Source organism: Streptomyces sp. NPDC006174, from assembly GCF_040614075.1.
In the GTDB taxonomy this organism is placed as follows: domain Bacteria; phylum Actinomycetota; class Actinomycetes; order Streptomycetales; family Streptomycetaceae; genus Streptomyces.
In genome coordinates this window covers 56,732-114,402 of sequence record NZ_JBEXTJ010000007.1, presented here as the reverse complement: position 1 = coordinate 114,402, position 57,671 = coordinate 56,732, and the positions used below count along the sequence as shown (strand labels likewise).

Below are 57,671 nucleotides of genomic sequence, written 5' to 3'. Positions count from 1 at the left end.
CGATACCTGGTGTCCGTCTGGGTCCGTGCACCGCCGGGGATCGCCCCGCGGAGCCGGTCGCCGTCCGCTGTCGCGGCCGGTGGAACTGGTGGAACCGTGTCTGTGCCGGTGATCCGTCGGAAACCGTTCGTGCCATGGTCGGCCACAGACTAGACGGTGGGATCACTCCTGTGAGGCCCCTCGACGGAACTGTCCGTCCTGTGGAGATGAACGGCGGGCGACCGGCGACGAGCGGTGGTGGTGGCGCGACGGACGGACCGGTACGCCGGCCACCGGCCACCACCGGTAGCCGCCGGAGTGCCCGAACGGGCACCGCGTAGAGACTCCCCAGCCGGCCGGCCCGGTACACCGCCACAGCCCTCGTTGAGACGCTCCGGAAGCGCCTTGGTCGCCGGCCGTCGCGGCGCTGTGGGAGCGGCCGTCACCGGCCGGTGCGGAAGCGGCTGTCACTGCCGGGTCGTAGGCTGGAACCCCCGGCTCGTCCCACGTGTCGGGCTCTTCGCGTTGCCCCTGGCAGCAGCCGGCTGCCGGGAACACCTTGAAACACCTGATGACCCGGACGGATGCCCTTATGAGCCTGCACGGTCTGCTGGATGTCGTGGTCACGGACCCGGCGATCGCCGAGGCGGTGAAGGCCGCCGCCGACGGCCACCGTATGCACGTCGACCTGGTCGGTCCGCCCGGCGCCCGGCCGTTCGCCGTGGCCGCGCTGGCCCGGCAGACCGGCCGGACCGTGCTGGCCGTCACGGCGACGGGCCGGGAGGCCGAGGACCTGGCCGCCGCGCTGCGGACGCTGCTGCCGCCGGACACGGTGGCGGATTTCCCGTCCTGGGAGACGCTGCCGCACGAGCGCCTCTCGCCGCGCTCGGACACGGTGGGCCGCCGCCTCGCCGTGCTGCGGCGCCTGGCGCACCCGCGCGAGGACGACCCGGAGACGGGACCGGTCTCGGTGGTCGTGGCGCCGATCCGCTCGGTGCTCCAGCCGCAGGTCAAGGGGCTCGGCGAGCTGGAGCCGGTCTCGCTCACCAGTGGGCAGAACGCGGACCTGGGGGAGGTGGTGGACGCGCTGGCGGCCGCCGCCTACGCGCGGGTGGAGCTGGTGGAGAAGCGCGGTGAGTTCGCCGTACGCGGAGGGATCCTGGACGTCTTCCCGCCGACCGAGGAGCACCCCCTTCGGGTGGAGTTCTGGGGCGACGACGTGGAGGAGATCCGGTACTTCAAGATCGCCGACCAGCGGTCCCTGGAGGTCGCGGACCACGGGCTGTGGGCGCCGCCGTGCCGTGAGCTGCTGCTGACCGATCAGGTACGGGAGCGGGCGGCGGCCCTCGCCGAGGCGCATCCGGAGCTGGGCGAGCTGCTCGGCAAGATCGCGGAGGGCATCGCGGTCGAGGGCATGGAGTCGCTGGCCCCGGTCCTGGTGGACGACATGGAGCTGCTGCTCGACGTGCTGCCGAAGGGCTCGATGGCGCTGGTCTGCGACCCGGAGCGGGTCCGTACGCGGGCCTCCGACCTGGTCGCCACGAGCCAGGAGTTCCTCCAGGCGTCCTGGGCCGCGACGGCGGGCGACGGCGAGGCGCCGATCGACGTGGGCGCGGCCTCGCTGTGGAGCATCGCGGACGTCCGGGACCGGGCCCGTGAGCTGGGGATGATGTGGTGGTCGACCTCGCCGTTCGCGGCCGACGACGCGGACCTGGACGAGGACACGCTCAAGCTCTCGATGCACGCGCCGGAGGCGTACCGCGGCGACACCGCCCGCGCGCTCGCCGACACGAAGGGCTGGCTGGCCGACGGCTGGCGCACGGTGTACGTCACCGAGGGCCAGGGCCTTGCCACGCGTACGGTCGAGGTGCTGGGCGGCGAGGGTATCGCGGCCCGCTTCGTACCGGACCTGGCCGAGATCGCTCCGTCCGTCGTCCACGTCTCCTGCGGAGCGATCGACCAGGGCTTCGTGGACTCGGCGCTGAAGCTGGCGGTGCTCACCGAGACCGACCTGACCGGCCAGCGCACCGCCACCAAGGACCTGGGCCGGATGCCGGCCCGCCGCAGGAAGACGATCGACCCGCTGACGCTGGAGGCCGGCGACTACATCGTCCACGAGCAGCACGGTGTGGGCCGGTACGTGGAGATGGTGCAGCGCACGGTCCAGGGCGCGACGCGCGAGTACCTGCTCGTCGAGTACGCACCGGCCAAGCGCGGCCAGCCCGGCGACCGGCTCTACATCCCGACCGACCAGCTGGAGCAGGTCACCAAGTACGTGGGCGGTGAGGCACCGACCCTGCACCGGCTCGGCGGCGCCGACTGGACGAAGACGAAGCAGCGGGCGAAGAAGGCGGTCAAGGAGATCGCCGCCGACCTGATCAAGCTGTACTCGGCCCGGATGGCGGCCCCCGGCCACTCCTTCGCGCCGGACACGCCGTGGCAGCGGGAGCTGGAGGACGCCTTCCCGTACGCGGAGACGCCGGACCAGCTCTCCACGATCGCCGAGGTCAAGGAGGACATGGAGAAGACGGTCCCGATGGACCGGCTGGTCTGCGGTGACGTGGGCTACGGCAAGACGGAGATCGCGGTCCGGGCGGCGTTCAAGGCGGTGCAGGACGGCAAGCAGGTGGCGGTGCTCGTCCCGACGACTCTCCTCGTCCAGCAGCACTTCGGCACGTTCACCGAGCGCTACTCGCAATTCCCGGTCAACGTCAGGGCGTTGAGCCGCTTCCAATCGGACACGGAGTCCAAGGCAACGCTCGCAGGTCTCAAGGACGGCTCGGTCGACCTGGTCATCGGCACGCACCGCCTCTTCTCCTCCGAGACGAAGTTCAAGGACCTCGGCCTGGTCATCGTGGACGAGGAGCAGCGGTTCGGCGTCGAGCACAAGGAGCAGCTGAAGAAGCTCCGCGCCAACGTCGACGTCCTCACCATGTCCGCGACGCCCATCCCCCGTACGCTCGAAATGGCGGTCACCGGCATCCGCGAGATGTCCACGATCACCACTCCGCCGGAGGAGCGCCATCCGGTGCTGACCTTCGTCGGCCCGTACGAGGAGAAGCAGATCGGCGCGGCGGTCCGCCGTGAACTCCTGCGTGAGGGCCAGGTGTTCTACATCCACAACCGGGTTGAGTCCATCGACCGGGCGGCCGCGCGCCTGCGCGAGATCATTCCCGAGGCGCGGATCGCGACGGCGCACGGCCAGATGTCCGAACAGGCCCTGGAACAGGTGGTGGTGGACTTCTGGGAGAGGAAGTTCGACGTCCTGGTCTCCACGACGATCGTCGAGTCCGGCATCGACATCTCCAACGCCAACACGCTCATCGTGGAGCGCGGCGACAACTTCGGCCTCTCCCAACTCCACCAGCTGCGCGGCCGGGTCGGCCGAGGCCGCGACCGGGGCTACGCCTACTTCCTCTACCCGCCCGAGAAGCCGCTGACGGAGACGGCCCACGAGCGCCTGGCGACGATCGCCCAGCACACGGAGATGGGCGCGGGCATGTACGTGGCGATGAAGGACCTGGAGATCCGCGGCGCGGGCAACCTGCTCGGCGGCGAGCAGTCCGGCCACATCGCGGGCGTCGGCTTCGACCTGTACATCCGCATGGTCGGCGAGGCGGTCGCCGACTACCGGGCCCAGATGGACGGCAGCGTGGAGGAGGAGCCGCCGCTGGAGGTCAAGATCGAGCTCCCGGTCGACGCGCACGTCCCGCACGACTACGCCCCCGGCGAGCGGCTGCGCCTCCAGGCGTACCGCGCGATCGCTCAGGCCACCTCGGAGGACGATATCCGCGCGGTCCGCGAGGAGCTCACCGACCGCTACGGCCCGCTGCCGGAACCGGTCGAGAACCTCCTCCTGGTGGCCGGCCTCCGCATGCTGGCCCGTGCCTGCGGAGTCGGCGAGATCGTCCTTCAGGGCTCCAACATCCGCTTCGCGCCGGTGGAGTTGCGCGAGTCCCAGGAACTCCGCCTGAAGCGCCTCCACCCGAAGACGGTCATCAAGCCGGCCGCCCACCAGATCCTGGTCCCGCGCCCGACGACGGGCAAGATCGGCGGCAAGCCGGTGGTGGGCCGCGAACTGCTGTCGTGGACGGGCGAGTTCCTGACGACGATTCTGGGGTCGTAGGGGCGGGACGTCTCGCGGTCAGCCGGCCCCCGGAGCCGGCTGGCCTCACCGGCCCAGGGCCAGCGCCGCCGCGATCTCCTCGTGCAGCCCCAGCGGCAGCCGCGTCCCCCACCGGTCCGCCGCCTCGGCCGCCAGGTCGCGGGTCCAGCGCCCGCTGTTCGCGGCCGCCGCGCGGACCGCCTGATCGGTCAGGGGCGCGGTCGTCGTGGCGTACCGCTCGATGTCCGTGCGCGGCAGGTCCGTCTCCAGAGCGCGGCTCGGGGTGAGCCAGTGGGCGGTCGAGCCGCGCAGCAGGCGGCAGAGCTTGAGCTGGAGCGGGGCGATGACGGTGTGCAGCAGGTGGTGGGCGCGGGCCGTCTCGCCACGGGCCTGGACATGGGCCAGCATCAGGGTCCAGTTGGCCAGTTCGTCGGTGAGCTGCCGGGCGGTGGCCACCGGCTCCGGCGGGCTGAAGGCGGCCAACTCGCGGGCGGCGGTGGTGAGGTGGCCGGTGCGGTCCAGGAGCACGGCCGCCTCGGGACGCGGCAGGTGGACCTGGCCGCGCCAGGTGGCGATCTCCGCGATGCCGGGGCCGGCCGGCTCCACGTGGAACTCGCCGCGCATCAGGTCCTCGAAGACCACGGCGAGGATGCCGTACATGTTGGTGTACGCCAGCTTCAGCGGAGCCAGCCGCTCCACGAACTCCCGCCCTTCGAAGGCGTCGACGTCCTCCTCCCGTACGTACAGGCAGGCGTCCAGGTCCGAGTGGGCGTCGGCTTCACCGAGCGTCCAGGAGCCGTAGAGGAGGACGCCGTCGATCCGGAGGTCGGCCTCGGCCGTCGAGCGCAGCAGCTCGATGCGGCGGTTCAGGGCGTCGGCGGGGAGGGGTGTGCGAGGGGTGGGGTGGGCGTGCGGCATGGCCGGGTCTCCTGAGTGAGGGTGTGGGCGTACAAATGAGGCCCGGCGGTCGCCGCCGGGCTGCCTCCGGTCCCGCTGCGGGACCTCGTTCGTCGCTCAGGAAACGCCCATGCGAGGCAGCCTAGGGGACGGTCCCGTCAGCCGTCGCGGCGGTTCTCCGGCCCTCCGGGCTGAAGGCTGTGACGCCGCCCCGAAACCGGAACCGACTGAAGGCCAGGACGCGGCCCCGCAGCCCGAACGGGCTGAAGCCGAGTACCAGGCGCCTGCGGCCGGACGGGCTGAAGACCAGTCATGAAAGCCCCGCCGACGGGGAAGACGCCCATAAGATTCTCGGCGTTCGGCTTTCTCCCCGTCAGGATGGCTTCACGTGATATCTCCCCGTACGTACCGAGCAGCAGCCCTGCCCGCCCTCAGCGCCCTCGTCGTGCTCGCTCTGGCCGGCTGCGACCCCGACGACCTCGCGGCGGAGAGCGGCGGCAGCGCGAGTGGCGGTGCGAACGGTGGTGGTGCGCAGTCCGCCAAGGGCTTCGGTGTCAGCCCGCTGGACAACCCCGACGGTACGAAGCCGGGCCTGGCGCCCCTTACCAGCGACGCCGACCGGGCCGCCGCGCGCAAGGTCATCGAGAAGGTCGCCACCAAGGGGCGCGGCCCGAAGACCGGCTACGAGCGGAGCGAGTTCGGGTCCGCGTGGAAGGACGGGATCGACGGCATCCCGCTCGCCCGGAACGGCTGCGACACCCGTAACGACCTCCTCGCCCGCGACGGCAAGGACATCGAGCACCGGTCGGGCTCCAACTGCGTCGTCGTCTCGCTGAAGCTCAAGGACCCCTACACCGGCAAGTCCATCGACTGGCGCAAGCAGCAGGCGACCAAGGTGCAGATCGACCATGTGATGCCGCTGTCCTACAACTGGCAGATGGGCGCGGCCCGCTGGAACGAGACCAAGCGGCAGCAGATCGCCAACGACCCGCTCAACCTCCTGCCGGTGGACGGCCCGGCCAACAGTGCCAAGCGCGACTCCGGCCCGGCCGCCTGGCTGCCGCCGTACAAGCCGATTCGCTGCTCGTACGCGGTGCGGTTCGCGCAGGTCTCGCTGAAGTACGACCTGCCCGTCACCGCGCCGGACAAGCAGGCCATGCTCGCCCAGTGCGGCGGCTGAGCCACCGTCCGGTGAGCGCCACGGCCCGCCCGTGGCCCTCGCCGTCCCGCGACTCCTGGACCTTGCCGCCGCGGATCACGTTGTACGGCCGGCCCGTCGCCATCATCAGCTGCGCGGCTCCGTCGCCACCGCCGGGCACTCCTCCTTCTCCTTGACGAGGTCCAGCACCTTGAAGGCGTCGGAACCGGCGAGGCGCAGGCGACCTCCTTGGCGGTCGACGTGATGCAGTGGCCCTTCGCCAACTGGCCGCCGCCGGCGCCCGCGTCGCCGAGGTGGTCACCGCTCAGGTTGGGGCCGCGGACGGTGTTGGTGGGGATGCCGCTGCTCTTCCTGTCGTCGCCGGAGCCGAAGACCCGGGAACGCACGGGGAGGACGTCACGGGTGGGGACGCGGCATGGACCTTTCACGGTTCCCGGAGCGGAGGGCCCGGCGGACGGTCGGCCGAGGTGCGGCCTCACCCCTGCTCGTACGCGGAAAATCCCTGGTCACAGCTGGTGAGACGTGCCTAGGGTCGGCTCATGAAGCTGCACATCACCACGCTCGCCGAGCGCCCCGAACTCGCCGATGCGCTCGACCGGATGCCGGACACCTGGCCGGAGTTCGTCCTGGAGGACATCGTCGGCTGGGCGAACTTCTCGCGGATTGCCGTCGAGTTCCCGGAGTTCGTCCTGGTCGCCACCGACCCGGACGGCGGCGTGGTCGCCCGCGCCTACAGCGTCCCCTTCGAGCTGAACGCCCCCGGGCGCGCCAACCTCCCCGTCGGCGGCTGGGACCGGACGCTGCTCTGGGCGTTCTCGGACCTGCGGCGGGGCCGGACCCCCGACACCGTCAGCGCCATCGAGATCACCGTGGCCACCGGCAACCAGGGCCAGGGGATCTCGGGCCGGATGCTGGCCGCGATGCGGGAGAACGCGGGACGGCTCGGCTTCGGTGAGGTCGTCGCTCCGGTGCGGCCGAGCGGCAAGCACCTGCGGGCCGCGCTGCCGATGGCGGAGTACGCCCGGCTCACCCGGCCCGAGGACGGACTGCCCGAGGACCCGTGGCTGCGGGTCCACGTCCGCGCGGGCGGGGTCATCGACTCGGTGGCCCCGGTCTCGATGACGGTGAGCGGGACGCTGGAGCAGTGGCGCGCGTGGACCGGGCTGCCGTTCGACACGGAGGGTCCGGTGGAGGTGCCTGGCGCGCTGGTGCCGGTGCACTGTTCACCCGCGCACGGGTACGCCGTCTACGCCGAGCCGAATGTGTGGGTGCGGCACCGGGTGTGAGAGGGCGGCGGTGACAGCGGTACGTAACCGCGGCGCGGGCCGGCGGCCCTGACCGCGAGGGCCGCGGTACCGAACTCCGTTGTGCCGCCGGTCCGTCGGCGCCAGCGTGTCGGCCCGTGCCGCACACCTCCGCCCGCCTCGTCATCGACATGCAGAACGCCTTGGTGGCCATCGCTCACCAAGGCGCCGCGACCGTCGCGAGAATCGCCGGGCACCGCCAACCACCGGCAGGCCGGCAGCTACGCCTCCACCGCCGCCCGGCTGGACGTCCGCCGCCTCCAGCTGCCCCGGCTGCCGCTGGCCGAACAGCGGCGGCACGGCGAACAGTTCCGCGCGCTCACCGCGTTCGAGAACGCTCTGCGGACGCCGGGACGGCTCGGCGGACAGTTGGTGAGGGGGATGTACGACGGGCTGACGGACGGTACGGTCACGCCCCGGTGACCTCCTCGGCAACGGTTGAGCACAAGGGGGGACGGACTGTCGGCGGCGGTGTATACGCTCACCGCATACGCTCACCGCACCCGCCCGACTCTCGTACGCCTCCCAGGAGCAGCACATGCACGGCTACGGCTATCCGCCGCAGCAGCCGCCGACGTCCCGGCCGTCCTCGGGGACGCTCACCACGCTGCGCGCGATCTTTGTTGTGCTGACCGTGCTGAGCTGCGGGTTCCTCGGGTGGGTGGCGATGCTGAGGCTCGCGATCGTCACCCGCAAGGCCCGTGACTGGTGGCTGTTCGCGGTCACGGTGGTCCTCACCATCGGCCTGTTCGCGTTCTTCGCGGCCCTGCCCGAGGAGGAAAAGATGACGGACGCCCAGGCGCTGATCGGGATGGGGTGGCTCATAGCGATCCTGGCCGGCGTCATCACGTACTACCTGATCATGGATACGCGGCACTTCGCGGCGCCCGGACCCTACGACACCCAGCGGCCCATGTCCGGCTCGGCGACGGCCCCGTACCGACCGGTCGTCCACCAGCACCCGCCCGCCCAGGTCCAGAACCAGGCGCCCGTCCAGCAGCACCCGACGCCGCCGCCCACCCCGAACCCGTACGCCGTCGACACACAGCCGCCCAAGCCCGCGCCCCAGCGCCTCGACCAGGTCCGGGCCGAGCTGGACGAGCTGAGCGACTACCTCCGCAAGGAGGGCGAAGGCCGGTGAGCAACCGGGTCATCGCCGGGCGGTACGAGCTGGCCACCATCCTCGGCCAGGGCGGCATGGGCCAGGTGTGGACGGCGTACGACCAGCGCCTGGACCGCCGCGTCGCCGTCAAGCTGCTGCGACCGGACCGGGTCGCCGGGCCCACCGGCAGCGACGCCGCCGACGAGCTGCGCCGCCGGTTCGTCCGCGAGTGCCGGGTCACCGCGCAGGTCGACCACCCGGGCCTGGTCACCGTCCACGACGCCGGCAGCGACGGCGACGACCTCTATCTCGTCATGCAGTACGTGGAAGGCGCCGACCTCGGCGACCACCTCGCCGAGCAGGACCCGTACCCCTGGCCCTGGGCCGTCGCGGTGGCCGCGCAGCTCTGTGCCGTCCTGAGCGCGGTGCACGCCGTGCCGATCGTCCACCGCGACCTGAAGCCGCGGAACGTGATGGTCCGGCCCGACGGCACCGTCACCGTGCTCGACCTCGGCGTCGCCTCCGTCCTCGACACGGACACCACCCGCCTCACGCACACCGGTTCACCGATCGGCTCGCCGGCCTACATGGCTCCCGAGCAGGCGATGGGCGGTGCGGTCGGCCCGTACACCGATCTGTACGCGCTCGGTGTGGTCCTGCACGAACTGCTCAGCGGTGACGTGCCGTTCGCCGGGTCCACCGCGCTCGGCGTCCTGCACCGCCACCTCTACGAAGCCCCGGTACCGGTCCGCCAGGCCCGCCCGGAGGTGCCCGCCGCGCTGGAGGCGCTCGTGCTGCGGCTGCTCGCCAAGGACCCGCAGGAGCGGCCCGGTTCCGCGCAGGAGGTGTACGAGGAGCTGGCCCCGCTGCTGCCCGGACACGGCACGCCCGCCGGCCCTCTCGACCCGACCCGCCCCTTCCTGCGCCCGCACGCCCCTTGGCCGGACCGCGCCACCGCCATCCCTGCCGCCCCGCCCGTCCCCGCAGCCCTCCCCGTACCACCGCAGTCCCCGGCCCGCACCACCCCCTGGCCCGCCGTCGCCTCACTCCTCTCCCCGCCTCCGCCGCTCACCGCGCCGGCCGACTTCACCCCGCCGCCCGCCCGGCCGGACGTCGCGCGGGCCGTGGACGAGGTCAAGAAGCTGCTCGGCGAGGGCCGGATCACCCAGGCCGTGGACATCCTCGGCGCCATCCTCCCGGCGGCCGCCGCCGAGCACGGCGGGCACTCGCCGGTCGTCCGCATCCTGCGCAAGCAGTACGCGGCGACGCTGATGGACGACGGGCAGTACCGCCGCGCCCTCCCGGAGCTGCGGCGCCTGGCGGAGGACCGCACCGCCGAGACCGGACCGGCCGACATCCAGGTCCTCCAGTTCCGTTACGACGCAGCCCAGTGCCTGGAGCAGCTCGGCGAGGCCACGGCCGCGCTCGGCGAGTACCGCGCGGTCCTCCCGTACTACGAGAACGCCTACGGACCCGTCACCACCGACCCCGGCCGGGCCCTCGACATCCGCCACCGCATCGGACAGCTCCTGCTCGCGGTCGGCGACCACACGGCGGGCCGCGCGCAGCTCCAGGCGCTGCTGTACGACGCGGAGCGCACGTACGGTCCGCACCATCCGCTCCCCGTCGACCTGCGCCGCCGCCTCATCCACCAGCAGGACGTCCGGGGCGGCTGATTCCAGGGGTACGGCCGCCCCACATCCCCAACTCCTCCCGAATCGTTGGTCGAATCAGTGGCACTGATCACCACCACTGCCTAACATCGGTCACCGCAAGGCTTGTGCACCGATGCACAAACTCTCCACGGGAGGCTCCTTTGCACCGCCGTCGTCGCACCGCGCTCGCCGTCTCCGCCGCCACGCTCCTCGCGGCTCCACTCCTGGCCGCCTGCGGCAACGAGGCCCACCCCGGTGCCGCCGCCGTCGTGGGCGGCGAGCGGATCGAGGTCTCGGCGGTCCAGGCCCAGGCGGCCGACGTCCGCGCCGCCCAGGAGAGCTCGCCGGAGGCGGCGCAGCTGGTCAACAAGTCCGGCCAGCTGGGCCGCGCCAAGCTGCACGGGCTGATCTTCGGCCGGATCCTGGACCAGGCCGCCGAGGACGCCGGGGTCACCGTCACCCGCAAGGAGATCCAGGAGGCCCGGACCGCGAGCCGCGCCCAGGCGGGCGGCGAGGAGCAGCTGCGGGCGATGATGCTCCAGCAGCGCTGGGTCGCCCCGGACCAGATCGACGGCGACATGCGCCAGGAGGTGCTGCTGCCGAAGCTCGCCAAGGCGCTCGGCGCGGACCTCGGCACGCCCGAAGGACAGCAGGTCGTCGGCGAGGCGCTGACCAAGGCGTCGAAGCAGCTGGACATCGACGTCAACCCGCGGTTCGGCGCCTGGGACGACCAGAAGATGCAGCTCGGCAACTACCGGGCCCCGTGGATCAGCCAGGTCACCGAGTTCGCTCCGCAGGAGCCGGAGGCGGGCGCCTGACCGGGGCTCCTGACCGCGGTGGCGGGCCGGGCGGTAGGTTCGGGCGGTGTGAACGCTGAAGCTCCCGACCACGCCGACGAACCCGGCCGGATCGTCCTGCTCACCGCCAGCCACCGGGTCGCGCCCGGCCTGCTCTCCTGGCCGGCCTGGCAGACGCTGCACGCCGCCGACCAGGTCGTGTGCGGAGACCCGGACCACCCGCAGCTGCCCTACCTCCGCGAGGCCGGCGTCCACGCCGAGCACGCGGCACCCTCCGCCGACGAGCTGGTCGCCGCCTGCGCGGGCGGCCGCACGGTCGTGGTCCTGGTCGGCGGCGAGGGCGACGGCCGCCTGACCGACGGCCTGGCCCGGCTCGGCGGCTCCGGCCGGGTCGCCATGCCGGACCTGGAGCTGCTCCCCGGCTCGTACGACCTGCCCGGCGCCCGCCTCCTGGACCTGGTCCAGATCATGGACCGGATCCGCCGCGAGTGCCCCTGGACCTCGCAACGTACGCACCAGGGCCTCGCGAAGTACGCCATCGAGGAGGCGTACGAACTGGTCGAGGCGATCGAGGACGGCGACCGGACCGAGCTGCGCGAGGAGCTCGGTGACGTCCTGCTCCAGGTCGTCTTCCACGCGCGCATCGCGCAGGAGGATCCCGAGGAGCCGTTCGACGTGGACGACGTGGCGGGCGGCCTCGTCGAGAAGCTGGTCCACCGCCACCCGCACGTCTTCGGCGACGAGAGCGCCGAGACCCCGGAGGACGTCCACGCGCACTGGCTCCGCACGAAGGCGATCGAGAAGCAGCGCACGTCGGTCACCGAGGGCGTCCCTCTCGGCCAGCCCGGCCTGGCCCTCGCCGCGAAGCTCGGCAGCCGCGCCCGCACGGCCGGCCTCACCGTCCCGCTGCCCGCCGGCGACACCATCGGCTACGAGCTCCTGGCTCTGGCCGTACGCGCCGAGGCCGACGGCACCGACCCGGAGACAGCTCTGCGCGCGGCGGCCCGGGTCTACCGGGACGCGATCGTGGCGGCGGAGGGGCGTGCGGGTTAGTACGGTGACCTGAGGGACCGTACGAGGGGTGGGGGACGGGTGTGGACGCCGAGTTGAGGACGCTGGCTCTGACGGTGGCGCGGATCATCGGGAGCCCCGACCAGAGCGCTTACCGGCTCATGTCCGAGGCACTGCGGGGCGCCCGGAACACCTTTCTGGAGGTGCGGTTCGACGACCTGTGGGGGATACGCCTCCGTGGTGAGGACACGGGCACGCCGAGCGCCGTACACGAGCTCCTGATCGAAGTGAAGCGCACGGCGCCTTCCGTCTACGAGGAGCTGCAAGCCATCGCCGAAGCCTTCACCGAGGACGAGCAGGCACGCGAGGCCGACGGTGTCCGGGCACCCGCCCACGCTCCGTCCGGCCCCTCCACCAGAGCCACGGCCAACTCCGTCCAGGACGGCACCTTCCACGCCCCGGTCGTCCAGGCCGATACCTTCTCCGGCGGAGTACACACCTATTACGCGCAGCCGCCGCACTCCACCCTGCCGCCGGTCGCCGACTGGCCGCAGCTGGACACGGCCGACCCGATCGCCTTGGGCGTGCGCCAAACCCGTCGGCTGCCCGGTGAGTCACCGCTGCCGCCGTACGTGGAGCGGGACTGCGACCGCGAGTTGGGCGACCGGGTCCGTGAGGCGGCCCGGGAGGGCGGTCTGGTGGTGGTGACCGGGGCGCCGCTCTCGGGCAAGACCCGGACGGCGTGGGCCGCCTTGGCGTCGAAGCTCCCCGGAACGACCCGGGTGTTCGCGCCGTCGCCCGGGACGGACCTGCGCGGTCTTCCGGCGGTGGTACGGGGACGGGGCGCGGCGGGCTGTGTCCTGTGGCTGGACGACCTGGGCGGCCACCTGGGCGAGTACGGGCTGACCCCGGCGGTTCTCGCGGAGCTCGTACGGATGCGCGTGCCGGTGCTGGCCACGATGGAGGACGAGGCGTACGACGCGCGCCGGTTCGGGGCGGCGGACCGCGCCCGGGTGCTCGACGGGGCCCGACCGGTCGAGCTGAACAGGGTCTGGAGCGACAGCGAGTGTGGGTTGCTGGAGAAGGCCGAGGAGCCGCTTCTGAGGGGCGCCCGGCTCTGGCGCGGACCGCACACGGTGCCCGAGTACCTGGCCGTCGGCCCCGACCTCGTCGAGGAGTGGCGGCGGGCGGCCCGGCCGACCCGCCATCCGCGCGGCCACCTGCTGGTGCGCGCCGCGGTCGACCTCCACCGCTGTGGAGTCCCGCACGGGGCGATCTCCGAGGGCGTACTCCGCGGCGCGGAGGAGCTGTATCCGGACGCGTACGCGGCAGCCGAGGCCGAGTCATTCGGCGACGGGCTCGCCTGGGCCGCCGAACAGCGGTACGGCGTGAGCGGGCTGCTGGTTCCCGGGGACAAGGAGGGCACCTGGGGCGTCTTCGGCGCGCTGCTCGCCGATACGGTCGACCGGCCCGACGGCTGGCCGGTCCCGCTCGACCTGTGGATGTTCGCGCTCGAAACGGTGAGGACGGACGGCGCGCGCTGGACGGTCCGCTCCAACGCCCACACGCATCTGGTGGAGCGGGCCGAGGAGGACCCGATGGCCGCGGCGGTGCTCGGCGACATCAACGTCGCTCTCGGCGACCTGGAGACCGCCGAGTTCTGGTGCCGCAAGGCGGCGGACGCCGGCCACACCGAGGCGGCGGCGGCCGCGGGAGAGCTGATGGTCGCGCGCGATGCGGCGGCGGAGGCGATCTCGTACCTGGAACAGGCCGCCGAGGCGGGCATCGTACAGTCGCAGTTCTCCCTGGGCCTGCTGCTGATCGACCGCGCCAAGAGCTGGATGAACCGGGCGGCCGAGGCCGGCCACCCCCTGGCGGCCCGGGTGCTGCCCCGGCTCCACGCCGTGACGTACACCCCGCCCGATACCGTCAAGGAGTGACCGACACCCCCGCCTGTCCCCACACGCCTGACGCCCCCGAACTCTTCACCTGGGAGTTCGCCACCGACCCGTACCCCGCCTACGCCTGGCTCCGCGAGCACAGCCCCGTGCACCGGACCACGCTGCCCAGCGGCGTCGAGGCCTGGCTCGTGACGCGGTACGGGGATGCCAAGCAGGCGCTCGCGGACGCGCGGCTCTCCAAGGATCCGGCCAACCATGCCGGGTCCGCGGCGGCCAAGGGGAAGACGGGGATTCCGGGGGAGCGCAAGGCGGAGCTGATGACGCATCTGCTCAACATCGACCCGCCGGACCACACCCGGTTGCGCCGGCTCGTCTCCAAGGCGTTCACTCCGCGCCGGGTCGCGGAGTTCGCGCCCCGGGTGCAGGAGCTGACCGATCGGCTGATCGACGACTTCGTCGAGAAGGGAGAGGCGGACCTCATCCACGACTTCGCCTTCCCGCTCCCCATCTACGCCATCTGCGACCTGCTCGGCGTTCCGCGCGAGGACCAGGACGACTTCCGGGACTGGGCCGGCATGATGATCCGCCACGGTGGCGGGCCGCGCGGCGGAGTGGCCCGGTCGGTGAAGAAGATGCGCGGCTATCTCGCCGAACTCATCCATCGGAAGAGGGAGAACCCGGGTGACGACCTGATCTCCGGACTCATCCGGGCCAGCGACCACGGCGAGCACCTCACCGAGAACGAGGCCGCGGCGATGGCGTTCATCCTGCTGTTCGCCGGGTTCGAGACGACGGTGAACCTGATCGGGAACGGTACGTACGCTCTCCTCCGCCATCCCGAACAGCGCGCCCGGCTCGAAGAATCGCTGGCGGCGGGCGAGAGCGCGCTGCTGGCCACCGGGATCGAGGAGTTGCTCCGGTTCGACGGGCCGGTCGAGCTCGCGACCTGGCGGTACGCCACCGAGGCGCTGACGCTCGGCGGGCAGGAGATCGCGGCCGGGGATCCGGTGCTGGTGGTGCTGGCGGCGGCGGACCGGGATCCGGAGCGGTTCACGGATCCGGAGGCGCTCGACCTCTCACGGAGTGACAATCAGCATCTCGGTTACGGTCACGGCATCCACTACTGCCTGGGAGCACCGCTGGCCCGGCTGGAGGGTCAGGCTGCGGTGGCGACCCTGCTGAAACGCCTTCCTGGCCTGCGACTTGCGGTGGAACCCGCTGATTTGCGCTGGCGCGGCGGGCTCATCATGCGCGGACTGCGCACGTTGCCGGTCGAGTTCGAGCCGGGACATCGCCTTGAGGAAGGTGACACGCTGTCACCTCTGTGACTTTCACGTGATCTGCGCTGCATCGACTTGTGACATGCGTTCGAGTCCCGCTAGGTTCACGGTTCGACGCGTCGGCCGACCGTTCACCGTTGGCCCGTCCGTCACTTGCGTATCAGCTTCATGCACGCGCGTAACAGCTTCATGCTTCTCAGTTCATGCTTGTCAGTCGCACGGAAGGCAAACTCCATGGGCTCCGCGAACGGCAGACACCGCCGCCCTCGTCAGGCACCCGCCATCGTCGTCGCCGCAGGCGTGACCGGATCGGCCATCGCCATTCCGCTCCTCGGCGCGGCAGGCGCACACGCGGCCGACGCCACCACCTGGGACCGGGTCGCGGAGTGCGAGAGCGGCGGCATGTGGAGTGCCGACCTCGGCAACGGCTACTACGGCGGGCTCCAGTTCTCGCAGGAGACCTGGTCCGCGTACGGCGGCACCGCCTTCGCCGAGCGGGCCGACCTGGCCAGCCGTTCACAGCAGATCGCCGTCGCCGAGAAGGTCCTGGACGACAAGGGCCCGCAAGCGTGGCCGAGCTGCGCGGTGATCTCCGGCCTCGCGGTGGACGGCAGCCTGCCCGGTGTCGACCCCGGTACGGTCCCCTCCACCGACCCCACCAGCCCGACCACTCCCACGCCGGACCCGACGACCGCTCCGGCGGACGAAGTGGATGAAAAGGGCGGAGCGGAGGGTTCCGGCAAGACGGACTCCACCGGCAGGGCGGATGCGACGGACAAGGGTGAGAAGAACGGCGGCGGCGACGCACTGAACCCTTCCGCCGAGCCCTCCACGTCCCCGTCCGCCGGAAAGACCGGAACCCCCAGCTCTCCTGACGCCTCGCAGCCCTCCACCTCCACCCCCGACGCCTCGAAGGGCGCCGACCGCACCGGCGGCAAGCACCGGGGCGTTCCGGCCCCGGAGGAGACCGGCGCGGTGGGCCAGGAGGACGGTCCCCGCGAGTCCGGCCGGCACGCCTCACGCGGCGAGGGTGACGCGCGGGACGGCGGCGCGGTCGTCGACGGCGGCTACACCGTGCAGCCCGGCGACAACCTCTGGGCCATCGCCGACGCGCAGGAACTCCCGCAGGGCTGGACCGGCCTGTACGAGGCCAACAAGGACCTCCTCGGCTCCGACCCGGACCTGATCCTGCCCGGACAGAGCCTGGACCTCGGGCTGAACGAGGCCGGTCGGGAGACCGGCGAGCAGACCGGTCAGGCGGACGTCCAGGAGGGCTCCGAGGCGCCTGCCGCCAACTGATCGAATTCGGGAAAACACCCCGAAAACGCGGGTAGTTCAGAGGCCTATGTCCACTTATGCGTAAGTGAGACATGGGTCTCTTTGCTGCAACTGGCGTGTTGCGTCCGCCTGCTCGGCGTAGATCGCCTCCGACCTGCGGAAACGACCGGTCAGGGTGAGCAAGTAAGCGCCGATTGGGCCAGTATGTCCATCTTTGAATGTCGGGGTTGCCTGTGTTTACGGTCGGAACCGCTCGCACCGCGGGCCCCGTCGACCGTCACGCCGAATCCTGCCGTCGGTCGAAGGGAACAGACGCGTAAAGCGCCGTAGGCAGGAGCGGGGGACCCAGGTAGGCCGCCGGGTCCGTACAGCCTCTTCGAAGGGCAGTCCCTTCGAACTCGGGGACGTACGGGAACGGCTTGGGGTGAAGTCGCGCGCTAGGTCGCGCGACCGGGCAACTCATCAGCCCGAACCCGACAGCTCACCTCGTAGGCGTCGGTGAGGAGATCCGTTCCATGCTGCTGAACAGCAAGGGCAAGCACCGCCGCCCCTCGAAGACCGTCCGTCTCGCCACCCTCGCCGGTGTCGCCGGCGCCGCCGTGGCCGTCCCGCTGATGGGCGCGACCAACGCTTCCGCCGCCTCCGTCGAGACCTGGGACGCCGTCGCCCAGTGCGAGTCCGGCGGCAACTGGTCCATCAACACCGGCAACGGCTACTACGGCGGGCTGCAGTTCTCGCAGTCCAGCTGGGCCGCCGCCGGCGGTACGCAGTACGCCTCGCGCGCCGACCTGGCCTCCAAGGACCAGCAGATCGCCACCGCCGAGAAGCTCCTCGACATGCAGGGTCCGGGCGCCTGGGCCTGCGCCGGCGCCGGCGGCCTCACCAACGACGGTGTGGACCCGGGCGTGAGCACCGGCTCCGGCCAGTCCGCGAGCGAGCCCGAGCAGGCACAGCCCGAGCGCAAGGCCGAGCAGCCCACCACGCGCAGCGAGCAGCGCGAGGCTCCGAAGGCCGAGAGCTCCAAGAAGACCGTCACCACGCCGACCGGCGAGAAGGTCCAGAAGGGCGACGGCGAGTACAAGGTCAAGACCGGCGACACCCTGAGCAAGATCGCCGGCAAGGAAGGCGTCAAGGGCGGCTGGAGCAAGCTCTTCAAGCTCAACGACGACATCGTCAAGGACGCGAACCTGATCTTCCCGGGTCAGCAGCTCCACCTGAAGTAACAGCCGTCTCTCCTCCCCGGAGGGTGGGGGTCCGGCGGCACCCTCCCTCGCACGGCTCCCCGGCCCGGCGCGCTCTCCCCCCGTGCGCGCCGGGCCGGGGTCTTTTCCGTGCGAAGAACCCCTGCGGGCGAGGTGATGCGTTCACCTCTTGTCGCCAACACGTGTTACCAGTCAGTAGATTTCTAGAGATTTGTCCCGTGATGCTGACCCTTGGGTCCTTTTTCGTCCCAGGAGACGGGCGGTCGGCCGACTGACGCGGCCCGGCCGGTTAGGCTCGTGTCGCAAGGCCACAGTGACCCTGCACAACCAGCGTCATATCCCAGAAGGAGATGCCTCGTGCCGTCCATCGACGTCGTCGTAGCCAGGGAAATCCTCGACTCCCGGGGCAACCCCACGGTCGAGGTCGAGGTCGGCCTCGACGACGGCAGCACCGGCCGTGCTGCTGTTCCGTCCGGCGCCTCCACCGGTGCCTTCGAGGCCATCGAGCTTCGCGACGGTGACCCCAACCGCTACCTGGGCAAGGGCGTCGAGAAGGCCGTCCTCGCCGTCATCGAGCAGATCGGCCCGGAGCTCGTCGGGTACGACGCCACCGAGCAGCGCCTCATCGACCAGGCGATGTTCGACCTGGACGCCACCGAGAACAAGGCCTCGCTCGGCGCGAACGCCATCCTCGGTGTCTCGCTCGCCGTCGCGCACGCCGCCTCCGAGGCGTCCGACCTGCCGCTCTTCCGCTACCTCGGCGGCCCGAACGCGCACCTGCTGCCCGTTCCGATGATGAACATCCTGAACGGCGGTTCGCACGCCGACTCCAACGTGGACATCCAGGAGTTCATGATCGCGCCGATCGGTGCGGAGTCCTTCTCCGAGGCCCTGCGCTGGGGCGCGGAGATCTACCACACGCTGAAGAAGGTCCTCAAGACCAAGGGCCTGTCCACCGGTCTCGGCGACGAGGGCGGCTTCGCGCCGAACCTGGAGTCCAACCGCGCCGCCCTGGACCTCATCGTCGAGGCCATCAAGGAGGCCGGTTACGTCCCGGGCCGCGACATCGCGCTCGCGCTCGACGTCGCCGCGTCCGAGTTCTACAAGGACGGCGTCTACGAGTTCGAGGGCAAGTCCCGCTCGGCCGCCGAGATGACCGAGTACTACGAGGAGCTCGTCTCCGCGTACCCGCTGGTCTCCATCGAGGACCCGCTGTACGAGGACGACTGGGCCGGCTGGAAGGTCATCACCGACCGCATCGGCGCCAAGGTGCAGATCGTCGGCGACGACCTCTTCGTCACCAACCCCGAGCGCCTGGCCCGTGGCATCGAGGAGGGCTCCGCCAACGCCCTGCTCGTCAAGGTCAACCAGATCGGTTCGCTGACCGAGACCCTGGACGCCGTCGAGCTGGCCCAGCGCAACGGCTTCAAGTGCATGATGTCGCACCGCTCCGGCGAGACCGAGGACGTCACCATCGCCGACCTCGCCGTCGCCGTGAACTGCGGTCAGATCAAGACCGGCGCCCCGGCCCGCTCGGACCGCGTCGCCAAGTACAACCAGCTGCTGCGCATCGAGGAGATCCTCGACGACGCCGCGGTGTACGCGGGCCGCTCCGCCTTCCCGCGCTTCAAGGGCTGACCCGCAGCGTCAAGGGGGTAGCCTCCGTCCGTCCCCGCACTCGGTCCCGTACCGTGTGCGGGGACGGACGTGCGTAACGGGGAGGCGGGAGACATGGCCGGGAAGGACCGGGACCGGTTCTCCACCGCGACCAGGCTGCGACTGCTCGGCGAGCAGACCGCGGCCCGCGTGTACCGCTCCCAGAACCGCCGCCAGGCCCGCCGCTCCCGGCTCACCGGCCGGGCCGCGTTCCTGGCGCTGGTGGTCTGCTCCCTGGTGGTCGCGCTCGCCTACCCGATGCGTCAGTACGTCTCCCAGCGCGACGAGATCGCCGAGCAGGAGCGGCTCTCGCAGGAGGCGAAGGCGCGCACCGAGGAGCTGCGGGACGAGAAGGCGCGGCTCCAGGACGACGCGTACATCATGCGTCTGGCCCGCCAGCACCTCCATTACGTCCTCCCCGGCGAGACCGGCTTCACCGTGGCCGACCCCGACGCGGGGGAGGACCGCCGCGGAGAACCCGGCGCGAACCACCGCCCCTGGCACTCCAACGTCTGGGACGGCGTCGACAGCGCCGACCGCGACTGACGCACCCCCTCTTTCCCTCCGACGAGCTTTCGACGAGCTTCCGAGCAGAACCAAGGCAGGCATGGAAACGCCCCCTCCGCAGACCGAGTCCACCAAGCCCACCGACGCGGACATCGCCGCGTTCGAGCAGCAGCTCGGCCGCCCGCCGCGCGGCCTGCGCGCCGTCGCGCACCGCTGCCCGTGCGGCAACCCGGATGTGGTGGAGACCCAGCCCCGTCTGGAGGACGGCACGCCGTTCCCGACGACGTACTACCTGACCTGCCCCCGGGCGGCCTCGGCGATCGGCACGCTGGAGGCGAACGGGGTCATGAAGGAGATGACGGCCCGTCTGGAGACCGACCCGGAGCTGGCCGCCGCCTACCGGGCCGCGCACGAGGACTACATCACCCGCCGCGACGCCATCGAGGTGCTGCAGGGCTTCCCGAGCGCCGGCGGCATGCCGGACCGGGTGAAGTGCCTGCACGTCCTGGTCGGCCACTCGCTGGCGGCCGGGCCCGGAGTGAACCCGCTGGGCGACGAGGCCATCGCGATGCTGCCGGAGTGGTGGGCCAAGGGCGCGTGCGTCACGCCGTGCGCCGTGAGCTCCGGGAGCACCGAAGGGCAGGACTCATGACCCGGGTCGCCGCCGTCGACTGCGGTACGAACTCCATCCGGCTCCTCGTCGCCGACGTGGACCCCGCCACCGGCTCCTTCACGCAGCTGGACCGGCGGATGACGATCGTCCGCCTCGGCCAGGGCGTCGACAGGACCGGACGGCTCGCTCCGGAGGCGCTGGAGCGCACCTTCGCGGCCTGCCGTGCGTACGCGGCCGTGATCGCGGAGCTGGGCGCCGAACGCGTCCGCTTCGTCGCCACCTCCGCTTCCCGCGACGCCGAGAACAGCGCCGACTTCGTGGCCGGCGTCCGGGACATCCTGGGCGTCGAGCCCGAGGTGATCACCGGCGACCAGGAGGCGCAGCTCTCCTTCGACGGCGCCACCAAGGAGCTGACCGGCAGCGACCACCTGGCGAAGCCGTACCTGGTCGTCGACATCGGCGGCGGCTCCACCGAGTTCGTGCTCGGCTCTGACGGCGTCGACGCGGCCCGCTCGGTGGACATCGGCTGCGTACGGATGACCGAGCGTCACCTGACCGTGGACGGAACCGTGGTGGACCCGCCCACCCACGAGCGCGTCGCCGCGATCCGTACGGACATCGAAGCCGCTCTGGACGTGGCCGCCGGGACCGTGGCGCTCACCGAGGCGGCCACGCTGGTCGGCCTGGCGGGCACGGTCACCACGATCGCCGGGATCGCGCTGGAGCTGGCGGAGTACGACTCCGAGGCCATCCACCACTCCCGGGTCTCCCGGGGCCAGGTCCGCGCGATCACCGAGCACCTCCTCCGGTCCACCCACGAGGAACGCGCCGCGATCCCGGTGATGCACCCGGGCCGCGTCGACGTGATCGCCGCGGGCGCCCTGGTCCTGCTCGCCGTGATGGAACGGACGGGCGCGCACGAGGTCGTCGTCAGCGAGCACGACATCCTGGACGGGATCGCCTGGAGCGCGGCACGGGGCGGGTGAGGTTTCCCTCCTGGCAGTCCGACGCTGACCCGCTGTTCCGCTTCCTGTTCCGCTTCGGTCGACGGACGAGGAGGCCGTGGGTGACCTGGCAGCACGCGGGCGGATGCGGCGCAGGCCGTATTCTCGTGTGCTGACATGCCGATGACCTCCGGCCGGAAAGTGTGCGAACCCCCCATGAACGAGTCGCTCCCCCCGCTCTCGCCGAACTACGCCTCGACGAAGGAACGAGTTTTCACGGAGCAGGTGGAGGTGCACGGGAAGTGGCCGGTGGAGTTCCAGTTCCGCCCGGCCCGCGGTGATCACCGGCATCTGCTCGTGGTCTTCTCGTCGGTGGGCAGCAAGTACGGGTTCGGCACGATGCTGGATCAGGTGCAGTGCAACATTCTGCGGATACGTGACCATTTCGACGGCGCGGCATCCTATTACGTCGCCCGGAACATGGATTTCAGCGTCTCGGACTCGATCCAGGCCCTCATCCAGAGCTACATGGAGCGGCTGCGGGTGGGCCGCGACGAGGTCACGCTTCTCGGTGCCTCGAAGGGCGCGAGCGCCGCGCTCTACTACGGGGTCAAATACGACTACAAGAACATCGTCGCGTCGACCCCGCAGTACTTCCTCGGCAGTTACTCCAAGGGCCACGGCCAGCTCGGTGACGCGGTGCTCGGCGAGGGCCAGCCCGACGAGAACGTGGCGATCATGGACGCCGTCATGCCGGAGGTCCTCTCCAAGGAGACGGACTTCGGCCGCAACATCTACGTGATCTCGTCTCCCGGTGACTACCAGTACGAGGAGGAGGTCGAGCACTATCTGCCCGCGCTGCGGAAGTACGAGAACTTCAACTTCCTCTTCGTCGCATCACCCACGGTACGGCGTCACGAAGAGGTGGTCCGGCAGGCCCTGCCGTCGATCTGGGGCATCGTCCACTCCCTCACCGAGGGCGCCGCGCCGCGCTGGGACAGCGAGCCGCTGAGCGGCCCCCGGGCGGAGGACCCGGAGGAGGCGGCCCAGTTCCTGGAGGAGCTCCGCGGCACCGACACCGTGCTGGCCGTGCTCACCCGCGCCCTCTTCGTGAACGGGAAGCTGGAGATGAACGGCCACGCCTTCATACCCGGCGTCTCGCGCGAGGGTGTCAAGGAGGAGACCAAGCGCCTCGTCCTGGAGAAGGCCGGCCGGCTCCGCGGAAAGACCGCGGTCTTCCCTCTGGAGACCACCAAGGAGATACGCCTCTACCGCGACTACTGGGACGGGTACTTCACCGAGTACGCCAAGGGCGGCTTCAGGCTCCAGCAGGACTTCTCCCTCGCGTCGCTGCCGCGCGGCAACTACACCGCCTCCGTGGTCGTCACCAGTGAGGACGAGGGCATCGAACGGCGGACCCAGCTGGTCTCCCGTGCCACGGTCGACCGGCGCCAGTGCCTCGGCGATGCGGAGATCCTGGTCCGGGGCGGCAGGAAGGGCGTCCGGATCATGAAGCGGAACATTCTCGGCGACGACTCCGGCGGCGTGGTGTACTCGCTGGCGAAGTCGTGGACGCGCGAGCGGAAGGTCCACGTGGAGGGCGTGTTCTTCCAGCCGGGCCGGAACGCGGACAAGATCACCCACGGCTCCTACTACCTCGTCCTCAAGGGGCGCAACGGCTGCTTCTCCGTCCCCTTGGAGGCCAGGAAGAACGCCACGGCCGCGCGCGATCTCCGGAACGGCGAGGACTACGGCAACTACGACTGGGGGTACTTCAGTACTCCGAGCCGCGAGGGTGTCGATGTCTCGCACGTTCCCGCAGGCCGTTACACCCTCTACGTCTCCCTCAGCGCGGGCGGCGCCTTGTTCTCCAAGAAGGCCGGCAGGGCCACGCTGCGCAAGCAGGGCTGAGTCACGCGGGGCTGAGCGCCGGTCGTGGCCGAGGCCGGGCGGTATCGACCATGACCGCCGCGCAGCGGACCACCGGAGGACGAACGACATGACCGACGCACCGCGCGGGGCCGTCGAGCGGATGGAACACCATCAGGTGGCCATCTATCTCGCCGCCATGGCCCTAGGCGCCCTCCTCGGGCTCGCGGCGCCGTCCACCGGGCCGGGGCTCGAGCATCTGATCAATCCTGTCCTCGGCGCGCTGCTGTTCGTGACCTTCCTTCAGGTGCCGGCCGCCGAGCTGCTGCGCTCGCTGCGTGACGGGCGGTTCCTGGCCGCCGTGCTGGTGGTGAACTTCCTTGTGGTGCCGCTCGTCGTCGCCGCGATGTCCACGTTCCTGCCGGCCGACCGGGCGGTGCGGCTCGGCGTGCTGCTCGTGCTGCTCTGTCCGTGCGTCGACTACGTGATCGTCTTCAGCGGGCTCGCCGGTGGGTCGGCGCGTCGGCTGCTCGCCGCGACACCGCTGCTGCTGGTGGTGCAGATGGTGCTGCTGCCGGTGCTCCTGTACGGGTTCCTCGGCTCCGGGCTCGCCGACATCGTGGAGGCCGGACCGTTCCTGGAGGCGTTCGTCGTCCTGATCGTCATCCCGCTCGCGCTGGCCTGGGGGCTGCAGGCCTGGGCGGGACGGCGGGAGCGCGGACGGAAGGTGTCGGAGGCCGCCACCACGACCATGGTTCCGCTGATGGCGGCGACCCTGCTGGTCGTCGTCGCATCGCAGGTGCCGAAAGTGAGCGGGAACCTCGCCGATGTCGCCGCCGTCATCCCGTTCTACGCCGCGTTCCTGGTGGTCATGGCGTTCGCCGGGAAGGCGGTGGCCCGGCTCTTCCGGCTGGATGTACCCGGCGGCCGGGCGGTGGTCTTCAGCGGAGCGACCCGTAACTCTCTGGTCGTCCTGCCGCTCGCGCTCTCCCTCCCGGACCCGTACGCGATCGCCGCCGTCGTCGTGGTCACGCAGACTCTCGTCGAGGTCGTCGGCATGGTGCTCTACGTTCGCGCCGTGCCTCGCCTGCTGCTTGCTCAGCCGGAGCGTCACCTGCACCTTTGAGCTCCACGAGGCCCTGGTCGGCCGCTCGGGGGACCCTTCCCGGGACACGCCGCCACGAAGTTCGTGAACTTCTTCACAAGGAATTCGGCCCTCTTGGGCGCAGTTGGGGCCCGCGAGGGCCGTCCGGGCCGTTTGCGTGGCCGTGTGGCCGTCGTACGAGGGTGTTCCGAGGGTGTTGCGTACGTATGAAGAGGCGGGCCGTCGCGACGCTGCCGGAGGGCCAAGGGCCAGCTCACAGGCGGTCAGGAACGTTTCCCGAGGCGTTGCGGTTCCCTTGCGGGGTCATGGCCTGGGTCACGTGGGCGGCGAAGTGTAGCAGAGGGTGCGTGAATCCTTGTGAAGGGGCTCACGAGCACCCCTCCGGGACGAGGTGGATACTCGATGGCATGAGCACCACGGAGCGTCCCAGGATCCTCGTTGTAGGCGGTGGGTACGTAGGCCTGTACGCAGCTCGTCGCATTCTGAAGAAGATGCGATACGGAGAGGCGACCGTCACGGTCGTCGACCCGCGGTCGTACATGACGTACCAGCCCTTCCTCCCCGAAGCTGCCGCAGGCAGCATCTCGCCTCGGCATGTCGTCGTCCCGCTGCGACGCGTGCTGCCCAAGGCTGAGGTTCTCACCGGTCGTGTCACGACCATCGACCAGGACCGCAAGGTCGCCACGGTCGCGCCGCTCGTCGGCGAGGCCTACGAGCTGCCCTTCGACTACCTGGTCATCGCGATGGGCGCGGTCTCCCGTACCTTCCCGATCCCCGGCCTCGCCGAGCAGGGCATCGGCATGAAGGGCATCGAGGAGGCCATCGGCCTGCGCAACCACGTCCTGGAGCAGCTGGACAAGGCTGACTCCACGACCGACGACGACGTCCGCCGCAAGGCGCTGACGTTCGTCTTCGTGGGCGGCGGATTCGCCGGCGCGGAGACCATCGGCGAGGTCGAGGACATGGCCCGCGACGCGGCGAAGTACTACACCAACGTGAAGCGCGAGGACATGCGCTTCATCCTGGTCGACGCCGCCGACAAGATCCTTCCCGAGGTCGGCCCGAAGCTGGGCACCTACGGCAAGGAGCACCTGGAGAGCCGTGGCGTGGAGATCTACCTCTCCACCTCCATGGACTCCTGCGTCGACGGCCACGTGGTGCTCAAGAACGGCCTGGAGGTCGACTCCAGCACCATCGTGTGGACCGCCGGTGTGAAGCCGAACCCGGCGCTCGCCCGCTTCGGCCTGCCGCTCGGCCCGCGTGGCCACGTGGACACCTCCGAGAAGCTCCAGGTGCAGGGCACCGACTACATCTGGGCCGCCGGCGACAACGCCCAGGTGCCGGACATGGTCGGCCGCCGCGCCGGCAACCCGAACGCCTGGTGCCCGCCCAACGCCCAGCACGCGCTGCGTCAGGCCAAGGTCCTCGGCGACAACGTGATCTCCGGCATGCGGGGCTTCCCGCAGAAGGAGTACAGCCACGCCAACAAGGGTGCGGTCGCCGGCCTCGGCCTGCACAAGGGCGTCGCGATGATCGTCATGGGCAAGGTGAAGATCAAGCTCAAGGGCCGTCTCGCCTGGTACATGCACCGCGGCTACCACGGCATGGCGATGCCGACCTGGAACCGTAAGATCCGGATCTTCGCCGACTGGACGCTCGCGGTCTTCCTCAAGCGCGAGGTCGTCTCGCTCGGCGCCATGGAGACGCCGCGCGAGGAGTTCTACGAGGCCGCCAAGCCGGCTCCGGCTCCGGCCGTCGCCGCCAAGCCCGAGGGCGAGAAGGCCAAGGCCTCCTGACCCTCCGGTGACCCGCTCCGCGAGGAGCGTCCCGCTGTACGCCCGAAGGGGCCGTCCGCCATCCGTGGTGCGGACGGTCCCTTCCGGCGTATCCGTGGCCGGGCGCGCGGCCACGCGGAGGGCTTTTGCCCTTTCGTTGCCCGGTAGCGGGATGACGGAGCGTGGAGGAAGAGTTGACACAGACGTACCTCCTCGTGGCGCCGATCCGTGCCACGGCGGGACTATGGACACGTACGTACGCGTCGGGCTTGTTGTGTTTGTCGGGAACACCACCACGGAGGTGTGCGCCATGGCACGCGCCGCATCGCGGCTGACCGCTCTTGCCGAAGAGTTGCTCTCGGAACCCCTTCCGGTCCGCATCCGGGCCTGGGACGGCAGCGAATCGGGTCCGCCCGGCGCGCCCGTCCTCGTGATCCGCCACCGCCGGGCCCTGCGCAGACTCCTGTGGAAGCCCGGCGAACTGGGCCTGGCCCGCGCCTGGGTGGCAGGTGAGATCGATGTCGAGGGCGATCTGTACGAGGTGCTCGACCGGATCGCCGGGCTGCTGTGGGACCGGGGCGCCGACGCCAAGGACACCGTCCATCCGCTCCGCGACCCCGCCGTACGGGCCTTCGGCCGCGGTCTCCTCCGGCTGGCCGGCCCCTGGCCGCCGCCGGCACCGCCCGCCGAGGAGGTCCGCCGCCGCTCCGGCCCGCTGCACACCAAGCGGCGCGACAAGGAGGCCATCAGCCACCACTACGACGTGGGCAACGACTTCTACAGCCTGGTCCTCGGTCCGTCCATGGTCTACTCCTGCGCCTACTGGCAGGACGGCGGGAGCCTGGAGGACGCCCAGCGCGACAAGCTCGACCTGGTCTGCCGCAAGCTCGCTCTGAAGGAAGGCGACCGCCTCCTGGACGTCGGCTGCGGCTGGGGCTCCATGGCCATGCACGCCGCCCGTGAGTACGGAGCACAGGTCACCGGCATCACCCTCTCGCAGGAACAGGCCATCCACGCCCGCAAGCGCATCGCCGAGGCGGGTCTGACCGACCGGATCGAGATCCGCGTCCAGGACTACCGGGACGTCGCCGACGGGCCGTACGACGCGATCTCCTCGATCGGGATGGCCGAACACGTCGGCTCGGCCCGCTACCGCGAGTACGCCGACGACCTCTTCGCGCTCCTCAAGCCCGGCGGCCGCCTGCTGAACCACCAGATCGCCCGCCGCCCGGAGCGCGACGAGGACGCCTACCGCATCGACGCCTTCATCGACTCCTACGTCTTCCCGGACGGCGAACTCGCCCCGCTCGGCCGCACTCTGACGACCCTGGAGGAGGCCGGCTTCGAGGCCCGGGACGTCCAGGCGCTGCGCGAGCACTACGCGCTGACCCTGCGGCAGTGGGTGGCCAACCTGGAGCGCCACTGGGAGCAGGCGGTGCGCGCCACCTCGCCGGGCCGGGCCAGGGTCTGGCGGCTCTACATGGCCGCCTCCGCGCTCTCCTTCGAGCACAACAAGATCGGCGTCAACCAGATCCTCGCCGTGCGCCCGCTGGACGCCGGCTCCTCCCGGCTGCCGCTGCGCACCCGCGCCTGGACGGAGGAGGCGGAGAAGGCGGGCGGCTGACCCTGTACGCGTAGCTCTGCAGGACGTACGCCGGTGGTACGGGCGAGGGGCCGGCGCTCCGCTTCCTCAGCGGTGCACCGGCCCCTCGTCGTCCCTTGCCGTCCCGGTCCCCGGGACCCCGGCTACTCGGTCTTGATCGCCGTCAGCATGTTGAGCTTCGCGGCGGAGCGGGCGGGCCACAGCGAGGCGAGGACGCCCACCAGGCCGGCCAGGGCCAGGAAGACCGCGAGGCGGTCCCACGGGATGACCAGTGCGTAGCCGGGGATGTCGGCGGCCAGGGTCCGGCCGATCGCCCAGCCGAGGAAGACACCGAGACCGACCCCGATCACCGCGCCGAAGACCGAGATGACGACGGCCTCCAGACGGATCATCCGCTTGACCCGGCCGCGGTCGAGGCCGATCGCCCGCAGCATGCCGATCTCCTGCTGACGCTCGAACACCGACATGGCCAGCGTGTTGACGACCCCGAGGACGGCGATCAGCAGGGCCATGGCGAGCAGCCCGTACATGATGTTCAGCGCGGTGTTGACGAAGCCGCCGAACATGTCACGGATGTCCTGCCGGTCCATGACGCTCATCGCCGGGTTGTCGCCGAGCGCGTCCACGATGGCCTTCTCCGTGGCCTGGCTCGCGCCGCCGTCCGCCTTGATCCAGATCTCGCGGATCTCGGGGCGGGAGGAGGCGCTGTGCTGGTCGGCGAGGTCCTTCGGGATGACGAAGGGCGAGAGGAACTCGTTCTCCTCGTAGAGCGCCCCGATCGTGACCTTGCCCTTCTTCTCGTCGTCGAACGTGACGGGGAGGGTGTCGCCGGTCTTCCAGCCGTTCGACTTCGCCGTCTTGGAGCCGACGGCGACCTGGCCGTCCTTCAGCGAGGCGAGCGAGCCGGAGACGGTGTCCAGCGAGAAGACCTTCTCCACGTCGCCCGGGGTGACGCCGGAGGCGGAGTGGTACTCCCCGTCCACCTGGAGGGACGACGCCTGCTGCGGCGAGAGCGCGGACACGCCGTCCGCCTTCGACAAGGCGGTGAGCGCCGACCCGTCGAGCGAGTCGCCACTGGCCATCGAGACCATGTAGTCGGCCTTGATGTTGTCCGTGGTCATCTTGTCGATGGCCTGGCCGAGGGTGACGCCGAGCACCGAGATGCCGGTGACCAGGGTCAGCCCGATCGCCAGAGCGGAGGCGGTGGCTCCGGTACGCCGCGGGTTGCGGACCGCGTTCTGCGAGGCCAGCTTCCCGGAGACGCCGAACAGCTTGGTGATCGCCGGCCGCACCAGCGCGATGACCGGGCGGGACAGCAGCGGGATCAGGATGATGACGCCGATCAGCGCGAGGAACGCGCCGACCGCGACCAGGTAGCGGCCGTTGGTCCCGCCGGTCGCCGCACCGCCGACGATGCTCACGGCACCCACCAGGGCGATGAAGCCGCCGATCGAGTTCCGTACGACCAGGGACTTGGTGGAGGCGGTGGCGTGCACGCTGCTCATCGCCGCGACCGGCGCGATCTTCGCGGCCCGGCGGGCGGGCAGCCAGGCGGCCAGGACGGTGATCACGATGCCGACGGCGAAGGCGGAGAGGACCGCGGTGGGCGAGACGATCAGCGGTCCGGCCGGGATCTTGCCGCCGAGCAGGCCCATCGCGGAGCGCAGTCCGGTGGCGAGGCCCAGGCCGAGGGCGAAGCCGATGACGGAGGCGAGCGCGCCGACGACGGCGGCCTCGATCAGCACCGAGCGCTTGACCTGGCGGCGCGTGGCACCGATGGCCCGCATCAGGGCCAGCTCACGGGTGCGCTGGGCGACCAGCATGGTGAAGGTGTTGGCGATGAGGAAGACGCCGACGAAGAGCGCGATGCCGGCGAAGGCCAGCAGCATGGTGTTGAGGCTGGTGAGGCCGTTCTCGATCTGCCGGGCCTGCTCGTCCGCGAGCGCCTTGCCGGTCTGCGCGGTGGCCTCCTTCGGCAGCAGCGGGACGATCGCGTCGACCAGCTTCTGGTCGGAGGCGCCCGCCTCGGCGGCCACGGTGGCGTTCTGGAAGACGCCGGGCTTCAGGTAGAGCTTCTGGGCGGTCGCGGTGTCGAACAGCACCAGGCTGCCGCCCGCGTTGACCGCGCCGTCCTCGGTGGTGAAGACACCGGAGAGCGTGTACTCCTCCACCGGGCCGTTGGTGGCGACCCGCACCGGGTCACCGACGCGGTACTTGCCCTTGGACGCGGTGTCCTTGTCGAGCGCGATCTGCCCGTTCTTCACCGGGCCGGTGCCCTGGGTGAAGTCGTACGCGGTGTCCTTGCCGTCCTCGCCCGGGGCGAAGTTGGCACCGGTGTTGGACCAGCCGTTGCCGATCAGCTTGCCGTCCGGGTCCGCGACGCCGGCGAAGCCGTCGACCCGGCCGGTCACGGAGGCCACGCCGTCCACGGCGCGGATCTTGTCCAGGGTCGCGGCGTCGAGGCCGGGGGTCTTCTCGTCGCTGCCGCCGGCGTACGTCTCCACGGCGACGGCGACGTCGTCGTAGCTCTTGGCGGACTGGTTGCGGAAGGCGTTGCCGAGGGTGTCGGTGAAGACCAGCGTGCCGGAGACGAAGGCTACGCCGAGCATGACGGCGAGCACGGTCATCAGCAGCCTGGCCTTGTGCGCGAGCACATTGCGCAGGGCGGTACGGAACATGTCTGTGTGTCCTGGGATGGGTTCCGGAAGGGGGGCGGGAGAGGCGCGCGCAGGCGGAGGCCTGACGCGTCAGCCGGTGCGGCGGCCGTGTCTGCCGGCCACCGGCGTCAGCTCGTGCGGCCCTTCGCGTCGAACGCCTTCATCCGGTCGAGGACCCCGTCGGCGGTCGGGTGCATCATCTGGTCGACGACCGCACCGTCCGCGAGGAAGATCACCCGGTCCGCGTAGGAGGCGGCCACCGGGTCGTGGGTCACCATCACCACGGTCTGGCCCAGCTCACGCACCGAGTTGCGCAGGAAGCCCAGCACCTCGGCGCCGGAGCGGGAGTCCAGGTTTCCGGTCGGCTCGTCACCGAAGATGATGTCGGGCTGCGAGGCCAGGGCGCGGGCCACGGCGACACGCTGCTGCTGGCCGCCGGAGAGCTCGGTGGGCCGGTGCTTCAGCCGCTCCGAGAGGCCCACCATGTCGATGACCTTCTGGAGCCACGCGGCGTCGGGCTTGCGGCCCGCGATGTCCATCGGCAGCGTGATGTTCTCCAGCGCCGTGAGCGTCGGCAGCAGGTTGAAGGCCTGGAAGATGAAGCCGATCTTGTCCCGGCGCAACTGCGTGAGCTGCTTGTCCTTCAGCGTGGACAGCTCGGTCTCGCCGATGCGCACCGAACCGCTGCTGAAGCTGTCGAGACCGGCGACGCAGTGCATCAGCGTCGACTTGCCCGAGCCCGAAGGGCCCATGATCGCCGTGAACTCGCCCTGCGGGAAGTCCACGGTCACCCGGTCCAGGGCGACGACCTGCGTCTCACCCTCGCCGTAGACCTTCGACAGCTCCGTGGCGCGGGCGGCCACCGCGGTGGCGCGGTGGACGGTGGGGGTGGTGGTCACAGGGACTCTCCAGGATCGGTGATACGGGTGCATGCGGTGGTGACGCGGCCCGCGCTGACGGCGGTGCCTCGGGACTACTCCATCGTCACGTCCCGATCGCCCGACGTCGTCACTCCCTGAGCCCGTTCCCGTGGCCCTCTTGAGTCGCATCACCAGGGTGGAGCCGTCCTCCTCGGGTATGACACCGACCCTGATACCTCATCCGACGGACATCTCGGTGACTCAGCGTGACCGGCGTTCCTCGGTCCATGGAGACGCCCTCGCGACCAGGACCGGAGCCTCGGCGGGCGCCCCGGATCCCGAGGGTGGCGCGCCCCCTGGCGAAGCATGGCGCGCACCTGGCGCGTTGGGCCGTACGAGTGCGGCGACTTTCCGTCAATCCCGCAGGACGTCCGGTCGGCCGAGATCGGGTGCGGGCGCGTGGTGAGGCCGCGCGAATATGCTGACGGTCCCTCAAGCGGTCAATAAAATAGGACAACATCGCGCCACTGTTCCGCTGATCGGGGGACGCTCCCGGATAGGGTCAGTTGCCAACGCGGAGCCGCGTGGCACGCCCGGATGGTGGAACGTAGACACGGCGAGCTTAAACCTCGCTGCCCCTCGGGGGCGTGCCGGTTCGAGTCCGGCTCCGGGCACCACGCAGCGTACGGAGCGTGACCCGGACGGCCCTGTCCGTAGCCTTGGGCCGACGCCCTTCGTCCCTTGCCCGCGCTGGACCTCATCCATCCGTGCCGGCGACGGTGAGAAAGATCCTCCTCTGGCACTGGGGTGCTTCTTTTGCCTACCCATTACTCTTGTCGCAAGGCCGCGCAGTGTGGCCATGGAGGAGTGAGATGAGGAGCAGCAACCCGGTCTTCTCGCGACGGGGGTTCAGCCGCGACAACGGCCACGCGGGCTTCAACGCGGCGCCGCAGGCCGGGGCCGCCGCGACGGGAGCCAACCCGTTCGCGCAGGGCACCGCCGCAAACCCGTACGCCACCAACCCTTACGCACAGCAGGGCACCCAGCCCGGCGCACCGGCGCGCACCGACGCGATGACCATCGACGACGTGGTGACGCGTACGGCGATGACGCTCGGCACCGTGGTCGTGGCCGCCGCCATCGCCTGGTGGGTCCTGCCGGTCGACCAGGCGAACCTGGGCACCGCCTACGGCGTCGCCATCGGTGCCATGCTCATCGGCTTCGTGCTGTCGCTGGTGAACTCGTTCAAGCGCCGGCCCTCGCCGCCGCTGATCCTGACCTACGCGGCGTTCGAGGGTGTCTTCCTCGGCGTCGTCAGCAACATCGTCAGTGTCTACGTCGCCCCCGGCGCCGCGATGCAGGCGGTGCTCGGCACGATGGCGGTCTTCGCCGGTGTGCTGATCGCCTACCGCACCGGTCTGATCCGGGTCACGCGCCGTTTCTACGGCTTCGTGATGGCCGCCGCCATCGGCTTCATGCTGCTGATGATGGTCAACCTGCTGTTCGCCGTCTTCGGCGGCGGTGACGGCCTCGGCTTCCGCAGCGGTGCGCTCGGCATCATCTTCGGCATCGTGGCCATCGTGATCGGCGCGTGCATCCTCGCCCTCAACTTCAAGCAGGTCGAGGACGGCATCGCGTACGGCGCTCCGCGCGAGGAGGCATGGCTGGCCGCCTTCGGCCTCACCGTGACCCTGGTGTGGATCTACATCGAGATGCTGCGCCTGGTCGCCATCCTCCAGGGTGACGACTGACCGGGAACGCGTCGGCAGTGACCGGGCATCACCGCAAGGGCCCGCAGGCATCGCGCCTGCGGGCCCTTCCGCTTGCACCGGTGCCGGAGAGGTACGTGCTGGCACCGGTGCCGGAGAGGTACGTGCTGGCACCGGTGCGGGAGAGGCGCGTAGGGTCGGGCGCGTGCTCGATACGACGCCCCTGATCCAGGTCGTGGACCGATTCGCCGACCGGCTGCGCTCCGCCCCGCAGAGCCGCCTCCAGCGCGGCGCCGCCGCCGAAGGGCTGGCCGCCGCGCGCGAACTCGCCGTACGGGCCCAGCGCTTCGAGAGCCCCGGGGCCGAGCCGCGGGTGCTGCCGGACGCCGGGGTGTTCGCCGTGGGCGACCAGGTGGCCGTTGCCGGGCGGGATCTGGCCGTGGCACTGGTGACGGCCCCGCCCGGTGAGCTGGACGAGGCCGTGCGATACGTCGAGGAAGCGGCGGCGCGGGCTTTCGCGTAGTCGCAGGAGGCGACGGGTCAGAACGAGGCGATGACGCGGTCGGCCAGGATGTAGACGTTGTCCTCGCCGCAGGAGAAGGTCAGCGCGTAGGCGCCGGAGACGCCCGAGCCGCCCAGCAGCACCGGCTGCCGGCCCGCCCGCAGCGCGTCCGCGAGCCGCTCGGCCGTCTCACGGTGGCCCGGGGTCATACAGAGCGTGGTGCCGTCGGCGAACACGTACACATCCAGCGTGCCCAGCGGTCCCGGCCGCACATCGGTGAGCTCGGTGGCCAGGTCGGCCAGCTCCTCCAGACGGCTCACGGTGCGCTCGTGGTCGGTGACCACCGGCGTCTGTACGGGGACGAAGTCCGGGTGCGAGGGATGGCGGCGGCGGGCCGCGGCCAGCTCGGGCGAGTCCTCGGGGTGGTCCGCGATCTCCGGCAGGTCGGTGAACTCACCGGCGAACTCGCCCGCGAACTCACCGGCCTCGTGCTCCGCCAGCGTCCGCTCGCTCAGCTCCGCCAGCTCCTCCATCGCCTCGGCCGATGCGAGGTCCAGCGACTCCAGACCGGCGAAGTCGGCCTGGCGCGGCAGATAGAAGGGGGCGTCCTCACCCAGCACCGGCATCCCGCCCAGCAGAGACGGGGCGTCCGCCGCGTCACGGGCCTCCTGCGCGGCCCAGAAGGCCCGCGCCTCGGCCAGCTCGCGCTCACGCTCCTCGGCCAGCGCCTCGGCCACGGCCGCGCGTATCTCCTCGGCGGGCGTGGCGGTACTACGGCTCTGCGGTGGCACCGACACACCGGGAGCGCGGCCTTCGGCCAGCTCCGTGCGCAGGCCGACGACCTGCTTGCGCAGCCCGTGAGCGGCATGCAGCGCGGCGGCGCCGACGGCCGTGGCAGCGGCGGTGGTCAGCAACAGGGCAAATGACATGGCGCTCACTGACAACTCCCGGTTTCAATCGATACCCCCGACTTCCTACATCAGCTTGGCCTGTACCCGTACCGGCTGTCAGTGCATTACGTCACGAAATGGACAGGTCTTTCGGTCCTAGGTTTACCCCCATATCTGCTGTGACCTGCGAAAACGACTCTCCCCCGGGATGCAGATCACATCCTGGGGGAGATTCGGTCACGGTCGGGGCTCGGCCGGATTCGGGTACCCCTTGGTGAGGGAAGCCCTGCGGCGCGTAAGGAAAGCTCTGACAGGGCTCAGCTCAGCCGCTCGTGCTGGTGGTCGCGCTGGGCTTCGCCTGCGCTGCGGGCAGGTGCCGCACTCGTTCCTCGCGCGACCCCTACCCTCCGCTGCGGCTCAGCTCAGCCGCTCGTGCTGGTGGTCGCGCTGGGCTTCGCCTGCGCTGCGGGCAGGTGCCGCACTCGTCCCTCGCGCGACCCCTACCCTCCGCTGCGGCTCAGCTCAGCCGCTCGATCACCATCGCCATGCCCTGGCCGCCGCCCACGCACATCGTCTCCAGGCCCCACTGCTTGTCGTGGAACTGGAGGCTGTTGATCAGCGTGCCGGTGATGCGGGCGCCGGTCATGCCGAAGGGGTGGCCGACCGCGATCGCGCCGCCGTTGACGTTGACCTTCTCCAGCGGCAGGCCGAGGTCCCGGTAGGAGGGGATGACCTGGGCGGCGAAGGCCTCGTTCAGCTCGGCGAGGTCGATGTCGTCGATGGTCAGGCCGGCCCGCTTCAGCGCCTGCTTGCTGGCCTCGACCGGGCCGTAACCCATGATCTCGGGCGAGAGGCCGGAGACGCCGGTGGAGACGATCCGGGCCAGCGGGGTCAGACCCAGCTCGCGCGCCTTGGTGTCGGACATGATCACCAGGGCGGCGGCGCCGTCGTTGAGCGGGCAGCAGTTGCCCGCGGTGACCAGGCCGTCGGGGCGGAAGACCGGCTTCAGGCCCTGCACGCCCTCCAGCGTGACGCCGGCGCGCGGGCCGTCGTCCTTGGAGACGACCGTGCCGTCGGGCGTGGTGACCGGCGTGATCTCCCGCTCCCAGAAGCCGTTCTTCAGGGCTTCCTCGGCGAGGTTCTGCGACCGTACGCCGAACTCGTCCATCTCCTGGCGGGTGACGCCCTTGGACCGGGCCAGGTTCTCCGCCGTCTGCCCCATCGAGATGTACGCGTCCGGGACGATGCCCTCCTCGCGCGGGTCGTGCCAGCCCGCACCGGACTCCTCGGCGCGCGCGGCGGTGCGGGCCTCGGCCTCGGCGAAGAGCGGGTTGTGCGTGTCCGGCAGGCTGTCGGAGTTGCCCTTGGTGAAGCGGGACACCATCTCGACGCCCGCCGAGATGAAGACGTCGCCCTCGCCCGCCTTGATCGCGTGCAGCGCCATCCGGCTGGTCTGCAGCGAGGAGGAGCAGTAGCGGGTGACCGTACAGCCGGGAAGGTGGTCCATCCCCATCTGTACGGCGATGATGCGGCCCAGGTTGTTGCCCTGCTCGCCGCCGGGCAGACCGCAGCCCAGCATCAGGTCGTCGATGTCCTTCGGGTCCAGCTCGGGAACCTTGGCCAGCGCGGTCTGGATGATCGTGGCGGTCAGGTCGTCCGCGCGCAGGTCCTTGAGGGACCCCTTGAAGGCGCGGCCGATCGGCGAACGGGCGGCAGAGACGATCACGGCTTCGGGCATCACGCGGCTCCATGAGGGCTGGAAAGCTGGGTGGACAGGCGGAACTCCTCTGGAAGCTACCCGGGCGTATGGCTCGGGTCACCCGGCAGGCCGTGTGATGAGGGACTCTTTTCTAAGCGCTTGCTCAGCCCCATGGCCTGCCGGGTCCTCCCGGCCCGGAGAGGCCTACGTGTGTCCGTGCGCCGCGTCCGGGTGCGGATGCGGCGCCGCCGGTTCCGTATCCGTGGAGGCGGGCAGGCGCCGCCTCCTGCGGTGCTTGAGGAGCGCCCAGGGAGCGCGTGCTCCCGTGACCTCCGTACCGGCCTCGCGGGCCGCCTGGGAGGCCGCCTTGGCCACCGGCAGGATGTCCTCGCGGCGCGAGCTGTCCAGCCGGTCCGACTCCGGCCACAGGCCCAGCACCGCGCAGAGCGTCGGCAGCACCGCCATCGCCGCCGTCGCATATCCCTCGGCGGACGGGTGGTAGTTGTCCGGGCCGAACAGCTCGCGCGGGTTCGCCGCGAACTCCGGGCCCAGCAGGTCGCCGAGCGACACCGTCCGCCCGCCCTGCTCCACCGAACCGATCGTCTGCGCCGCCGCCAGCTGCCTGCTCACCCGCCGGGCCAGCCACCGCAGCGGCTGGTACACCGGCTCGATCGTGCCCAGGTCCGGGCAGGTCCCCACGACCACCTCCGCTCCCGCCGTCCGCAGCCTGCGCACCGCCGTCGTCAGACAGCGCACCGACTGGGTCGCGGGCATCCGGTGGGTGACGTCGTTCGCGCCGATCATGATCACGCAGACGTCCGGCGTACGGGCCGGATCCGCGAGCAGCAATGAGACCTGCCGCTCCAGATCGTCCGACCTGGCTCCCGGCAGCGCCACGTTCCGCAGGTCCACCGGCCGCTCCGCTACCGCCGCGAGACCCGAGGCGAGCAGCGCCCCCGGAGTCTGCCCGGCCCGCCGCACCCCCTGGCCTGCCGCCGTCGAGTCCCCGAGCATCCCGAGCCGCAACGGATCGTTCGGGCCGGCGAACGCCACCCCGTACCGCCCGTCCGCGCTCGGCGGAACCGGCGCCGTACCGCCGCCCACCTGCCTCTTCGCGAGCTGGACCTCCGCCAGGAACACGCCGACGGCCGCCGCACCGATCAGTCCGATGCTGCCACCGCCGTAAGCCGCGCCCGCCGCGATCCGCCGTGCCACCCTTGCTCTCGACACAGTCCGGTCCACCTCCTTCTCGCCGTACCGCCCTACATGTACCTTCCTGCCCCGTGAAGTGCGCCGCCCAATCGCACCCCGCGTTTCCGGGCCCGTACGCTCCGTGTCCGACCCCGTTTTCCGGCCTCCCGATCCCGGGCGGAGCCCGTACGTACGCATCGTCCGGCTCGTACGCATACTCTGGGCCGGACCATCTCGGAGATCCCGGAGTACACGGTGCAATTCCACGATTCGCTGATCACTCTTGTCGGCAACACCCCGCTGGTGAGGCTGCGCAACGTCACGGCAGGTATCCAGGCGACCGTCCTGGCCAAGGTCGAGTACTTCAACCCCGGCGGGTCGGTGAAGGACCGGATCGCCCTGCGCATGATCGAGGCGGCCGAGCAGAGCGGCGAGCTCGAGCCCGGCGGCACGATCGTCGAGCCGACCAGCGGCAACACGGGCGTCGGCCTCGCGATCGTCGCCCAGCAGAAGGGCTACAAGTGCATCTTCGTCTGCCCGGACAAGGTGTCCACGGACAAGATCAACGTGCTGCGCGCGTACGGCGCGGAGGTCGTCGTCTGCCCGACGGCCGTTGACCCCGAGCACCCGGACTCGTACTACAACGTCTCCGACCGGCTGGTCACCGAGACGCCCGGGGCCTGGAAGCCGGACCAGTACTCCAACCCGAACAACCCGCGCTCGCACTACGAGACCACCGGTCCCGAGCTGTGGGAGCAGACGGAGGGGAAGATCACCCACTTCGTCGCGGGCGTCGGCACCGGCGGCACGATCAGCGGCACCGGGCGCTACCTCAAGGAGATCAGCAACGGCGCCGTCCAGGTCATCGGCGCCGACCCGGAGGGCTCGGTCTACTCCGGCGGCTCCGGCCGGCCGTATCTGGTCGAGGGCGTCGGCGAGGACTTCTGGCCCTCCGCCTACGACGCGAGCGTCACCGACGAGATCGTCGCGGTCTCCGACAAGGACACCTTCCAGATGACCCGCCGCCTCGCCAAGGAGGAGGGCCTGCTCGTCGGCGGCTCCTGCGGCATGGCGGTCGTCGGAGCCCTGGAGGTCGCCAAGCGGCTCGGCCCGGACGACGTGGTCGTGGTGCTGCTGCCCGACAGCGGCCGCGGCTACCTGAGCAAGATCTTCAACGACGAGTGGATGGCCGACTACGGCTTCCTGGAGGACACCAGCGCCTCTCCGCAGGTCAGCGCTGTCCTGAACTTCAAGGAGGGCCCGCTGCCCTCCCTCGTCCATATGCACCCGGAGGAGACGGTCGGCCAGGCGATCGACGTCCTGCGCGAGTACGGCGTCTCCCAGATGCCGATCGTGAAGCCGGGCGCCGGACACCCCGACGTGATGGCCGCCGAGGTCATCGGCTCGGTCGTGGAGCGGCAGCTGCTGGACGCGCTGTTCACCCAGCGCGCCTCGCTCACCGACCCGCTGGAGAAGCACATGTCGGCCCCGCTGCCGCAGGTCGGCTCCGGCGAGCCGGTCGAGGACCTGATGGCCGTGCTCAGTGGTGCCGATGGTGCGGACGCGGCGATCGTGCTGGTCGAAGGCAAGCCGAAGGGCGTCGTGAGCAGGCAGGACGTGCTCGCGTTCCTCGCGAAGGACGCCGGATCCGCGAAGGCGTGACCGGAGGGGACCGGGGCTCCGCGAAGGCCTGACCGGGCCGGGACCCGGGCTTCGCGAAAACGGTACGAGCGCGTCACGTCCACGCAGCACCCGCTTAACACGGCTCCGGCACATTGGTGGGTGTCGGCAGGGAAACCCGCCGGCACCCAGAACGGCGACACCGGACTACGGAGCGGCTCCCGGACCTCCACCGTCGCCCGGACGCGGGCATCCGGCCCTGACCCGGACCGCGTCCTTCGCGGGGACCGCCGTCGTCCCGCCCCCCGGGCCACCGGGGGTGCGGCGGCCCCCGCGACATACTTACGAGGTGTCCTGCCGGTCAGGCCGGGCTCGCGGGCCCCTGGCTCCGCACCTCGCGGCGTTCTCGTCGACACGCGGCCGGACCCTCTGCGGGCCCGGCCGCGCGGTCGTTCCCGGCCGCCGGAAGCGGCTCTCAGCCGCCCTCCCACTCCGAGACCGAGGCCGCGCGCCGCTCCCGCGCCCGCGCCCGCTGCCGGAACAGGCCTCCACTGCGCGCCGCGTGGACCGCGTTCACCCCGACGATCCCCATCCATGCCACCACCAGCCCCTCGATGCCCGCGTTGGCGACCCCGATCGCCGAGAGCGGGACGGCCAGCACGAGCGAGACGGCCCCGAACCCGAACCGCTCCGCGAAGCCGGGCGATATCCCGGCGGCGGACGGCGTTCGTAGGGACCGAGGGTCCCGGGCGGCCGTCACCTGCTGCTCGGCCAGGTGGCGCCGGACGCGGCGGTCCAAAGTGGTGTCGAGGCGCTGCTCGACCTTCTCCAGGAACGAATCGATGAGCGCGGACTCGTACTCCGGTCCTAGCTCGCCGCGTGCCTGGAGGGTGGCGGCGAGCTCCCTCTTGAGCTCGTGGTCCCGTGCTTCCATACCCGTTACGTTACGAGCGGCGGCGGGCCGGAACACGGGTGCTAACCCCCGTATTTCCCGGCCGGGAGGCCCTCCGTCCCACCGCTGCATATGGACATGCAGGAGCCTTCCTGGCTGAATGGATCTGTCGGCGCCGGAGCATGTGCCGACCCGGGGCACGATGGATCCAGCAAGGGGACAGCATGAGTGGGAGCAGCCCCGCCGCGCGGTTGCAGCAGCTCTTCGAGGGCCACCGGCTCACGCCCACCCAGCGGCGCATCGCGCACTGCATGGTCCGCCGGGCGGCCGACGCGCCGTTCCTCTCCAGCGTCGAGCTGGCCGAGCTCGCCGGCGTCAGCCAGCCCTCCGTCACCCGCTTCGCCGTCGCCCTCGGCTTCGACGGCTATCCGGCGCTCCGCCGCCACTTGCGCGAGGTCGCGCCCGCCGACGCGGAGCAGGAGGAGGCCGGGGAGACGTACAACGAGTACCAGCAGGCCGTCCGCGCCGAGATCGAGAACCTCCAGCACCTCTCCGACCTGCTGGCCGACCCCGGACCCGTGGAGCGGGCGGGCCGGCTGCTGGCCGGGTCGCGGCCGCTGCCCGTGCTCGGCCTGCGCGCGGCCTCCTCGCAGGCGCGTGGCTTCGGCTACTTCGCCGCCAAGGTCCACCCCGACGTCCGGGTGCTCGACGAGGGCGGCTCCATGCTCCTGGACCGGATCGACTCCGCACGCCGGGCCGGCGCCACCGCCCTGATGTGCTTCGCGCTGCCGCGCCACCCCAAGGAGTGCGTGGAGGCGCTGGCGTACGCCGGAGCGCAGGGCCTCACCGTGGTGACCGTCGCCGACTCCGCCTTCGCGCCCGTCGCCCAGCACAGCGACCTCCTGCTTCCGGCGGCCATCGGCTCCGGCCTCTCCTTCGACACCGTCTGCGCGCCGATGCTGCTGGGGCGGGTGCTGCTGGAGGCGATGTGCGACGAACTGCCCGACGCCCAGGCGCGGCTGGAGGAGTTCGACGTACGGGCTGCGGCGCGGGGCCTGTTCGTGGAGTGAGGCCGGCCGGCCCGATGTCGCGGATTCTCACGCACCCCTCATCTGCGGCCGCTAATCTCCGCGCGCAGAACGACCGGCGGGGACCGGCGGACGCACGGCGAGCGAGAGGGGTACGGACGTGGGGCGCGGAGGACAGTCGCTGGCGGGAGTGGCCGTGATCGTACGGGCCGGAGCGGCACCGCTGTGGTGGGCCGGGCTGGTTGCCGCCGTCGCGGGAGCGTTCGTACCGGGGCTGACCGGGCGTCGGATCGGGCTGCTGGCGGGAGCGGCGCTCTTCATCGTCATCGCGGCCGCCGTGCTCCTGGCGCGCGGCGGGCGGTACGCGGAACTGGCGCGGAGCGCCTCGCGGGCCGGGCGCGGGGACTTCCTCCAGGACCGGGCCGTGACCGTACGGGTGTGGCGGCGCGGGCACCGGTGGTGGCTGCTGGCGGCGTTCGTGGTGGCGGTGGCGTCCTCGTTCGCGCTGCCGGGCGCCGGCGGGCTGGTCCTCGCGGGCGCCGGGGCCGGTCTCTGGGCGAAAGCCGTACGCATCGGTCAGCGGGAGCGGCGGGACGACGTCCTGTACTGGGTGCGCACGGACTGGGCCGGGCACGGCAGCCCGGTCGCGGAGCGGGTGCGGGGCCACCGGACGACGGGGCCGGAGGCGGGCGACGCCGCGCCGGGCGGGGCGCGGCGTCGCCGCCGGTGAGGGATTCCGGAGGAGCCGGAGGTGGGTTTCCGGAGGTGAGGGCTCCCGGGAGAGCCGGAGGTAAGGGTTTCCGAAGGAGCTGGAACCGGAGGGGCTCAGACCTCCAGTTCGGCTTCGATCCTCTTCAGCTGGTGGCGGGCCATCGCCAGGTTGGCGCGGCTCGCGTCCAGCACCAGGTAGAGGAAGAGGCCGTTGCTGCCACGGGTCTTGAGCAGCCGAATCAGGTGGTACTGGGTGCCCAGCGTGATGAGGATGTCCTCGATCTCCTCCTTGATGCCCAGGTGCTCCATGGTGCGGAGCTTGGCGCGGATCACGTCGGTGTTGCCCGCGGCCGCGACCTCCAGGTTGAAGTCCTTGCCGCCGCCGAGCGTGCCCAGGGCCATTCCGCTCGTGTAGTCGACGAGGGCGACACCAGTGGCGCCCTCGATCGAGCTCATCGCTTCCTTCAGTGACGCTTCGGTGTTCGCCATGGAGGCTCGTTTCCTTTCCGTGGCCGGTCGCGGTGACCGGGTCCGTTTTCGCGTGAGTGGCAGGGGTGAGGTGTGTGGTTGTGGTGCGTGTGGGGGTGCAAGGAGGAGCGGTTACGTGGGGCGTTGCGGGAGCGTGCGGTTGGGGAGGCCGCGCGCCGGAGCGGTGCGGGGCATGGGGGGCGTGCGCTCGGCGCGTTCCAGGGCGGTGTCGACGAGTTCGCCGATCCGGGCGCCCGCGCGGCGGCCCTCCAGATGGAGTCGGCCGACGTTGATGCGGTCCTCGGCCAGCAGGGTCAGGACGGCGGAGGAGCCTGCGGCGTACGTGGCGATGTAGCCGCTCTCGCCGCGGACCAGGAGCTCCCGGAAGCCGCCGCGGCCGGTGGCCTCCGTCATCCGGATCGAGACGCCGAGCGCGGCGGCGGTGAGCGCGGCGACGCCCTCGGCCTCGATGCCCGGCGTGTCGTGGGCCAGGACCAGGCCGTCGGTGGAGGCGGCCAGCGCCCCGGAGAGCAGGGGGACCCGGGCCCGTAACCGCTGGAGCTCGTCGAGGACACCGCGCGTCTCGGCCTCGGCAACCATCAGCTGTCTCCTCCCGGCACGCTGTCTGAGCGCGCGTATCACAGGGCCTCCAATGCGTCTCGGAGCCGGCGCAGCAGGGCGATGTCGGGGTCGGCGGTCACCTCGGGGAGCGTGATCCGGCCCGGTGTCGACGCGGCGGCGGGCAGCGGCTGCGCGCGGACCGCCTCCACCAGGCCGGCCGCGGCGAGCCGCCGCAGGTCGACCAGGATGTGGAACGCCGAACGGCCCAGCGCCTGCGCGATGCCGGAGGCCGTACGCACACCGTCGGCCAGCTCCAGCACCGCGCGCTGCCGGGCGGGTACGGGGCTGTCGCCCGGATGCGCCGACGACCGGATGACGGGCGCGCTGTCGCTGGCGGCGTCGGGCCAGATCCGGTCCAGCAGCTCCCGTCTGCGCAGCGTCTCGCGCTGGACGGCGGCCACCGGGACCGGCCGCACCGGCCCGATCCAGTGGGACACCCCGTAACGGAAGCGGGCGGGTGTGCCGGTCGGGGCGAGGGCGAAGAACGCGGCGTCGTACAGTGCGCCGAGGTGGCACAACTCCAGCGCGCCGCCCGGCACATGGCCGCTGTCCACGAGATACCGCCCGACCCGCTGCCCGGCCCCGGCCTGCGCCACCGCGTCCCACCAGCCCTCGTGCCGCAGGGTGCCGCCGGTGGTGAGGAGGACGTCGATGCCGGGGGTGGCGGGGCTCTCGGCGTGCACCACCTGGCCGTCGGCGAGGTAGAGCGTGCCGCGGTCGCGCATCAGGGCTCCGGTGGCCCGCTCGGCGGCGAGGCGCTGGAGCATCGGTGAGAGGACCGGGAGCCGGTCGGTCTCCGGGGCGCCGGGGTCGGCGGCTATCGCGCTCATGCCAGCACCAGCCGCTCGGCCAGCTCTCCCAGCCGTAACCGGGCCATCGCGAGGTTGCCGTCGGAGCGGCTCAGCCAGAGATGGAGGAAGACGCTGCTGTCGAAAGCCGTCTCGACGAAGCGGAGCATGTGGTAACCGTCTTGTGTGGTGACGATGACGTCCTCGACGGCGATGCTCGGCGCTTTCCCGGAGCCTTCGGTTCCGCCTCCTGCCGCCAGGTGCGCGAAGGCGGGCTGTTCGGCGGTCATCCGGGCGACCTCCGCGGTCTCGGCCGCTGTCGCCTCGTGGTCGCCGTTGGGGGACTCGCCGATGGTGCCGAGCGCGAGGCCGCTCGTCCAGTCGACCACCGAGGCGCCACGGGCGCCGGGCAGCCTCATGACTTCGAGCAGGCACTCGTCGATTCCGGGCACGCGGATTCCCCTCCCGACGCGGCGTACGGCTGTGACCCCGAGGCTACGCAACGTGCTCACGGCTGGTGGAGGTTCTGGCATTTTCCTTTGGTACATGCGCTCCGGGGTGTAAAGGAGCGGCTGAAATGTGGTGGCCGGGAACTGGGGTGACGTTCCGTCAGCCCGCTGTCGTGCCGGACTTTGCGCGGGCCGTCATCACCGCCTTGTTCACCGCCCAGAGGCCGATCCCGATCAGCAGCAGGATCCCGGCCCGTACGTAGACGTCGGAGCCCCGGTCGGCGAGCGGGCCGGCCAGGACCAGCGAGGTGATCGCGCCGAGGACCGGCAGAGCGGTCGGCGTACGGAAGTGGCGGTGCTTGACCCGGTCCTTGCGCAGTACCAGCACGGCGATGTTGACCACGCCGAAGACGCACAGCAGCAGGAACGAGGTGGTGTCGCCGAGCCCCTCGATCTCGCCGGTGGAGACCAGGCCGATCGCCAGGACGGAGACGAAGACGATGCCGACCCAGGGCGTGCGCCGGCCCGCCAGCACCTTGCCCATGCCGGGCGGCAGGATGCGTTCGTTGGCCATGCCGTAGCAGAGCCGCGAGGCCATCATGAGGTTGATCAGCGCCGAGTTGGTGACCGCGAAGAGAGCGATCAGCGCGAAGAGTTTCGGCGGAAAATCGACGCCGCCCGCCTTCACCACCTCCAGCAGCGGACCGCTGGAGTCGGCCAGCGTGCGGGAGTCGACCAGGAGCGAGGAGACCAGCGCGACCAGGACGTAGATGGTGCCGGTGACGGCCACGCCGATGAAGATGGCGCGCGGGAAGTTGCGGGCGGGGTCCTTGGTCTCCTCGGCCATGTTCACCGAGTCCTCGAAGCCCACGAAGGCGAAGAAGCCGAGCGCCGTGGCGCCGAGCACGCCGGTGATCAGCGCGTATCCGGTGCCTCCGGCCTCGATCTGGGTCAGCCGGGAAGGCTCACCGTCGCCGTTCAGCACGGCGTACGCGCCGATCGCCAGGATCACCGCGAAGCCGCTGACCTCCACCAGCGTCAGCACGACGTTCGCCTTCACGGACTCGGAGACCCCGCGCAGGTTGATCGCGGCCAGAGCGAGGATGAAGAGGATCGCGATCAGCGTCGGCGGTACCGCGTCGGTGAATTCACCCAGGTAGTCGCCGCTGAACGCCCGGGCCGCCGCGCTCGCCGAGGAGAGCCCGGAGCACATGACCAGGAAGGCGACGACGAAGGTGAGGAACGGGACCTTGAACGCCTTCTGGGTGTAGAGCGCGGCTCCGGCCGCCTTCGGATACTTGCCGACGAGCTCCACGTACGAGGCCGCCGTCAGCAGCGCCACGACGAACCCGATCGCGAACGGCAGCCAGAGCGCGCCGCCGACCTTGCCCGCCACGTCGCCGGTGGTGGCGTAGATGCCGGTGCCGAGGATGTCGCCGATGACGAAGAGGATCAGCAGTTTGGGGCCGAGCGCCCGCTTGAGCGGCGGTGACGCGTCGGGGGCCGGGGGTGTGCCGGGCGCGGCTGGTGTGCCGGGCGTGCTCATCGGTGCCTCCGGTGCCCTCGGGTCGGGGATGGAACACCTCTTCCCGGACGCGGCGCGAACCGCACCTGTTGACTACGACTATTCAGCACCTCAGGATGTGAATAGATATTCACCGTCGCGAGGAGGCACCGCCATGTCAGGACCCCGCCCCGTACGAGCGCCGCGCGGCAGCGCCCTCAGCACCCTGGGATGGCAGCAGGAAGCCGCCCTGCGCATGCTCCAGAACAACCTGGACCCCGAGGTCGCCGAACACCCCGACAAGCTCGTCGTCTACGGCGGCACGGGTAAGGCGGCCCGCGACTGGCGCTCGTTCGACGCGATGGTCCGGACGCTGCGGACGCTCAAGCAGGACGAGACGATGCTCGTCCAGTCCGGGCGGCCGGTCGGCGTCATGCAGACCCATGAGTGGGCGCCGCGCGTGCTGATCGCCAACTCCAACCTGGTCGGCGACTGGGCCAACTGGGAGGAGTTCCGCCGGCTGGAGGCGCTCGGCCTGACCATGTACGGCCAGATGACCGCAGGGTCCTGGATCTACATCGGCACCCAGGGCATCCTCCAGGGCACCTATGAGACCTTCGCCGCCGTCGCCGCGAAGAAGTTCGGCTCCACGCTGGCCGGGACGATCACGCTGACCGCCGGACTCGGCGGCATGGGCGGAGCCCAGCCGCTCGCCGTCACCATGAACGACGGCGTCGCCATCTGCATCGACGTCGACCCGCGCGCCATCGACCGCCGCATCGAGCACCGCTACCTGGACGTCAAGGCCGACAGCCTGGAGCACGCCCTCCAGCTCGCCGTCGAGGCCCGCGACGCCCGCCGCCCGCTCTCCATCGGCCTCCTCGGCAACGCGGCCGAGCTGCTGCCCCGGATGCTCGCCGAAGGCGCGCCGATCGACATCGTCACCGACCAGACCAGCGCCCACGACCCGCTGGCCTACCTCCCGCTCGGCGTCGACTTCGACGACATGGCCACGCTCGCCGCCGAGAAGCCCGCCGACTTCACCCAGCGCGCCCGCGAGTCGATGGCCCGCCACGTCGAGGCCATGGTCGGCTTCATGGACGCCGGGGCCGAGGTCTTCGACTACGGCAACTCCATCCGCGGCGAGGCCCAGCTCGCCGGCTACGACCGCGCCTTCGACTTCCCCGGCTTCGTCCCCGCCTACATCCGTCCTCTCTTCTGCGAGGGCAAGGGCCCCTTCCGCTGGGCCGCGCTCTCCGGCGAGGCCTCCGACATCCACAAGACCGACAAGGCGATGCTGGAGCTCTTCCCGGAGAACGAGTCCCTGCACCGCTGGATCAAGATGGCCGGCGAACGCGTCCACTTCCAGGGCCTGCCCGCCCGCATCTGCTGGCTCGGCTACGGCGAGCGCGACAAGGCCGGCGAGCGCTTCAACGACATGGTCGCCAGCGGCGAACTGGCCGCGCCGCTGGCCATCGGCCGCGACCACCTCGACTGCGGCTCGGTCGCCTCCCCGTACCGCGAGACCGAGGCCATGCTCGACGGCTCCGACGCCATCGCCGACTGGCCGCTCCTGAACGCCATGGTCAACGTCGCCTCCGGCGCCTCCTGGGTCTCCCTCCACCACGGCGGCGGTGTCGGCATGGGCCGCTCCATCCACGCGGGCCAGGTCACCGTCGCCGACGGCACCAAGCTCGCGGGCGAGAAGATCCGCCGCGTCCTGACGAACGACCCCGGCATGGGCGTCATCCGCCATGTCGACGCGGGCTACGACATCGCGGAGTCGGTCGCCGAGGACAAGGGTGTCCGCGTCCCGATGACGGAGGACAACTGATGCCGTCCGGCACGACGGAGGACCGGGGTACGTCAAGCGGTGCGGCGGCGGGCTCGCCCCAGGGTGCCGCCGCATCCTCCGGAGGTCCCGCGTCTCAGTGGCGTACAGGTGACTCCTTCCTCTCCATGTGGCGTGAGCTGACTCCCGTCGGACGCCACCCGGACAGCGGTGGCTACCGGCGGTACGCCTGGTCGGCTGCGGACCTGGACTGCCGGGCCTGGTTCCGTGCGCAGGCCGAGGCGCGCGGCCTCACCTACGAGACCGACCGCAACGGCAACCAGTGGGCCTGGCTCGGCGACCCCCTGGCCGGCGACGCCGTCGTCACCGGCTCGCACCTGGACTCCGTACCGGACGGCGGCGCCTTCGACGGGCCGCTCGGCGTGGTCTCCTCCTTCGCCGCGCTGGACGAACTCCGCTCCCGGGGCGCGTCGTTCACCCGGCCCCTCGCCATCACCAACTTCGGTGACGAGGAGGGCGCCCGCTTCGGTCTCGCCTGTGTCGGGTCCCGGCTCGCCGCCGGACAGCTCACCGTCGCCGACGCCCACCGCCTCCGTGACGCCGACGGGATCACCCTGCCCGCCGCCATGGAGAGCGCCGGATACGACCCCGAGGCCATCGGCCCCGACCCGGAACGGCTCGCCCGGATCGGTGCGTTCGTCGAACTCCACGTCGAGCAGGGCCGCGCCCTGGACCTGACCGGCGACCCCGTCGGCATCGCCTCCGCCATCTGGCCGCACGGCCGCTGGCGGTTCGACTTCCGGGGCGAGGCCAACCACGCGGGCACCACCCGTCCGGCCGACCGCCGCGACCCGATGCTCACGTACGCCGAGACCGTGCTCGCCGCCCGCCGCGAGGCCGAACTCACCGGCGCCCTCGCCACCTTCGGCAAGATCGCGGTCGAGCCCAACGGCGTCAACGCCATCCCCTCCCTCGTCCGTGGCTGGCTCGACTCCCGCGCCGCCGACCAGGCCACCCTGGACGCCGTCGTCACCGGCATCGAGCGCGCCGCCCGCCAGTACGCCGAGCGGGCCGGGATCGACCTCGACGTCGTACGCGAGTCGTTCACGCCCGTCGTCGAGTTCGAGCACGTCCTGCGCGACGAGCTCGCCAAGATCCTGGAGGGGACCGGCGACACGGGGCGCCCGGTCCCTGTCCTCGGCACCGGCGCGGGCCACGATGCGGGTATTTTGTCCGCTTCGGTGCCCACCGCCATGCTCTTCGTACGGAACCCCACCGGCATCTCGCACTCTCCGGCCGAGCATGCCGCCGAGGACGACTGCACGGCCGGGGTGCGGGCACTCGCCGACGTACTGGAAGGTCTCGCGTGCAGCTGACAAACCGGACGGCGGAGACGGCAGGGACCGCGGAGACGGCACGGGCGGCCGGCGGGCCCGTCACCGCGACGTACTGGATGGACCACGCCTGGCTCGGGACGTACGTGGAGCCCGATGTCCTGGTCGAGGTCGCAGGCGGCCGGATCGCCGGTGTCAGGACCGGGGTCGAGGCACCGCCGCCCGGCGCCACCGCGCTGCGCGGCCTGACCCTTCCGGGCCTCGCCAACGCCCACTCCCACGCCTTCCACCGGGCCCTGCGCGCCACCGTCCAGGTGGGCACCGGGACCTTCTGGACCTGGCGCGAGCTGATGTACCAGGTGGCCTCGCGGCTCACGCCGGACAGCTACTTCGACCTGGCCCGGGCCACGTACGCGGAAATGGCCCTGGCCGGCATCACTGCCGTCGGCGAATTCCACTACCTCCACCACGCGCCCGGCGGCACGCCGTACGCCAACCCCAACGCCATGGGCGAGGCGCTGATCGCGGCGGCGGCCGAGGCCGGCATCCGGATCACCCTGCTGGACACGGCCTACCTCGCCGCCGGCTTCGGTGAGCCGCCCAACCGGCACCAGCTGCGCTTCTCCGACACCACCGCCGATGCCTGGGCCGAGCGCGCCTCCCTCCTCAAGGGCGACGACCACACGCTGATCGGCGCGGCCATCCACTCCGTGCGCGCGGTCCCGGCGGACCAGCTGGTCACCGTCGCCGCCTGGGCCGAGGAGCGGAGCGCGCCGCTCCATGTCCACCTCTCCGAGCAGACGGCGGAGAACGACGCCTGCCAGGCCGCCCACGGCCGTACACCCACCCGGCTGCTGGCCGACCACGGCGTCCTCGGCCCGCGCACCACCGGCATCCACAACACGCATCTGACGGAGGAGGACATCGCCCTGCTCGGCTCCTCCACCACCGGCACCTGCATGTGCCCCACCACGGAGCGCGATCTCGCCGACGGCATCGGCCCGGCCGTCGCGCTCCAGAAGGCGGGCTCGCCGCTCTCGCTCGGCAGCGACAGCCACGCCGTCATCGACCTCTTCGAAGAGGCGCGCGCGATGGAGCTCAACGAGCGCCTGCGCACCCACATCCGGGGCCACTGGACGGCCGCCGCTCTGCTGAGGGCCGCCTCCGCCGACGGGCACGCCGCACTCGGCCGCCCCGACGCGGGCGTCCTGGAACCGGGCGCTCCGGCCGACCTGACGACCATCGCCCTGGACTCCGTCAGAACGGCAGGGCCGGTGCCCCGACTGGCAGCGGAGACCGCCGTATTCGCCGCCTCCGCCGCTGATGTGCGGCACACGGTCGTGGCAGGACGCCACATCGTCCGCGACGGCCGTCACGCGCTGATCGAGGACGTGCCCGGAGCGCTCGCGGCGGCCGTGGCAGCCCTGCACCACTGACCGTCGGCCGCCCCGAACCACCGATCCCGGAACGCAAGGAGAACACTCTCCAGATGACGACCACCGCCGTCACCCACATCGCCAGCCTGGTCACCAATGACCCCTCCCTCGGCAACGGCACCCCCCTGGGCCTGATCCAGGACGCGGCCGTCGTCATCGAGGGCGACCGCATCGTCTGGACCGGTGAATCAAGCAAAGCACCCGCCACTGACAACGTGCTCGACGCGGCCGGCCGGGCCATGATCCCGGGCTTCGTCGACTCCCACTCCCACCTGGTCTTCGCGGGTGACCGCACCCAGGAGTTCAACGCCCGGATGTCCGGGCAGCCCTACACCGCCGGCGGCATCCGCACCACGGTCGCCGCCACCCGCCAGGCCTCCGACGAGCAGCTCTCCGCCAACGTCGCCCACTACCTCGCCGAGGCCCTGCGCCAGGGCACCACCACCCTGGAGACCAAGTCCGGCTACGGCCTCACCGTCGAGGACGAGGCCCGCGCCCTGCGCATCGCCTCCCGCCACACCGACGAGGTCACCTACCTCGGCGCGCACGTCGTCTCGCCGGACTACGCCGACGACCCGGCCGGCTACGTCGACCTGGTCACCGGCCCCATGCTGGAGGCCTGCGCCCCGCACGCCCGCTGGATCGACGTCTTCTGCGAGCGCGGCGCCTTCGACGGCGACCAGGCCCGCGCCATCCTCACGGCGGGCCGCGCCAAGGGCCTCCACCCGCGCATCCACGCCAACCAGCTGACGTACGGCCCCGGCGTCCAGCTCGCCGTGGAGCTCGACGCCGCCTCCGCCGACCACTGCACCCACCTCACCGACGCGGACGTGGACGCGCTGGGCCAGGGCGACACGGTGGCCACGCTGCTTCCCGGCGCCGAGTTCTCCACCCGGGCCACCTGGCCCGACGCCCGCCGCCTGCTGGACGCCGGGGCCACGGTCGCGCTCTCCACAGACTGCAACCCGGGCTCGTCGTTCACCTCGTCCATGCCGTTCTGCATCGCCCTGGCCGTACGGGACATGGGGATGACGCCCGACGAGGCGATCTGGTCCGCCACCGCCGGCGGCGCCGCGGCCCTCCGCCGCACCGACATCGGCCGCATCACGCCCGGCGCCCGCGCCGACCTGGTCCTCCTGGACGCCCCGAGCCACGTCCACCTCGCCTACCGGCCGGGCGTCCCGCTGGTCAGCGCGGTGTGGCGGGGCGGGGAGCGGGTGGAGTAGCCGCGGGGAACAGGCGGCCGCCGCCAGGACCCGGACACGCGGAAGGACCCGCCCCGCATACGTGGACACGTACGACGGGAGCGGGTCCTTCCGCGAGCTCACAGGCCCACACACAGGCCCTCGAGCCCTCGGGCCTACTCCTCCAGGGTCAGCCCCTTGCGGAGCTTGACCAGCGTCCGCGAGAGCAGCCGGGACACGTGCATCTGCGAGATGCCCAGCTCCTCGCCGATCTCCGACTGCGTCAGGTTGCTGACGAAGCGGAGCGAGAGGATCATGCGGTCCCGCGAGGGCAGCGCGGCGATCAGCGGCTTCAGGGACTCGACGTACTCGATGCCTTCGAGCCCGTGGTCCTCGTAGCCGAGGCGGTCCGTGAGGGCGCTCTCGCCGTCGTCCTCCTCGGGCTTGGCGTCCAGCGAGCTCGCGGTGTACGCGTTGCTCGCGGACATGCCCTCGACGACCTCGTCCGGCGTGATGCCGAGGCGCTCGGACAGCTCCGCCACGGTGGGCGCGCGGTCCAGCTGCTGGGAGAGCTCGTCGCCGGCCTTGGCCAGGTCGAGCCGGAGCTCCTGGAGCCGGCGCGGGACGCGCACGGACCAGCTGGTGTCGCGGAAGAACCTCTTGATCTCGCCGACGATGGTCGGCATCGCGAACGTCGGGAACTCGACACCGCGGCTCAGCTCGAACCGGTCGATCGCCTTGATCAGGCCGATGGTGCCGACCTGGACGATGTCCTCCATCGGCTCGCTGCGCGAGCGGAACCGGGAGGCGGCGAACTTGACGAGCGCGAGGTTGAGCTCGACGAGGGTGTTGCGGACGTACGCGTACTCGTGCGTGCCCTCTTCGAGGGATTCGAGGCGCTCGAAGAGCGTCTTCGACAGGGCCCTGGCGTCCAGGGCCCCTATTTCGGCGTAGGGCGGGATCTCAGGCAGTCCTTCGAGCCCCGTGAAGCCCTCAAGCCCCTCGCCGGAAGATTCGGGGGTGGTGCTGGCGCGCGGGCCGGGAACGGCGCTCGCGGCGGGGGAGTCGGAATTGGTCGGTCCCTGAGGACATGCCGACGACGCGTTGGGGGTACGCGCTTCGTCGAGCCGGGGTGACATGGTTCTCCTCCATCGTTCTCGGCATATGGCTGCCGATGCCCATATGTGTTTCCTGCGGTGAAGCGGCGCCTCCAAAGCCGGTCGTGTTTCAGGTGTCCCCCTACCCTTACCCGGTTCCAGCCAAGAGTTACAAGCTCCAATTGACCGTGTATGTCCGGTTTGTTGAGTTCTCCGACTACCGCGTGGCGAATGAAACGCGTACTGTTTTACGCATGTCGGCGGCGACTCTGCATGCAGCCGCACAGGTAGTGACGCGCATAGCGACGGACGGCGAAGAGGTACTGGGCATGGACCGCGGGACGGTTGGCAGTGCGAACCGGGGTCGACTTCAGGTCGAGGCCCGGACGGAGGGGCGCAGCGAGGTCGTGACTCCGGTGGGTGAGCTCGATCACCACACCGCGGATCTGCTGCGGGAGCCGCTGGAGAGTGCGGTCGAGCAAGGGCGGTCACGCCTGGTCGTCGACTGCTCACGCCTGGACTTCTGCGACTCCACCGGGCTGAACGTGCTGCTCGGTGCGCGCCTCAAGGCGGAGGAGGTCGGAGGAGGGGTCCACCTGGCCGGAATGCTGCCGGTCGTGGCGAGAGTCTTCGAGATCACCGGCGCCGAGGCGGTCTTCACCGTCCACGCCACGCTCGAAGAGGCGCTGCGGACCTAGATCGGGTACGGCGCATTCCGCGTCGTCCCTGATGACGGCCGTGTTACGCGATCGGCAGCCCGAAGGGGGTGTCGTAGCGGTGCGGCCGGGCAGGAGACACCCCGTCGGCATCCCGCAAAGATCCGGCACATTCGGTAACTGATCATTTCTGTTCCATGACGGCATGGCGACATGGCGAACGACATGGCGAATCGGTGAGGTGAAGCGCTGATGAGCACCACCCGGCAGCATCCGCCGGGCGACCTCGGCCGCGAGCCGGAAGGAGCGGGCGCGGACTCGCCCGTTCCGGCCGAGCGGCAGTGGCGCACGCTCTCACTCGGGCAGGCCAGCGGAATCGTTCCGATGGCCCGTGATTTCGCCCGGCAGGCCCTGCACGACTGGGGGTGGCTTCCGGCGTCCAGCGCGGACCGCCGGGCCGCGGCCGAGGACGTCCTGCTGGTCGTCTCCGAGCTCGTGACCAACGCCTGCCTCCATGCGGAGGGTCCCGAGGAGCTCCGGATCGGCCGTACACCCAAGGCGCTGCGCGTCGAGGTCGTCGACCGGGGGGCCGGCCAGCCCGCTCCCCGTACGCCGCACCGCGCCGGCCGTCCCGGCGGTCACGGCATGTTCATCGTGCAGCGGCTCTGCCTGGACTGGGGCGTGCAGCGTACGCCGGAGTCGCCGGGCAAGACCGTCTGGGCGGAGCTCGCCGCGCCCGCGTAACAGCACAGGGGCTATTCCGTACACCGAAGAGCGCGCCGGATCCGGCGCGCTCTTTGTCTTCCCTCCATCAGGCCCCGGGCGTACCTTGAGCGCCCAATCTGATGTGCCGTCAGTAACGTGCGCCCGTAAGGATCTTGCGGCTGTCGCGCGTGGCGGCGTCCGGCATGAGGGGAACACGAGGTGGCGAACCAGAAGCGGACAGCTCTCGCGCTGACGGCCGCGCTCACGGTCGCGACGGCGGGCTCGGTGGTGCTGATGGCCGCGCCCGTCGCCCACGCCGAGGTCGTGGGCGTCAACTACCAGTGCGAGACGCCCATCGGGCCCAAAGGGGCCGTCTCGCCCATCGACATCAAGAGCGTGCAGAGCGGCAGCGGCTACAGACTCACCATGTCCTTCCAGAAGGGCGTCTCCTCCAGCCCGGTCGAGCTCGGCAAGGGCGCCATGAATCCGAGCGCCGTGATCGAGGTGGGCGGCGCGGAGACGGGCGAGGTCCAGGTCTCGGGGCCGGCGAACGCGGAGGCGATTCCGGCCAACACCCCTATCAGGATCAGTGACTTGTCCGGGACGTACACGCCGAAGAAGAGCGGCAAGGTCACCTTGACCGCCGGCGTGCTCACCATCAAGGCGCTCGGTACGACGACGACCTGCACGCCGAAGAACAGCCCCGGGCCTTCGCTGGAACTCGATGTCACAGGTGCCGGAGGCTCCACGGGCGGTTCGACGAGCGGCTCCACCGGTGGCAGCGCGTCGGGTGGCGGCGCATCCGGTGGCAGCGCCTCAGGTGGTGGCGAACTGCCGAAGACCGGCCCGCTCGACTCGGCGGCGGCGCTCGGCACTCTCGGCGGGACGGTCCTGCTGACCGGAGCGGCCGGAGTGCTCTGGCTGACCCGGCGAGGACAGCGCCCGACGGGCTGAACGCCGGAACCGCCAGCGCGAGGGAGCCGCCCATGGAGCCGCCGATGCCGTACGGACGCCGGCCGTCGCCGCCGTACGAACGCCGGCCGTCCATCCCGTACGTACGCCTGCTCGTCGGCCTGGTCCTGGTGCTGCTCCTCGCTCCTCCGGCGGCGGCCGAGGAAGGCTCCGGCTGGACGGTCCGGCCCGCGGGCGGCGGGAGTGCCGGCTGGGACGCGCGGCCGTACGTCTATCTGGAGGGCACTTCCGAAGCGGTGCTCCAGGACCGGATCTCGGTGACCAACCCGGCCCGCGCCCCGCTGACCGTACGGCTGCGCGGCGACGGCCAGGCCGGGCCGTGGCTCCGGTTCGCGGCGGAGACGGTCACCGTGCCGGCCCGGACCCGCGCCGACGTGCCGTTCACGCTCGCGCTGCCGGTCAACGCGACGCCGGGCGACCTGGCGGGAGAGATCGTGGCGGCGGCGGACGGGAGTGAGGAGAGGCGCGTACCGGTACGGGTGCGGATCGGCGGCCCCACGCTGGCGGCGCTCACCGTGGAGGACGTCGAGGTGGCGGGCCGGACCATCCGGTACGCGCTGGTCAACCGCGGCAACGTACCTCTGCGGCCACGGCTGGCCGTGCGCGCGGACGGCGTTTTCGGCGAGCTGCTGGACCGCCCGGCCCGGCCGCTGGACCTGGAGCTGGCTCCTGGCCGCCGGGTGGAGCTCACCGAACCCTGGCCCGACGCACCGGAGTTGGACTCCGTCACCGTGCGGCTACGGGTCGCAGCGGAGGACGGGGCGCGGGACGAGGCGGTGGCCTCGGCGACGTACGTTCCGGTGGCGCCGGTCGCCGGCGGCGGGCTGCTGGCGCTCGGCGTCCTGGCGGTGCTCGGCACCGGCGCGTACCGGCGGCGGCGCACGCGCGGCGGGACGCGAGAAGCCGAGGTGGACGACGAGCCGCAACCGGCCGAAGAGACACGGTCCTTGGCGAAGGCAGGAGCGGAATGGTGAAGCGACACCCGGCCAGTGGAAGCCGCGTACCGACAACTCTCCTGCTTCTCCTGGCCGTTCTTCTCGGCCTCGCGGCCCCGACCGCGCAGTCGGCCGAAGGCGACAACCCTGTCGTAACGCTCTCCAAGAAGGAGGCGGGCCAAGGCGGCGCGATCACCGTCAAAGGCGGCGGCTGGCGCTCCGAGGCGTTGCTGATGCTCCTGATCTGCGGCCGGTCCTCGCCGGAGCGCGGTGTGATCGGCGGCACCAACTCCTGTGCCAATGCCGACGGTCGGGCCGTCACCACCGACAGGAAGGGCGCCTTCAGCCAGAGGCTGCCGGTGGCCGAGCCGCCCGTGCCCTGTCCGTGTGTGGTGCACGTCGCCACGGTGACGGGTGAACAGGCGCTGGTCGACGCGGTGTTCACTGTGGCGGGCCATCCCACGGCCCCGCTGCCGCCGCCGGCCGACGACGGCAGGCTCGCGGTGCTGGCCACCACCCGGCTGGAGGGCGAGAGTTCGCTGCTCACCTGGTTCGGCGCGCCGCCCGCACGGCAGTTGGTCTTCACCGTCGGCAATCTCGGCTCCGCACCCGTGCAGGACCCCGTCTTCGAGATCGGCACCGCGCACGGCGTCTACGCCCCGCAGTGGGAGGAACGCCAGTGGCGCGGCACGGTCGCGCCCGGCTCCAAGGCGCAGATCACACTGCCGGTCGAACTCTCCGCCGGCGCGCACGGCGACTACCAGGTCTCCTTGCGGTACGGGACGAAGGTGCTGGCCGAACAGCCGTGGGGCGTGGGCCGCCCGTGGGGCGTCACGCTCTTCTGGGTGCTGCTCTGCCTGGTCGTCCCGGCCGCGGTCTTCCGTATCGGCATGGCCGTCGTGGACAAGCTCCGCCCCGGTCCCGCCGGCACCTCGGCCCGCCACGCGCACCGCCCGCGAGCACGGCCCACGAGCACCGGTCCGGCCGCGCTGCCGTGGTTCACCCAGGACTCCGCACCGCCAGACATCCGGCGTTCCGCACCGTCGGTGAACCGACCCCCACCCACGACGAAGGGACACGTGTGGACACGCAACGGAGGATGAGCGCGATCGGAGTGGCACTGATGCTCGGCGGCGCGGGCATCGTGCTGGCCGCGAGCCCGGCCCAGGCGGCCGAGGTCAGTTACGCGACGGAGTGCGTTCCGCCGCCCATCTCGGGCCTGCCGCCGGTCCAGGGCACCACGAAGGTGCAGCTGACCGCGCCGGCCGAGGCGAAGGTCGGCGACGAGATCGAGGTCGTCTGGAAGACGGTCCAGGCCGCGTCCAACAACCCGGACGTGCTGGACCTCGGCAAGGACACGGTGCAGCCGACCGGGACCGTCACGCTGGGCGGCGCGGCGAGCGGCGAACTGAAGCTGGAGGGCCCCCGGCAGAATCCGCCCATCCCCAAGAACAGCCCGATGCTGCTGCCCGACATGACGGCCAAGCTGAAGCTGGAGACGGCCGGTGAGATCACGCTGACCCCGGGCGCGTACACCATCAACGTCTCGAAGCCGATCTCCACGGACACCAAGTGCGCTCCGAAGGAGACGGTCCAGCCGGGCGCCACGATCAAGGTGACGGGGGCGGGCTCCACGACCGGCGGCACCACGTCCGCAGGAGGCACGGACACCGGCGGTACGACGACGGGTGGCACGACGACCGGCGGCACGACGTCAGGCGGCACGACGTCAGGTGGTACGGACGCCGGAGGCACCACGACCACCGGAGGCACCACCACGACGGGAGGCACCACCACCGGCGGCACCACCACCGGAAGCAACGGCGGCACCGGAGGCGAAACCGACTTCCCCGGCAAGGAGGTCTCCGTCGCCTACGCCTGCAAGACCCCCATCGGCGACAAGAACGCCACCTCCCCGGTCCGTATCAGCGCCAAGAAGAACGGCGGCGCGTACGACCTCACCGTCAAGTTCGGCAAGTCCGTCATGGACAGCCCGATCGACATCCCGGCCGAACAGGTCAAGCCGTCCATGGAGGTCGAGCTCGGCGGCGCCGACCAGGGCACGGTCACGGTCGAAGGGCCGCTGAACAAGGAGGTCATCAAGACCGGCGCACCGATCGAGATCCCGGACCTCACCGGCACGTACAAGCCCGGCGCGAGCGGCACGTCGACGCTCAGCCCGGGCGTGCTGACGGTGATGGCCGTCGGTACGACGACCACCTGCACCCC

General features: G+C 71.2%; 47 protein-coding genes, 1 tRNA gene, 2 pseudogenes and 1 riboswitch (1 of these 51 cut by a window edge). Of the genes and pseudogenes, 36 read left to right on the top strand and 14 right to left on the bottom strand.

Annotation, left to right across the window (positions count from 1 at the left end; genetic code table 11):
* Positions 1-571 precede the first annotated feature (571 nt).
* A complete protein-coding gene (mfd, locus tag ABZ267_RS17415) occupies positions 572-4,105 on the top strand; it encodes a transcription-repair coupling factor (protein WP_356746392.1) in 3,534 nt (1,177 codons plus the stop codon).
* Positions 4,106-4,150: 45 nt separating this feature from the next.
* Here the strand turns inward: mfd and ABZ267_RS17410 are convergent, their stop codons facing one another.
* Complete coding sequence (locus ABZ267_RS17410) at positions 4,151-5,002, bottom strand: nucleotidyltransferase domain-containing protein (protein WP_356746391.1); 852 nt, start codon at positions 5,000-5,002, stop codon at positions 4,151-4,153.
* A gap of 367 nt (positions 5,003-5,369) precedes the next feature.
* Between ABZ267_RS17410 and ABZ267_RS17405 the strand changes: the two genes are divergently transcribed.
* Positions 5,370-6,161, top strand: a complete 792-nt coding sequence (locus ABZ267_RS17405) for an HNH endonuclease family protein (protein WP_356746390.1) — start codon at positions 5,370-5,372, stop codon at positions 6,159-6,161.
* A gap of 58 nt (positions 6,162-6,219) precedes the next feature.
* Here ABZ267_RS17405 and ABZ267_RS17400 read toward each other — a convergent pair.
* Positions 6,220-6,538, bottom strand: a pseudogene (locus tag ABZ267_RS17400) (hypothetical protein); the annotation flags it as partial.
* A 141-nt stretch (positions 6,539-6,679) separates the two neighbouring features.
* Between ABZ267_RS17400 and ABZ267_RS17395 the strand changes: the two are divergent.
* The 18 genes and pseudogenes from ABZ267_RS17395 (at position 6,680) to ABZ267_RS17310 (ending at position 27,763) form a co-directional block, all read left to right on the top strand.
* Entirely contained in the window at positions 6,680-7,426 is a 747-nt protein-coding gene (locus tag ABZ267_RS17395; RefSeq protein ID WP_356746389.1) for an N-acetyltransferase, read from the top strand.
* Between the two features lie 210 nt (positions 7,427-7,636).
* Positions 7,637-7,867, top strand: a pseudogene (locus ABZ267_RS17390) (SAM-dependent methyltransferase); the annotation flags it as partial.
* Positions 7,868-7,982: 115 nt separating this feature from the next.
* Positions 7,983-8,585 (top strand): hypothetical protein, encoded by a 603-nt coding sequence (locus tag ABZ267_RS17385; protein WP_356746388.1) that lies wholly within the window; start codon positions 7,983-7,985, stop codon positions 8,583-8,585.
* Positions 8,582-10,222: a protein kinase gene (locus ABZ267_RS17380; RefSeq protein ID WP_356746387.1), complete on the top strand. Its 1,641-nt coding sequence runs from the start codon at positions 8,582-8,584 to the stop codon at positions 10,220-10,222. The genes ABZ267_RS17385 and ABZ267_RS17380 overlap by 4 nt, the downstream gene beginning before the upstream one ends.
* Before the next feature lie 140 nt (positions 10,223-10,362).
* Complete coding sequence (locus ABZ267_RS17375; protein ID WP_356746386.1) at positions 10,363-11,019, top strand: SurA N-terminal domain-containing protein; 657 nt, start codon at positions 10,363-10,365, stop codon at positions 11,017-11,019.
* A 48-nt stretch (positions 11,020-11,067) separates the two neighbouring features.
* A complete protein-coding gene (locus tag ABZ267_RS17370) occupies positions 11,068-12,051 on the top strand; it encodes a nucleoside triphosphate pyrophosphohydrolase (RefSeq protein ID WP_356746385.1) in 984 nt (327 codons plus the stop codon).
* Between the two features lie 41 nt (positions 12,052-12,092).
* Entirely contained in the window at positions 12,093-13,949 is a 1,857-nt protein-coding gene (locus ABZ267_RS17365; protein ID WP_356746384.1) for a sel1 repeat family protein, read from the top strand.
* Complete coding sequence (locus tag ABZ267_RS17360; RefSeq protein ID WP_356746383.1) at positions 13,946-15,238, top strand: cytochrome P450; 1,293 nt, start codon at positions 13,946-13,948, stop codon at positions 15,236-15,238. Before ABZ267_RS17365 ends, ABZ267_RS17360 begins: the two co-directional genes overlap by 4 nt.
* A gap of 186 nt (positions 15,239-15,424) precedes the next feature.
* Positions 15,425-16,489, top strand: a complete 1,065-nt coding sequence (locus ABZ267_RS17355) for a transglycosylase family protein (protein ID WP_356746382.1) — start codon at positions 15,425-15,427, stop codon at positions 16,487-16,489.
* A gap of 291 nt (positions 16,490-16,780) precedes the next feature.
* Positions 16,781-16,978: riboswitch (cyclic di-AMP (ydaO/yuaA leader) on the top strand.
* Positions 16,979-16,983: 5 nt separating this feature from the next.
* The gene (locus ABZ267_RS17350) at positions 16,984-17,691 is read left to right on the top strand and encodes a transglycosylase family protein (RefSeq protein WP_356746381.1); all 708 of its coding nucleotides are present in this window, start codon (positions 16,984-16,986) and stop codon (positions 17,689-17,691) included.
* A 336-nt stretch (positions 17,692-18,027) separates the two neighbouring features.
* Positions 18,028-19,308, top strand: a complete 1,281-nt coding sequence (gene eno / locus ABZ267_RS17345; protein ID WP_356746380.1) for a phosphopyruvate hydratase — start codon at positions 18,028-18,030, stop codon at positions 19,306-19,308.
* A 93-nt stretch (positions 19,309-19,401) separates the two neighbouring features.
* A complete protein-coding gene (locus ABZ267_RS17340; protein ID WP_356746379.1) occupies positions 19,402-19,872 on the top strand; it encodes a septum formation initiator family protein in 471 nt (156 codons plus the stop codon).
* Positions 19,873-19,933: 61 nt separating this feature from the next.
* Complete coding sequence (locus ABZ267_RS17335; RefSeq protein WP_356746378.1) at positions 19,934-20,485, top strand: DUF501 domain-containing protein; 552 nt, start codon at positions 19,934-19,936, stop codon at positions 20,483-20,485.
* The gene (locus ABZ267_RS17330) at positions 20,482-21,432 is read left to right on the top strand and encodes a Ppx/GppA phosphatase family protein (protein ID WP_356746377.1); all 951 of its coding nucleotides are present in this window, start codon (positions 20,482-20,484) and stop codon (positions 21,430-21,432) included. The genes ABZ267_RS17335 and ABZ267_RS17330 overlap by 4 nt, the downstream gene beginning before the upstream one ends.
* 174 nt (positions 21,433-21,606) lie before the next feature.
* Entirely contained in the window at positions 21,607-23,301 is a 1,695-nt protein-coding gene (locus ABZ267_RS17325; RefSeq protein WP_356746376.1) for a hypothetical protein, read from the top strand.
* Between the two features lie 88 nt (positions 23,302-23,389).
* On the top strand, positions 23,390-24,385 hold the full coding sequence (locus ABZ267_RS17320) for a bile acid:sodium symporter (protein WP_356746375.1): 996 nt from the start codon (positions 23,390-23,392) through the stop codon (positions 24,383-24,385).
* Between the two features lie 386 nt (positions 24,386-24,771).
* A complete protein-coding gene (locus ABZ267_RS17315; protein ID WP_356746374.1) occupies positions 24,772-26,160 on the top strand; it encodes an NAD(P)/FAD-dependent oxidoreductase in 1,389 nt (462 codons plus the stop codon).
* A 289-nt stretch (positions 26,161-26,449) separates the two neighbouring features.
* Positions 26,450-27,763, top strand: a complete 1,314-nt coding sequence (locus ABZ267_RS17310; protein WP_356746373.1) for a cyclopropane-fatty-acyl-phospholipid synthase family protein — start codon at positions 26,450-26,452, stop codon at positions 27,761-27,763.
* A gap of 122 nt (positions 27,764-27,885) precedes the next feature.
* Here the strand turns inward: ABZ267_RS17310 and ABZ267_RS17305 are convergent, their stop codons facing one another.
* Entirely contained in the window at positions 27,886-30,420 is a 2,535-nt protein-coding gene (locus ABZ267_RS17305) for an FtsX-like permease family protein (RefSeq protein ID WP_356746372.1), read from the bottom strand.
* 107 nt (positions 30,421-30,527) lie between these two features.
* Positions 30,528-31,298 (bottom strand): ABC transporter ATP-binding protein, encoded by a 771-nt coding sequence (locus ABZ267_RS17300; protein WP_356746371.1) that lies wholly within the window; start codon positions 31,296-31,298, stop codon positions 30,528-30,530.
* Between the two features lie 552 nt (positions 31,299-31,850).
* On the opposite strand from ABZ267_RS17300, the gene ABZ267_RS17295 reads away from it, so the two are divergent.
* From ABZ267_RS17295 to ABZ267_RS17285, 3 genes are all read left to right on the top strand, one after another.
* A tRNA-Leu gene (locus tag ABZ267_RS17295) sits at positions 31,851-31,936 on the top strand.
* A gap of 195 nt (positions 31,937-32,131) precedes the next feature.
* Positions 32,132-33,010, top strand: a complete 879-nt coding sequence (locus ABZ267_RS17290; protein WP_356746370.1) for a Bax inhibitor-1/YccA family protein — start codon at positions 32,132-32,134, stop codon at positions 33,008-33,010.
* 163 nt (positions 33,011-33,173) lie between these two features.
* Positions 33,174-33,491, top strand: coding sequence for a hypothetical protein (locus tag ABZ267_RS17285; RefSeq protein WP_356746369.1), 318 nt, complete (start codon positions 33,174-33,176; stop codon positions 33,489-33,491).
* Between the two features lie 17 nt (positions 33,492-33,508).
* On the opposite strand, the gene ABZ267_RS17280 is transcribed toward ABZ267_RS17285, so the two are convergent.
* From ABZ267_RS17280 to ABZ267_RS17270, 3 genes are all read right to left on the bottom strand, one after another.
* Positions 33,509-34,399 (bottom strand): hypothetical protein, encoded by an 891-nt coding sequence (locus ABZ267_RS17280; protein ID WP_356746368.1) that lies wholly within the window; start codon positions 34,397-34,399, stop codon positions 33,509-33,511.
* A 478-nt stretch (positions 34,400-34,877) separates the two neighbouring features.
* On the bottom strand, positions 34,878-36,098 hold the full coding sequence (locus tag ABZ267_RS17275; protein WP_356746367.1) for an acetyl-CoA C-acetyltransferase: 1,221 nt from the start codon (positions 36,096-36,098) through the stop codon (positions 34,878-34,880).
* Between the two features lie 165 nt (positions 36,099-36,263).
* Positions 36,264-37,274, bottom strand: coding sequence for an SGNH/GDSL hydrolase family protein (locus ABZ267_RS17270; protein WP_356746727.1), 1,011 nt, complete (start codon positions 37,272-37,274; stop codon positions 36,264-36,266).
* Between the two features lie 231 nt (positions 37,275-37,505).
* Here ABZ267_RS17270 and ABZ267_RS17265 point away from each other — a divergent pair, with 231 nt between their 5' ends.
* A complete protein-coding gene (locus ABZ267_RS17265; protein ID WP_356746366.1) occupies positions 37,506-38,912 on the top strand; it encodes a cystathionine beta-synthase in 1,407 nt (468 codons plus the stop codon).
* 433 nt (positions 38,913-39,345) lie between these two features.
* Here the strand turns inward: ABZ267_RS17265 and ABZ267_RS17260 are convergent, their stop codons facing one another.
* Complete coding sequence (locus tag ABZ267_RS17260; protein ID WP_356746365.1) at positions 39,346-39,804, bottom strand: hypothetical protein; 459 nt, start codon at positions 39,802-39,804, stop codon at positions 39,346-39,348.
* A gap of 182 nt (positions 39,805-39,986) precedes the next feature.
* On the opposite strand from ABZ267_RS17260, the gene ABZ267_RS17255 reads away from it, so the two are divergent.
* Both ABZ267_RS17255 and ABZ267_RS17250 read left to right on the top strand, forming a co-directional pair.
* Positions 39,987-40,832, top strand: coding sequence for a MurR/RpiR family transcriptional regulator (locus ABZ267_RS17255; protein ID WP_356746364.1), 846 nt, complete (start codon positions 39,987-39,989; stop codon positions 40,830-40,832).
* A gap of 148 nt (positions 40,833-40,980) precedes the next feature.
* Positions 40,981-41,520 (top strand): hypothetical protein, encoded by a 540-nt coding sequence (locus ABZ267_RS17250; protein WP_356746726.1) that lies wholly within the window; start codon positions 40,981-40,983, stop codon positions 41,518-41,520.
* A gap of 95 nt (positions 41,521-41,615) precedes the next feature.
* Here the strand turns inward: ABZ267_RS17250 and ABZ267_RS17245 are convergent, their stop codons facing one another.
* From ABZ267_RS17245 to ABZ267_RS17225, 5 genes are all read right to left on the bottom strand, one after another.
* Positions 41,616-41,990, bottom strand: a complete 375-nt coding sequence (locus tag ABZ267_RS17245) for a hypothetical protein (protein ID WP_356746363.1) — start codon at positions 41,988-41,990, stop codon at positions 41,616-41,618.
* 111 nt (positions 41,991-42,101) lie between these two features.
* A complete protein-coding gene (locus ABZ267_RS17240) occupies positions 42,102-42,569 on the bottom strand; it encodes a roadblock/LC7 domain-containing protein (protein ID WP_356746362.1) in 468 nt (155 codons plus the stop codon).
* Positions 42,570-42,607: 38 nt separating this feature from the next.
* Positions 42,608-43,420, bottom strand: a complete 813-nt coding sequence (locus tag ABZ267_RS17235) for a helix-turn-helix domain-containing protein (RefSeq protein ID WP_356746361.1) — start codon at positions 43,418-43,420, stop codon at positions 42,608-42,610.
* Positions 43,417-43,830, bottom strand: a complete 414-nt coding sequence (locus ABZ267_RS17230) for a hypothetical protein (protein WP_356746360.1) — start codon at positions 43,828-43,830, stop codon at positions 43,417-43,419. The genes ABZ267_RS17235 and ABZ267_RS17230 overlap by 4 nt, the downstream gene beginning before the upstream one ends.
* Positions 43,831-43,987: 157 nt before the next feature.
* The gene (locus ABZ267_RS17225; protein WP_356746359.1) at positions 43,988-45,373 is read right to left on the bottom strand and encodes an APC family permease; all 1,386 of its coding nucleotides are present in this window, start codon (positions 45,371-45,373) and stop codon (positions 43,988-43,990) included.
* 133 nt (positions 45,374-45,506) lie between these two features.
* On the opposite strand from ABZ267_RS17225, the gene hutU reads away from it, so the two are divergent.
* The 4 genes from hutU to hutI all read left to right on the top strand — a co-directional run bounded on the left by hutU (position 45,507) and on the right by hutI (position 51,119).
* Complete coding sequence (gene hutU / locus ABZ267_RS17220) at positions 45,507-47,165, top strand: urocanate hydratase (protein WP_356746358.1); 1,659 nt, start codon at positions 45,507-45,509, stop codon at positions 47,163-47,165.
* A 125-nt stretch (positions 47,166-47,290) separates the two neighbouring features.
* On the top strand, positions 47,291-48,499 hold the full coding sequence (locus ABZ267_RS17215) for an allantoate amidohydrolase (RefSeq protein ID WP_356746357.1): 1,209 nt from the start codon (positions 47,291-47,293) through the stop codon (positions 48,497-48,499).
* Positions 48,496-49,893 (top strand): formimidoylglutamate deiminase, encoded by a 1,398-nt coding sequence (locus tag ABZ267_RS17210; RefSeq protein WP_356746725.1) that lies wholly within the window; start codon positions 48,496-48,498, stop codon positions 49,891-49,893. Before ABZ267_RS17215 ends, ABZ267_RS17210 begins: the two co-directional genes overlap by 4 nt.
* Before the next feature lie 53 nt (positions 49,894-49,946).
* A complete protein-coding gene (hutI, locus tag ABZ267_RS17205; protein ID WP_356746356.1) occupies positions 49,947-51,119 on the top strand; it encodes an imidazolonepropionase in 1,173 nt (390 codons plus the stop codon).
* A gap of 134 nt (positions 51,120-51,253) precedes the next feature.
* Here the strand turns inward: hutI and ABZ267_RS17200 are convergent, their stop codons facing one another.
* Entirely contained in the window at positions 51,254-52,216 is a 963-nt protein-coding gene (locus ABZ267_RS17200) for an RNA polymerase sigma factor SigF (protein ID WP_356746355.1), read from the bottom strand.
* Between the two features lie 287 nt (positions 52,217-52,503).
* Here ABZ267_RS17200 and ABZ267_RS17195 point away from each other — a divergent pair, with 287 nt between their 5' ends.
* The 6 genes from ABZ267_RS17195 to ABZ267_RS17170 all read left to right on the top strand — a co-directional run.
* The gene (locus tag ABZ267_RS17195; protein WP_356363900.1) at positions 52,504-52,872 is read left to right on the top strand and encodes an STAS domain-containing protein; all 369 of its coding nucleotides are present in this window, start codon (positions 52,504-52,506) and stop codon (positions 52,870-52,872) included.
* 210 nt (positions 52,873-53,082) lie between these two features.
* On the top strand, positions 53,083-53,574 hold the full coding sequence (locus ABZ267_RS17190) for an ATP-binding protein (protein ID WP_356746354.1): 492 nt from the start codon (positions 53,083-53,085) through the stop codon (positions 53,572-53,574).
* A gap of 180 nt (positions 53,575-53,754) precedes the next feature.
* Positions 53,755-54,489, top strand: coding sequence for a peptidase (locus ABZ267_RS17185; RefSeq protein ID WP_356746353.1), 735 nt, complete (start codon positions 53,755-53,757; stop codon positions 54,487-54,489).
* Positions 54,490-54,521: 32 nt separating this feature from the next.
* The gene (locus ABZ267_RS17180; protein ID WP_356746352.1) at positions 54,522-55,481 is read left to right on the top strand and encodes a hypothetical protein; all 960 of its coding nucleotides are present in this window, start codon (positions 54,522-54,524) and stop codon (positions 55,479-55,481) included.
* Complete coding sequence (locus ABZ267_RS17175) at positions 55,475-56,545, top strand: hypothetical protein (protein ID WP_356746351.1); 1,071 nt, start codon at positions 55,475-55,477, stop codon at positions 56,543-56,545. The genes ABZ267_RS17180 and ABZ267_RS17175 overlap by 7 nt, the downstream gene beginning before the upstream one ends.
* A protein-coding gene (locus ABZ267_RS17170) for a hypothetical protein (RefSeq protein WP_356746350.1) crosses the window boundary here: on the top strand, positions 56,542-57,671 show its 5' portion. 280 nt of this gene lie beyond the right edge of the window; 1,130 of the gene's 1,410 nt are visible here — the first part of the coding sequence; its start codon is at positions 56,542-56,544; its stop codon lies off the right edge, out of view. Before ABZ267_RS17175 ends, ABZ267_RS17170 begins: the two co-directional genes overlap by 4 nt.

Coding starts and splice junctions, on each gene's coding strand:
- ABZ267_RS17340 (WP_356746379.1), top strand. CDS start 19,402: ATGGCCGGGAAGGACCGGGACCGGTTCTCCACCGCGACCAGGCTGCGA.
- ABZ267_RS17290 (WP_356746370.1), top strand. CDS start 32,132: ATGAGGAGCAGCAACCCGGTCTTCTCGCGACGGGGGTTCAGCCGCGAC.
- ABZ267_RS17275 (WP_356746367.1), bottom strand. CDS start 36,098: ATGCCCGAAGCCGTGATCGTCTCTGCCGCCCGTTCGCCGATCGGCCGC.
- mfd (WP_356746392.1), top strand. CDS start 572: ATGAGCCTGCACGGTCTGCTGGATGTCGTGGTCACGGACCCGGCGATC.
- ABZ267_RS17280 (WP_356746368.1), bottom strand. CDS start 34,399: ATGTCATTTGCCCTGTTGCTGACCACCGCCGCTGCCACGGCCGTCGGC.
- ABZ267_RS17200 (WP_356746355.1), bottom strand. CDS start 52,216: ATGTCACCCCGGCTCGACGAAGCGCGTACCCCCAACGCGTCGTCGGCA.
- ABZ267_RS17240 (WP_356746362.1), bottom strand. CDS start 42,569: ATGGTTGCCGAGGCCGAGACGCGCGGTGTCCTCGACGAGCTCCAGCGG.
- hutI (WP_356746356.1), top strand. CDS start 49,947: ATGACGACCACCGCCGTCACCCACATCGCCAGCCTGGTCACCAATGAC.
- ABZ267_RS17245 (WP_356746363.1), bottom strand. CDS start 41,990: ATGGCGAACACCGAAGCGTCACTGAAGGAAGCGATGAGCTCGATCGAG.
- ABZ267_RS17395 (WP_356746389.1), top strand. CDS start 6,680: ATGAAGCTGCACATCACCACGCTCGCCGAGCGCCCCGAACTCGCCGAT.
- ABZ267_RS17305 (WP_356746372.1), bottom strand. CDS start 30,420: ATGTTCCGTACCGCCCTGCGCAATGTGCTCGCGCACAAGGCCAGGCTG.
- ABZ267_RS17330 (WP_356746377.1), top strand. CDS start 20,482: ATGACCCGGGTCGCCGCCGTCGACTGCGGTACGAACTCCATCCGGCTC.
- ABZ267_RS17190 (WP_356746354.1), top strand. CDS start 53,083: ATGAGCACCACCCGGCAGCATCCGCCGGGCGACCTCGGCCGCGAGCCG.
- ABZ267_RS17335 (WP_356746378.1), top strand. CDS start 19,934: ATGGAAACGCCCCCTCCGCAGACCGAGTCCACCAAGCCCACCGACGCG.
- ABZ267_RS17195 (WP_356363900.1), top strand. CDS start 52,504: ATGGACCGCGGGACGGTTGGCAGTGCGAACCGGGGTCGACTTCAGGTC.
- hutU (WP_356746358.1), top strand. CDS start 45,507: ATGTCAGGACCCCGCCCCGTACGAGCGCCGCGCGGCAGCGCCCTCAGC.
- ABZ267_RS17215 (WP_356746357.1), top strand. CDS start 47,291: ATGTGGCGTGAGCTGACTCCCGTCGGACGCCACCCGGACAGCGGTGGC.
- ABZ267_RS17235 (WP_356746361.1), bottom strand. CDS start 43,420: ATGAGCGCGATAGCCGCCGACCCCGGCGCCCCGGAGACCGACCGGCTC.
- ABZ267_RS17260 (WP_356746365.1), bottom strand. CDS start 39,804: ATGGAAGCACGGGACCACGAGCTCAAGAGGGAGCTCGCCGCCACCCTC.
- ABZ267_RS17385 (WP_356746388.1), top strand. CDS start 7,983: ATGCACGGCTACGGCTATCCGCCGCAGCAGCCGCCGACGTCCCGGCCG.
- ABZ267_RS17180 (WP_356746352.1), top strand. CDS start 54,522: ATGGAGCCGCCGATGCCGTACGGACGCCGGCCGTCGCCGCCGTACGAA.
- ABZ267_RS17175 (WP_356746351.1), top strand. CDS start 55,475: ATGGTGAAGCGACACCCGGCCAGTGGAAGCCGCGTACCGACAACTCTC.
- ABZ267_RS17350 (WP_356746381.1), top strand. CDS start 16,984: ATGCTGCTGAACAGCAAGGGCAAGCACCGCCGCCCCTCGAAGACCGTC.
- ABZ267_RS17225 (WP_356746359.1), bottom strand. CDS start 45,373: ATGAGCACGCCCGGCACACCAGCCGCGCCCGGCACACCCCCGGCCCCC.
- ABZ267_RS17325 (WP_356746376.1), top strand. CDS start 21,607: ATGAACGAGTCGCTCCCCCCGCTCTCGCCGAACTACGCCTCGACGAAG.
- ABZ267_RS17410 (WP_356746391.1), bottom strand. CDS start 5,002: ATGCCGCACGCCCACCCCACCCCTCGCACACCCCTCCCCGCCGACGCC.
- ABZ267_RS17320 (WP_356746375.1), top strand. CDS start 23,390: ATGACCGACGCACCGCGCGGGGCCGTCGAGCGGATGGAACACCATCAG.
- ABZ267_RS17315 (WP_356746374.1), top strand. CDS start 24,772: ATGAGCACCACGGAGCGTCCCAGGATCCTCGTTGTAGGCGGTGGGTAC.
- ABZ267_RS17255 (WP_356746364.1), top strand. CDS start 39,987: ATGAGTGGGAGCAGCCCCGCCGCGCGGTTGCAGCAGCTCTTCGAGGGC.
- ABZ267_RS17310 (WP_356746373.1), top strand. CDS start 26,450: ATGGCACGCGCCGCATCGCGGCTGACCGCTCTTGCCGAAGAGTTGCTC.
- ABZ267_RS17355 (WP_356746382.1), top strand. CDS start 15,425: ATGGGCTCCGCGAACGGCAGACACCGCCGCCCTCGTCAGGCACCCGCC.